Origin of the sequence: Paraburkholderia fynbosensis (assembly GCF_902859935.1) — a bacterium.
Taxonomy (GTDB): domain Bacteria; phylum Pseudomonadota; class Gammaproteobacteria; order Burkholderiales; family Burkholderiaceae; genus Paraburkholderia; species Paraburkholderia fynbosensis.
This window is the reverse complement of record NZ_CADIKI010000018.1, coordinates 57,672-115,342: the sequence shown is the minus strand read 5'-3', so window position 1 is coordinate 115,342 and position 57,671 is coordinate 57,672. Positions and strand designations below refer to the sequence as shown.

Here is a 57,671-nt window from a genome sequence, read left to right as displayed (position 1 = left end):
CGCTCGCAACGGCGGCGGCGCGTCAGCCGGTGCCGGGCCGTGACACGCTGCATCTGAAAGACGAGGGTACGTGGCGCTATATCGGCAAGTCGCTGCCGATCGTCGATCTCGACGACATCGTCCACGGCCGGGCGACGTACGGTATCGATGTCGTGTTGCCCCGAATGACGTATGCGTCGATCGAACGTTCGGCGGTCTATGGTGCGACGCTCAAAAGCGTCGATTCGACGGAAACGATGAAAGTGCCTGGTGTGCTGCATGTGGTGCGCATTCCCGCTGCGCCGTTGCCCGCTGGTTTCCAGCCGCTGGGCGGCATCGCGGTTGTGGCGACCAGCACCTGGGCGGCGATGCAAGGGCGGCGGAAATTGAGGCTCGACTGGGACCTTGGGCCGAACGCATCGTATGACAGTCAGGCTTATCGCGAGGCGCTCGAGGACACCGCGCGGCAGCCGGGCAAAATCGTTCGCAACAACGGCGACACAGCGGCTGCGCTAAAGAGCGCCGCCCACCATGTCTCGGCGGACTACTACGTGCCGCACCTGGCGCACGCGGCGATGGAGCCGCTCGCCGCCACCGCGTCCTATGCGAACGGTGCCGTTGAAGTATGGACCGCGACGCAGAATCCGCAGCAGGCTCGCACGACCGTGGCACAGGTGCTCGGCGTGCAGGAGCCGGCCGTGACGATCAATGTCACGTTATTGGGCGGCGGCTTCGGCCGCAAGTCCAAGCCTGACTACGTGGCCGAGGCGGCATTCCTGTCACGCGAGGTCGGCGCGCCCGTGAAGCTCACGTGGACTCGCGAAGACGATGTGCACAACGACTATTTCCATGCGGTGTGCGCCCAGCACATGGAAGGCGGGCTCGATGCGCAAGGCAAGACGGTCGCGTGGTTGCACCGCACGGTGTTTCCGTCCATCAGTTCGACGTTCAATGCCGATGTCCGCTACGGGGCGGCGGGTGAACTGGGACAGGGCGTGACCGACATGCCCTACGACATCGCCAACGTGCGGTGTGAGAACGGCGCCGCGTCCGCACACACGCGCATCGGCTGGTATCGATCGGTGTACAACATTCCCCACGGCTTCGCGTTAGGGTCGTTCGTCGATGAGCTTGCGGCGGCCGCGCGGCAAGATCCTGTGCAGCACCTGCTCACGCTGCTCGGCACGCCGCGGCATGTCGATCTGCACGCACTAGGCGTCGATTACCCGAACTACGGCGCGTCGATCGACGAGTATCCGATCGACACCGCCCGCTATGCGGCCGTGGTTCGCGCAGCCGCCGTGCGCTCCGGGTGGTCGACCGCATTGCCGGCGCGGCATGGGCGCGGGATTGCGGTACATCGGAGCTTCCTGAGCTATGTGGCCGCGGTCGCGCATGTGCAGGTGGCCGACGACGGTTCGGTGCGTGTGACACGCGTCGATCTGGCCGTCGACTGCGGGCGCATCGTCAATCCCGATCGGGTTGTTGCGCAGTTCGAGGGCGCGGTGGTGATGGCGCTCGGCAACACGTTATACAGTGAACTCACTTTCCGGAACGGCGCGTCGGAGCAATCGAACTTCACGGACTACGAGGTTGCCCGTATCGATTCCGTTCCCGAGACACACGTGTATATCGTGCCGAGCGATGCACCGCCGGGCGGTGTTGGCGAGCCCGGCGTGCCGCCGACTTCGGCGGCCATCTGCAACGCGATCTTCAATGCGACCGGCCAGCGCATTCGTGCGTTGCCGGTGGATACGTCGCTGCTGAAACGGGCGTAGCGGCGAAACGCAACGGAGTTCGAGCGGCTGCCTACCGTGAGAATGAAATCAGCGTTAAACGATAGAGCTGTCGCATCAACGGAACGCTGTGCGCGGGCGGCGGTGCTCAGTGCACTGCCGTGCGCGCCAGTTCTTTCGAAATCGTTCTGCGAACCCGCCGTTGGGTCACCTGCCGCCGGGCACTGGCGCAACGGCCACCGGCTTGCCGTAAAGCCACCCTTGCGCAAGTTCGATTCCGCAGTTCAGCAATGCGTCGCGCTGGGCTGCCGTTTCGACACCTTCAGCAAGCACCTTGCAGCCGAGCTTATAGAGCTGTTCAGCCGACGCGCGAATAGCGGCTGCAAAGGGCGCACCCTTATCGGCATTGCGGATCACGGTAATGCACAGCTTGACGATTTCTGGCTTCAACAGGCGGACGGTATCGAGGTCTGCGAACCCGCAGCCCGTGTCGTCCAGGGCCAAGCCAATGCCGATGGTACGCAGGCGTTCGACCGCGTCTCGCAAACCCTCGGCTTCGTTGAGCGGCAAGTGCTCGGTGAGTTCGAACATGACTTCCTGCCGGCCCGCCAACGGCAGTTTTTCTGCAGCAAGGGCCAAGGCATCTGGGCCCAGATTGATGGTCAAAAACTTCCCGGGCGGCAGCTTGCCTTTGGTGCGCTCGAGAGCCAATTCGGCACACAATAATTCCATCTCCACGGCACAGCCGGCGGCATGGGCCGCGTCGAACAGCACGTCCGGGCGTTCAAATGGCGTCCGTTGCGGACCTCTGGAAAGGGCTTCAAAACCCGTCACTGTACTGTCTCTAATGCGCACTATCGGCTGCAACACGGTCTGTATGGAGCATTCGCGCAGAATTGCTCTCACTCTGGTCGATGAGTTGTCCCGGTCCTTACGTTGATGTTTTGGTTCGGACCTCGATCGATCCTTCGTCCATTGAACCCAACCTGTTTTGTCATCTCCTGAGACTGCTTCGGAAGGCAAAACGAACACGGACAGATCGTAGTTGATCCGGGCGCCTGTCCCGCCGCCAAAAATAGCAAATAGCCGCTCGCGAATCAGCTGATGCCCTGCCTTTGCTATGGCCTGCGCCACTTCGCTGGCATCACGCGGCAAATCTCCCGACAGCACACGGAAACACGCAGAGCAATGTCCGTCGACATCAGAACGATATCGGTCAATTACCTCATGCTGAGCCAGCAACCGCTTTAGCAAAGCCGTTGCTTCCTCGCCGAACTGGGTGAGAGCCTGTTGAGTCGATTCCTCGCCGAATATGTGGGTGAGACGCGTAATATCTGCAATCCTGACGCTGACCACGGCGGTTATTTTCGTCATTGAAGGCAACCCCGTTGTATTCGTTCTTGCTTACGCGCTTCGAATAATCCACATAGGCCTGTTAGCGACGTATCAACATACCGGCTCCTGCATGTCGCAAATCAGTCGGCAAGATGACATTCGTGTCATCCAGATTCGCAACGTTATTTTCCGCGCTTGGCAGCGGCAGCGATTCAATTGGTCAGATCTGCGTAAAATCGGAAGACGTGCTAACGTCTGCGTCTTCAATAAAGGAAAGATCATGAACGTTACGCAAACCGCCGCAAGCGTGGCCATGCAAGTGATGCAGCAGTCCTCGCAGGGCGTTGCCGCGCATACGCCGCAAAGCGGCGCCCTGGCTCTCGTCGAAGCGGAAGCTGCGAGCGCGCCGCCTGTCAGTGCAAACGGCATGGTTGGAAGCATCATCAATACTTTCGCGTGAACGCAGAGCGGCCTGCAAACGTGATCGCCGAGCTCGCTACAAAATTCCCGGCGTTTCGCGTGAGCGACGCCGCCGTGGATACCGGTTGCGAGTTGAGCATGGATGAACCCGGCGCGCGCTTTTGAGCGAGTAAAAAAAAGGCGGAACGGAGCTTCTCCGGTCAAGTTTCCGGAAAGCCGATCGCGTTCCTCCACATTACTGCGTAGCGCCTTACTGCGTAGCGCCGACCTGGCGCAGCGCATCGGCTGCGGCGGTATTGTGTTGCGAGATGGCCATTTGAAGCGCGGTGCCGCCGCGTGCGTCGACATGATTGACGTTCGCTCCGTGCGCCACCAGCACCGAGAGCATATCGAGCCGGCCGAACAGCGCAGCAAACGATAGCGCCGTTTCACCTGCGTTGTTGGTTTGATCGATAGGGCAGCCTGCCCCGAGCAATATTTGCGCAATGTTCGTTTCACCCTTGAACAGTGCTCCCATCAACGCGGTATTGCCGTGTTTGTCGGCGGCGCATGCGTTGGCGTGAGCGGCAAGAAGCGCCCTTAGCGTGTCCGGGTGATTATCGTAGGCGCTAAGAATGAGCGCCGTATATCCCTGAGGCGTTGCGGTTTCGATCGGATAGTGCGCGTCGATCAGCAATTGAACGATATCGGTTCGCCCTTCGCGCGCGGCGGCGAACCAGTCATCGGTGTATGTTCGCGTGTCAACCGTGCCGGAATACGTTGCTGGCCGATACACGTGCTCCGCACAACTCGCGCTCAGAAGTGCGGCTATCGCTGCCACGGCTGCGCTTCGAACTACTCGCCGCGCAGTAGAGAAACCTCGCATGACGTTCTCCGTCGGAAATCGTATTCGGGCAGACGGGGCCTGCTTGCGCAGGCCCCGTCTGCGTTGCCTACTGGCTTCAGTTATCGCCAAGATGCGACGCCAGATCCTGCACACGTGAGAGATCCGCGTGCGTGGCGCTTGCGAGGCGGGTACCGTAATCGGAATCAGCCTTGTAGAAGTACGAAAGCATCGTGTACTTGTTCGCGTCGTTTGTTACACGGCCCAGATCGCCCGACAATGCCGTGACCAGATCCGCCTTGTTGGCTTCAGACAGGGTCCGGTAGAACTCGCCAGCCTGACGGAAGTCGAGCGTCTTGTGGATCGCCATCTGCTGCGTCGTTCCGCTGAGCGGCGTCTGCACGGACTTGTACCTGGCCTGCTGCGAGATTTCCGCGATGCTGGAGGGCTCGTAGTTCACCTCAGCCTTGCGATCGCCGGAATTCATCGAGCCATCCTGATTATTGTTGTACACAGGCACAACAGGACGGTTGATCGGCAAATCGTTGTAGTTCGGTCCCAGGCGATACATCTGCGTGTCGGCATACGCGAACAGACGACCCTGCAGCATCCGGTCCTCGGAAGGCTCGATGCCCGGCACGAGGCGGGACGGCGCGAATGCCGATTCTTCAGTGGACTGGAAGTAGTTATCCGGAACCCGGTTGAGCGTCATCGTCCCGACCTTCTGCTCAGGGATCGACGACGGCCACACCTTCGTATCGTCAAGCGGATCGAAGTCGAACTTGTTCAGATCCTTCGGCGAAAGGATCTGAACGTACAGATCCCATTGCGGATACGAATGCGCCTTGACCGAGTTGTACAGGTCGTCGGTCATCAGATTCCAGTCGGCGCCGATCGAATGAGGAATATCCTGCGGGCGGATGCCCTCGATGCCCTGACGGCTCTTCCAGTGAAATTTCACGTAGTGAACTTCGCCTTTGGCATTGACGAACTTGAACGCATGCACGCCGTAGCCATCCATGTGACGGTATGAGTCAGGCATCCCCTCGTCGGTGTAGAGGTGCGTCAGCATGCTGGTCGCTTCCGGCGTATGGGCGAAGAAGTCGAAGGCCAGATTCGGATCCTGCACGCCCGTCACGGCGGACGGCTTGTTCGCGTGCACGAAGTCCGGGAACTTGATGGCGTCCCGGATGAAGAAGATCGGCCAGTTGATGCCGACGACGTCCCAGTTGCCTTGCTGCGTATAGAACTTCACGGCAAAGCCGCGTGGGTCGCGCGCCTGCTCAGGCGATCCACGATAGCCCATCACGGTCGAGAAGCGCACGAAGACCGGGGTCTTCGTGCCAGGCGTGAACACTTTGGCGGTGGTCAACGCGCTGATATCGGCGGTTGGCGTGAACTCGCCAAAAATGCCCGTGCCGCGCGCATGGACGACGCGCTCCGGGATGCGCTCCCGGTCGAAGCGCTGCAGCTTCTCGATCAGATGCGAGTCCTGCAGCAGTACCGGACCTTCAGGACCGGCGGTCTGGGAGTTCTGGTTGTCGCCGACCGGCGAGCCACTATCGCGCGTCATATCTTCAGCGTACACGGGTTGTGCAGTGACGATTGCGGAGGCGATGGAAAGAATGCTTGCTGCGATTTGTGTCGTGCGTAATTTCACGTTGTGATCCCAATTCAGGACAGGAGGAAACCAGGCACATCCTATGATTGGGCTTTTCATAGCGCCAATCTATTTTCTCTATGTCTGCAATAGGAGGTCGGTTTCTTTCAATGCTAAAAAGTGGATGATAAAAGTGAAAGCAGCCAAAATTAAATTATGTGGTATAGCGGAATTGGCTTAGCCAGGAGTACTGCAAATAGGCATGAAAACGAGCGGGTTGCTGGGTCTCCAGGAAGGGAGCCTGAGCAAGTTATCGACACTGTTCTTCTTCGAAATCAGCCCGTAAATCGCGGGCTAGAGTTCGGCGATAGATTACGCAAGGCGGGACTGGATCGTCACATTCGACCGCAAGGAATGCGTCGTGAACGTCCAAAAAATTGGAAAAGCTGTATTGCTGAAATTGACAGTAGCGTCCAGTATTCTAATTGATAAGGTGTCTTAAACTAATGCACTAGATCGGCATAAATTGGCTTGTGATTTTTTCAATTTATTGCTGTGGAAAAATCAATTGGTTGAAGTGACGTGAATAAAGATTCAATGTTAAAAAGCCGGATCGGTAATGCGTCAGTCAGTATTCAGTCATGAGCCGTCGTTGAATCCTTCTGTGGCTTCCTTCGTGGAAGCCTTCGCTGCGGAAACCTGCGTCTTCTTCAATGCAGCCGCGCGCGTCTCACCGGTCGGCGATCCCTTCGCCTCAAGAAAGCGTCGGGCTGGCAGGGTCTCGGCTCGTCGGGGATGGTGTGCGGCCAAGGAACCCAAGCACCATGATCGCGGAGGCAAGCGTGATGGCCACCAGCATATGGAGCAGTACCCGGAACGCGCCGTCGTACGCGTGCACGAGTACAGGCTGCCCGAGTGCGGGCAGAAACGCCGCAGCGTGTGCCAGATCGCCGGTGGCCACGCGCTGGGCGGCTTCTGTGACGGCATGAGCCGACGCGTCTGGAGATCCCGGGAGTGCGTCGGCTAGTCGCAAGCGTGTGAGCACTGCCAATATCGCGCTGGCCACCGCGAGGGTCATGCCTTCGCCCGCCACGCGAGTCGTGCTGAAGATACCCGTCGCCATGCCGGCGCGTTCCTTTGGAACAACGCTGACTGACAAGCCGTCCATCAGTCCCCACGGCAGCCCCGCGCCGACACCGATCACGAATAGCGGAATCGCAAGGACAGTGGCTGACGCATCAAACCCGATACCACTGAACCAGAGCATGCCGATGGCCGCAATGACGAGGCCGATCGCCGAGATGACGCCGGCCGACATCCATCGCGTGAGATGCGCAGCGGTGAGCGGCACGAACAGCATCGGCGCCGAAAGCGAAACCATCATCAAGCCCGCGCCGATCGCGGTATGTCCTTCGATGCCGATGAATCGCGTCGGCAACACAAGCAGCAACGTGACGTAGCAGAACGCGGTCGCAAGCGGGAGTACCTGCACACCGACGAAGCGTGGATAGCGGAACAACGACAGGTCGAGCATGGGCCGGGTAACCCGGCCTTCGATCCAGACGAAGGCGATCGCCATGACCGCGGCACCCACGAACAGTGCAACGATGAGCGGACTGCTCCAGCCGCTCTCCGGCCCTTGCAGCAGGCCGAAGGTGAACAGGGTCAGTGCCGCGGTAAAGCTGATGGCGCCAGGCCAATCGAGACCATTGGCGTGCGGATCATAGGATTCCCTCAGTTTTGGAACGCCGAGCGCAAAGCCCGTCAAGCCGATAGCCGCATCCGCGAGGAAGAACGAGCGCCAGCCGAATGTTTGCGTAAGAAACCCGGCGAGTAGCGGACCCAGCGCCAGGCCCACGCCGAAAGTCGTGCCGAGCATGCTGAAGGCGCGAGCGCGGCCATGCCCGTCGAACTCCTGGGCAAGCGCTGCCGATGATCCGGCCAGCACCAACGCGGCCGCAATGCCCTGCAGCGCGCGCAGAAAGTCGACCCACACGAGGCTCGGCGCGGCGGAGATCCCGAGTGATGTCGCTGCAAAGAGCGCTACCCCGACGGCGAATACACGTTTTCGTCCGAGCAGGTCCGCGAGCGCTCCGGCGACCATCAGACTGCTGCCGAAGCTCAGCATGAACGCGTTCAGGATCCAGTTGATTGCCACTGGACTGCCTCTCAGCGCGGTGCCGATAGTCGGCGCCGACACCGCTGCACCGCCGAAATTCAGCGGCAGCACAAGTACCGCGATACAAACGCCCGCGAGGATCAGCGCCTGTTGCGAGGCGCTGCGAGTGACTGAGCTGTCCGCTACGGCCGCCGCGTGAGGCGAGGCGGCTTGCGAAGGCGTTAATGGCGTACCCCGGTTACTCTGCACGGACTCTCTCTCTGTTTATTTGGGCCAGTCGCCATGAACGCGCTCGATACAATTTCCGCACTACCGCGATGCGGCTCCCGTATGGCCGCTAACCTCGCAGCCGGCGTCCGGTTCGAGGCCGATGAAGTACAGCACGGAGATCAGTACCAGCACCGCGACAAGCAGAAACGCGACCCGGAAATCAGCAAGCGACAACTGCGCGTGGCCGCCATGTATCAGGACTGCAGCATGCAGCGCGATCGCACCGAATGCGATGCCGAGACCGATGGTCATCTGCTGGACCATGCTGAAAAACGTGCTCGCCGAACTCATCCGCGCCGGCGGCACGTCCGCGAATGCGAGCGTGTTGATGCTGGTGAACTGCATCGATCGGCATAGCCCGCCGACCAGCAGCACCAGCATGATCAGCGCGCGCGGCGTGTCCGGCGAGAGCAGGGCGCACAGCGCGATGGTCGCGGCAGTGAGCAGGCCATTGACGATCATTACCTTGCGAAAACCAAAGCGCTTGAGGATGGGCGTGGTGACGGTCTTCATGGCCAGATTGCCTGCCGCGTAAGCGAGCACGAGCAAACCGGCGGCGAACGCGTTGAGCCCGAAACCGAGCTGGAAGAACAGCGGCAACAGGAAGGGCGAAACGCTGACCGAGACCACATACAACGAACCGCCGTCGAGGGTCGCGCGAAAGGTCGGGATTCGCCACGGCGCGAGATCGATCAGCGGATGTTCGGCACGCCGGAAATGCCGTACCGCGAAGGCTGCGGCGAGAATGCCACCGCTCAGTGCCGCGGCCGCGATGTGCCAGTCGCCATGCAGTTGCCCGACGAGTTCCATGCCGTACATGAGGCAGGTTAGCGCGACCCCGCTAAGCACGAATCCGGGCACATCGAACGGACGACGGCCGGATTCGCGGTGGTTCGGAATGAACGTGGCGGTGAGCGCCAGGCCCAGCAGGCCGATCGGTACGTTCAGCAGAAAGACCCAGCGCCAGCTGAAATAGGTCGAGATAAAGCCGCCCAACGCTGGACCCAGCACCGGTGCGGCCAACCCGGGCCAGGTAATGTAGGCGATCGAGCGCATCAGGTGACGCTTGTCCGTGCTGCGCAGCACGGCGAGCCGGCCTACCGGGACCATCATTGCGCCGCCGAGTCCCTGCAGGATCCGCGCGACGGTGAATTCGACGAGACCGTTGCTGAGCCCGCAGAGTATCGACGCGCCGGTGAACACGACGATAGCGCTACCGAACACGGAGCGTTGCCCAAAGCGATCCGCCACCCAGCCGCTGATGGGGATGAAAACCGCGAGCGCGAGCAGATAGGCGGTCATGCCGATGCTCAGCCTCACGGGCGTGACGCCGAATGTGGCGGCCATGTGGGGCAGCGCTGTCGCAATCACCGTAGCGTCCAGGTTCTCCATGAAATAGGCACTGGCGACGATCAACGCGATGATGACCGATTGACGGCTTGACAAAGACATGAGCGGAGAACCGAAACGGGTTGAGTGAAAGACCCGCAAACGCCCTGGCGCGGGCAATGCCAATGCCCGCAGTCATAGATGAGGCGCTCGTTTCGCGATGGCACTGAGATAGTGCACGGCTAAAACCGGGAGCATGGCGACACCGGTTCATGCCGGCGGACGATGTACTCTATCAAATCATAAGTCGTCAGGTGAAGACATATTTGAAAAACCAAAAAACGTCATGGTGTCGTAAGGAACGCAAGTCCCGCATCATGAACCGACCACCATCCTTTAAATTTGAAATTTAGTCGTCAATTGACGATTTAACTTATCGGCGATATCCTCGTTTCCGAAGCGATCGCTGAAGCGGTAGCTATCCCACGGGGTGAACAGCGCCGCGCATGCGGCTGGAGCGACTCATGAGCGGCGTCAAGCGAATCGGGAATGGCCGTCGTCGATTGCCTCGGCTTTCGGCGGGCGGGGGCTGTCGCGGGTTGCTCGTGTTCGGCCGCGATCGCAGCCTGAGTGCGCAGGCGCAACGCGCATGAAGCCCACCGCATTTTCGTATCACCGGCCGCGCACGCTTGACGAAGCGCTGTCGCTTCTTGCGCTTCACGGTTTTGACGCCAAGCTGATCGCCGGAGGACAAAGCCTCGCGCCGATGATGAATATGCGCTTCGCGCAACCGGCGCATCTGGTCGATCTGAATGCGCTGCCTCAACTCAAGGGCGTCACGCTTGAACCCGATACGCTAGCGATCGGCGCAATGACGCGCCATCACGAGCTGGCCACCAGCAGCACAGTGCGCGCTGCTTGCCCGCTGCTGGCTCAAGCGGCGGCGACGATCGGACATTACGCGATCCGACAGCGCGGGACGCTCGGCGGCAGTCTCGCGCATGCGGACCCCGCGGCGCAATTGCCGCTCATTGCGAGCACGCTAGGCGCACGCATCGAGATTGTCGGGCCGGCCGGCAGCCGGGAGGTGTCGGCGTCACAGTTTCTGATCGCGGTGATGACCACCGATCTGGCGGTCGACGAAATCATCCGCACGGTGCGCGTTCCGACGGCGTTGCCCGGTGAGCGGCATGCCTTCGAAGCATTTAGCCGACGGCACGGCGATTTCGCGATCGCGGCTTGCGCTGTCACCGCCGTGCTCGTGGGTGACAGGTTCGCCTCGTTGCGGATCGGCGTAGGCGGCGTGGCAGATGTGCCACTGGTGCTAGACGACCTCGCTGCCGGATTCGCCGGCGAAAAGGCCGATGCGCCGGGCGTCGGCAGGATTGCCCAGGCAGTCGCAAACGCCGTCGAGGTGCGCGATCAGCCAGGCATTAGCGCCGCGTATCGGCGCGATCTCGTCAAGGCGCTCATCGCGCGAGCATTGCAGCGGATAACCGCTGGCGTTACGCAACCCGATTAGGCCGTTCATGGAAAAGACAGCAATTTATCTGAGTGTGAACGGCGCGCGCCATGAAGTGCATTGCGAGCCTCGCAAGCTATTGTCCGATGTGCTGCGCGAAGATTGCCGGCTGACGGGCACGCATGTCGGATGCGAGCACGGTGTGTGCGGCGCATGCACCGTGTTGATCGATGGCCGCCCGGCACGCTCATGTCTGGCTTACGCCGTGCAAATGGATGAAGCGCAGATCACGACCATCGAGGCGGTCGCGCAAGACGGTCGTCTGTCGCCGCTCCAGCAGGCGCTGCATGAGTGCCACGGTCTGCAGTGCGGCTTCTGCACGCCCGGCATCGTCATGACATTTGAAGCGTACCTGCGCGAGAACCCGTGGCCATCCGAGGCCCAGGTGCGCGAGGTGCTGTCGGGCAATCTGTGCCGCTGTACCGGATATCAGAACATCGTGCGGGCGATCCTGCTCGCGGCCGAGCGAATGCGCGCGGAGACGGTCGATGTCTGAGCAGACGTTTCGTTACCTCAACAAAGCGACGCCTCGCACTGAAGACTATCGGCTGCTGACAGGCTACGGACGGTATCTCGACGACATCGAGATACCCGGTGCCCTTCACGTGTGCTTTGTCCGCTCGCCGCACGCGCATGCGCGGATCGTCTCCATCGATATTCACGGCGCCGCCGCGATGCCCGGCGTCGTATCCGTCATCACGGGCCTGGAGCTCGCGCAGTGGACTACACCGTTCCGTATCGCGCCACCCGTCGAAGGACTGAAGCCCGTCGAATTTGCGGCGATGCCAGTGGACACAGTGCGTTTTCAGGGCGATCTGGTGGCTTGCGTCGTCGCGACGGACCGGTACCTCGCTGAAGACGCCGCGGAGCAGGTGCTCGTCGAGTTCGAGCCGCTGCCCGTGGTGACAGACATGTGGCAGGCGCTGGAGCCCAACGCGGCGCAAGTCGACCCGGCCGTGCCAGGCAACCTGGTCTCGCACCAGACCTACGTGCATGGCGATCCTGAACGCGCCAACACCCGGGCTTTCCGGATAGTCGAAGCAACCTTCCAGCAGCAGCGCCAGACTCATGTGCCGATCGAAACCCGCGGCTGTGCAGCGGTCTGGGACGCCGGACGGAACCACCTGACGTTCCATATCGGAACGCAAGTGCCACATCCTTTGCGCACTCAACTGGCGCAGCGCCTCAAGCTCGACGAGTCCCAGGTGACCGTGATTTCGCCCGATGTCGGCGGAGCGTTCGGACAGAAAATTGCCTTGTACCGCGAAGAGTTGACCGTTGCTGCGCTGGCGCGCCATTTGAAACGGCCCGTGCGCTGGCGTGAGGATCGCCTCGAGAACCTGACGGCCGCCGCCAATTCGCGTGAGGACTTCTGCCGCACCCGCGCGGCGGTCGATGAGCGCGGCACGCTGCTCGCTCTCGAACTCGAACTCCGCGAAGACTTTGGCGCCTATTGCTTCTTTCCCGCCAACTATCTGGCGCGCGTCGTTGCGATGATCCTGAGCGGACCGTACCGGCTGCAGGACTACGCCTTTGATGTGAAGGTCGTGCTCAGTCATAAATGTGGCAATGCGCCGATGCGCGCGCCGATGTCCATCACCAGCTGGGTGATGGACGGCACGCTGGACGCAATCGCGCGGGAACTGGAACTCGACCCGGTGGAGGTACGCCGACGCAACCTGCTGGGTCCGGCAGAACTGCCGTACCGCACTGCTACGGGAGAATGTCTGGACGACATCACGCCGACCCAGACGTTCGAGGCCTTGCTGTCAGCGCTCGATTACGCGGGCTTTCGCGAGCGCCAGCAGGCGGCGCGCGCAGCGGGCCATTACCTGGGGCTTGGCCTGTGCAACGTGGTGGAACCGACCACGTATGGTTCGCGCTTCTATAAGGCCGCGGGAATTCCCGGTTCGGGGCACGAAGCAAGCTGGATCCGTATCGAACCAGGCGGGGTGGTGAACGCGTCGGTCGGTCTCGGGCCCAGCGGCCAGGGCTACGAAAGCGCGATGGCCAATGCGGTGGCGGAGGGTCTGGGCGTGCCGCCGTCGAGTGTGCGCATTCATATGGGCCACACCGATATCGCCCCATACGGTATGGGCAGTCGTGGCGCCCGCAGCGGCACGGCAGGCGGCGGCGCGCTTTACCTGTGCGCACTCGATGCACGCCGCAAGGTGCTCGCGATCGCCGCCGGTTGCCTTGGTTTGCCTGACGAGCAGTCGCTGCGCCTGATCGACGCGAGAATCGAGCGTCGTCGCGCGGATGAGTGGACCGACACAGGTTTGACCCTCGCCGACGTGGCCCGGCGTGCGTACCTGGATCCCACCGCGTTGCCGCAAGGTTTGACGCCGGGCCTCGAATTTCACCTGACTTACGACCCTCCGGCCATGACCTATTCGAATGCGGCTCACGGATGCGAGATCGAGGTGGACGTCTTGACCGGTGCAATCCGCATCGCGCGTTACGTCGTCGCGGAAGACTGCGGCACGCTGCTCAATCCCACCGTGGTGGAAGGGCAGCAGCATGGCGCCGTGGCGATGGGACTGTCGGGCGCGCTGTTCGAGCATATGCGTTACGACGCCTCAGGACAGAACGTGACCGGATCACTCGCCGACTACCTGATCGCCACTTCGACTGAATTGCCCAACCTCGAGATCATCCCGCTGCATACGCCTGGCAAGTCGACGGCGGCCGGCATCAAGGGGATGGCCGAAGGCGGGGTGATGGGAGCGATCGGCGCATTGACCAACGCGGTCAATGATGCGCTTGCGCCATTTGGCGTCGTTGCCGACCGTCATCCACTGACTCCCATGTTATTGCGCGACTTGCTGCGCGACAAACTCTGAACGGACCAACCATCATGAATCAATCTACAGGCAAACCCGCGATTGGCTTTATCGGCCTTGGCATCATGGGTTTCTCGATGGCCTCGCGGCTCGCCGCCGCCGGCTATCCGCTGCATGTCTATAACCGTACGCGTGCGAAGGCTGAGCCGCTCATCGAAGCCGGCGCGCGCTGGCAAGCGACCCCGCGGGCGCTCGCCGAAGTATCGGACGTCGTGTTCACGATTGTCGGCACACCCGCGGACGTCCGCGCACTCTATCTCGGCGGCGACGGTCTGATCGCGCATGCGCGGCGCGATGCGGTGCTGGTCGACATGACGACGTCGAGTCCAAAACTGGCTGAAGAATTGGCCGCGCACGCCGCTGAGCGCGGGGTGCACATGCTGGATGCGCCGGTATCGGGCGGCGACATCGGTGCGCGCGAAGGGCGTCTGTCGATCATGGTCGGCGGCGCAAGCGCTGTGCTCGCACGCGTGGAACCGATGTTGCGCTGCCTCGGCACCAACATCGTCCTGCAAGGCGGGCCGGGTGCGGGTCAGCACACGAAGCTGTGCAATCAGATCGTCATTGCGTCGACGATTATGGGTGTGTGCGAAGGGCTCGCCTATGCGCACAGCGCCGGCCTGGATGCCGACACCGTACTGAGCGCGATTGGCGGAGGCGCGGCGGGTGGATTCCAGCTGAACAACCTGGGGCCGCGCATCGCCAAGGGCGATTTTGCACCCGGTTTCTTCATCGAGCATTTCATCAAGGACATGCGGATTGCGCACGAGGAAGCAGGGAACATGGGGCGTCAATTGCCGGGTCTGGAGTTGGTGCGCGTAATGTACCAGGAGTTGGCCGAGCGGGGCTGCGCGCGCAACGGCACGCAGGCGCTGTTCAAACTCTACGAGCGCTGAGCCGCGGCGATGAAGCTGACAGATCAAACCATCCTGCCCGTGCCCGCTGAAGCCGCATGGCGTGCATTGAACGATCCCGTCGTACTCGAAGCATGCCTGCCTGGCTGCAAAGCGCTGAAGAGGCTCGACGACCTGCATTTCGAATCGACCGTGCAGATTCGCGTCGGCCCGATGACGGCGACCTTCAAAAGCAACGTCGAATTGTCGGATCTCGATCCGCCCAAGGCCTATACGATTGCCGGTGTGGGCAGTGCGGGTGCGCTGGGTTTTGCCAAAGTCACGGCGCGCGTGCAACTCGAAGCGCAGGGCGATACGACCGTGCTGGCGTACGACGCTGACGTCGAAATTGGCGGGAAGCTGATGAGCGTGGGGTCGCGCCTGATCCAGTCCGCCGCGAGCAAGAATCTTGACGAGTTCTTCAGCGCGCTGAAGGCGCACGTCGAAAGCCACGCGGTCTGACGGCGCCGTGCTGTGAGAGAGTACCGAGCGAAACAGAGGGAATCATGCTGGTAGAAATGCGTACGTATCAGATAACGGCAGGAAAGGCAGGTGAGTTCCTGGACATCTACGAGCGCGAAGGGCTCGGGATCATCAGTCAGTACGCCCGGCTCAAGGGTTGCTGGACGAAGGACTCAGGCACGTTGAACTCGATCGTGTTCTGCTGGGGCTATGAGGACTACGCGCATCGGGCAGCGCAGCGCGCGAAACTCGCAGCCGATCCACGCTGGCAAGCTTTCACGCCGCGCATTCTGCCGTATCTTGTCCATCAGGAATCGGTGTTTCTGTCGCCAGTGCCGTTTTGCCCGATGGACTGAAGTGAGTGGTGAATTTTCCGGCCGCGCGACCTATCGAGCACGTGCGGTTTGGCGGGCCGCTTGTGGGGTGGCGAGCTGACGTTTTTATGACGAATCAGAAAGGACTATCGATGACAGACTTTACTTTCACTCCGGGAGCCGTTGCCGTCGTGACAGGCGGCGCTGCCGGCATTGGACTCGCTGCGGCGAAGCGGTTCGCGCAGCTTGGGCTTCGCGTGTGCATTGCGGATCTGGGTGAGGACCGCCTGGCGAACGCGAAGCAGGCGATTGCCAGCGTGGCTGCTGAAGGCGCGAAGGAGGTGCTGGCCGTCGAGACGGACGTCAGCCGCCTCGAAGACCTGGTCCGCCTCGAAGCAGCGGTTCGGGATCGCTTCGGCGGCACGGATATCCTCATGAACAATGCGGGGATTCAACCGGGTAGCGCCATGTTCGGCGCGGCCGCTAACTGGGAGCGGGTGCTCGACGTCAACCTGTGGGGTGTCATTCATGGCACTCAGACCTTCGTGCCCGCGATGATCGCGCGCGGACGCCCGGGCCTCGTCATTAACACCGGTTCGAAGCAGGGCATCACGACGCCGCCCGGCGACCCGGCTTATAACGTCTCCAAGGCCGGCCTCAAGGCGTTTACCGAAGCACTGCAGCACGAGTTGCGCAATACGCCAGGGTGCCGGATCAGCGCGCATTTGCTGATCCCCGGCTTTGTGTTTACGGAGCTTGCCGCTCAAGGTCGTACCGAGAAGCCGGCCGCCGCCTGGACGCCCGAGCAGACTGTCGATTTCATGCTTGAGCGACTGGATGCTGGCGATTTCTACATTCTGTGCCCCGACAACGATGTGCCTCGCTCCCTCGACGAGCGACGCATCCTTTGGGCTGCGGGAGATATTGTGGAGAATCGCCCGGCGCTGTCGCGCTGGCATCCGGATTACGCGCAGGCGTTCGCAGCGTATATCCAGAAGAACGACTGACGGCCGCCCCGGCGAAGCAGAGATCGTCGCTGGCGACATCGCCAATCCGAACGGCCTTTGTCTCTCGCCGGATGAAAGCCGCCTCTACATGGTCGAGTCCGAATCCGCGCCAACACGCATCCGGGTGTACGACGTCGAGGATGGCCGGCGCCTCGTCAACGGCCGCATCTTTGTCGACCGCGGCGAGCACGGCGCGCCGGGTGGGTGGCTTGTGCTGCGACACCGACGGCAACCTGTGGGCTGCCACGACATGAAGCAGTGTCGGGGCCGCCAGCTTCAGCATGGCGATCACCCTCGATGCGCATCGACGACGAATGGCGTCCACTTGCGATGCCCGTCAACACCTCGTCAATGAAGAATCTGTTGATCTGTCACCCTCCCGGTTGCGCCCTGTGCAGGCCTTCGATTTGAGCCGTGCGCCATCGTTGTCGCGACGAGTGCCGGCGTGGCAGCCACTTGGGCGAGTTCATCGCTCGACCATCCGCCGCCCAGTGCATGCAGCAGTTGCACGTTGGCACTGAGCTGGCGTGTCTGGATATCGAGCACGCTGCGTTGTGCTTCGAGTGCGACGGTCTGCGCCTGCACGACATTGAGATAACCTACAGTGCCCTGGCGATATTGGCGCAACGCCAGATCGACCGAGTACTGCGCGGCATTCGCGGCATCCTTTTGCTCGCCGAGCGCGGTACCGAGATACGACAGCAGCGAAAGGTTGTCCTCGACCTGCTGGAATGCCGACAGAACCACGCCGCGGTAGCGGTCTCCGGCTTCCTCGGTTGCCGCCTTCGCGGCGTCGAGCTGCGCACGGCGGTAACCGCCGTCGAAGACGTATTGCACGAGCTGCGGGCCAATCGCCCAGAACAGATTGGGCGCGCTAACCAGTCCGGCATAGGCGGCGCTTTGCACACCGCCCTGTAAGCTCAGCGTGATGTCCGGGAAATAGGCCGCGCGCGCGACGCCAATCTTTGCGTTGGCCTCGGCAACCCGGCGCTCCGCTGCAGCGACGTCGGGGCGACGTTGCAGCAGCGTCGAGGGCAGGCCGGTCGGAATCGCTGGCAACGCGATGGCGGCAGTCTGCTGCGGCAGGCTGAATTCGGACGCGGAAGTGCCGACCAGCACGGCAATCGCGTGTTCGATGAGCGCTCGTTGCGCGAGATTCTGCGACAACTGGGACTTCGCCGACGACAATTGTGTTTGAGCCCGCGAAACGTCGAGGCCCGCCACGATGCCGCTGTCATGCAGCGTCTGCGTGAGTTGCAGCGCTTTCGCATACGCCATGACCGTCTCGTTCAGCAGCTCGGTCTGCTGGTCGAGGCCCCGCAAACTGATGTAATTGTCCGCGAGTGCCACTTGCAGGCTCAGTTTCACGGAAGCCAGATCGGCTTTGGTCGCCTGAGCCTCATCCTTGCCGGCCACCACGGAGTCACGCACGCGACCCCACAGGTCGAGGTCGTAATTGGCTTCGGCGCCGAGCGTGACGGAGTTGTAGTCGTTCGGGCCGCCCACGCGCAACGGCCGGTTGTCGGACTGGCGAACGCGCTGCGGCACGGCGCTTGCGCTGATGGTCGGATACAGTCCCGACGCGACCTGCGCGACGAAAGCCTGCGCTTGCGCATAGTGCGCGTACGCAGCGCGCAGATCGGTGTTGTTTGCCAGCAGACGCGCTTCGAGATCGTCGAGTTGCGCGTCGCCGTATATTTTCCACCAGCCGTTACGGTCTATCCGGTCGGCGGGCTGAGCGGCCGTCCAGGGACCAACGGTTTTGTATTGTGCTGCTACCGGCGCCGAAGGCACCTGATATTGCGGCGCGAGCGAGCAGGCGGAGAGCGCCAGAACGCCCGTTAAAAGCGCGACCCGTCCAGGCTTAACCATGTGCGGCCGCCTTCCTGTCAGTGGCCGGCGCAACCTGCACGCCGTCGCCGTCGGCGAGTCCGTCGGGCGGCGTATCGATCACGCGATCGCTGGCGGCGAGTCCCGAGCCGATCTCCACCGAGTCGCCCAGATCGCGGTCGATCTTCACCTGCTTGAACAGTACGTGACCGTTCGCACCGAGCGTGGCGACCACGACGCCGCGGCTATCGAACACGAGCGCGCTAGCCGGCACCCGAAGTGAATCGGCGGACGCGGGCAACGTGAATTTCAGGCTGGCGAAACCGCCAGGCAGCAGCTTGCCGTTGGCATTGTCGACCAGCAACTGAACGAGCGTCGTCCCCGAACTCGAATTGACGGAGTCTGCCGCTGCAATCACGCGCGCGGTGAACTGCTGGTCGGCGTACTCGGGAACGGTCAAGGTCGCGGTCGTGCCATCGTGGATCGCCGGAGCGTAGTTCTGCGGTACCTGAACATACACACGCAACTGCTTGACCTCGGAGACCGCGAACAGCTCCTGGCCGACGCCGCCGCTACCCGCGTTCACCAGCGCGCCAACGTCGGTGTCGCGCGCGGTTACCATGCCGTCGAACGGCGCGACGATCCGCGCGAAGGCCTTCGTCGCGACGAGGCGATCGACGTTGGCCTTCGCGGCCGCCACGATCGCCTCCTTCGCGGTGTAATCGGCAATGCGTTGGTCGACGTCCTGCTGGGCCACGGAATCGGTGCCGCTTAGCGCCTCCCAGCGCTTCGCCGTCGTACCCGCTACGACGGCATTCGCCTGCGCACTCTGCAGATCGGCGCGTGCCTGAAGGAGCTGCTGATCGAGCTCGGGTGTTTCGATTTCGGCGAGCACCTGACCCGCCTTGACCGGCGCGCCAATATCGACGTTCCATGATTTCAGATAGCCGCTGACCTGCGCGAAAATCGGCGCCCGTGTAAACGCTTCGAGCCGGCCGGGCAGTTGCAGTGAAGGACCGTTGGGATCGCGCATGGGCTGGATCAGATTGACTGTCGGTATGGCCTGAGCCTCCGTCCAGGTTTTCAGCTTGCGGGCGTCGACGGCTCGCAGCGCGACACCGCCAACGACGATGCCTAAGGCGACCAGCAGGCCGATCACGCCCGCAACCCGAAGCGGACGGCGCGATGGCGTGTTAGTGGGGAAAGCGGATTCAGACGACATAGGCGGGATCTCCCGGGACGGATGCTGGGGTCGCCGCGCGCCCGGGGCGCGCGTGAACGATACAGAAGATGACGGGGACCAGGAACAGCGAAGCCGTGGTGGCAAACATCAAGCCGCCGATCACGGCGCGGCCGAGCGGCGCGTTTTGCTCACCGCCTTCGCCGAGGGCGAGCGCCATCGGCGCCATGCCGATGATCATGGATAGCGCGGTCATGAGCACCGGGCGAAAGCGCGTAAAGCCCGCTTCGAGCGCCGCCTTGAACGGATCGCCATGGACGGCAAGACGTTCGCGGCAGAAGCTGACGACCAGAATCGAATTGGCGGTCGCCACCCCCATGCACATGATCGCGCCAGTGAGTGCGGGTACGGAGAGCGTCGTGTGCGTCGCGAACAGCATCCAGACGATGCCCGCCAATGCCGCCGGCAATGCGCTCACGATCACGAACGGATCGGCCCACGACTGGAAATTGACGACGATCAGCAGATAGATCAGCACGACTGCGCCAAGCAGGCCGAACAACATGCCGGCAAAGGCGCTGTTCATCGTCTGCACCTGCCCCAGCAGCGCAACACGCGAGCCCTTCGGCAAGGTGCTGGCGTTCTGGTGCACGATGCGCTGGATATCGGCCGACACCGCGCCGAGATCGCGGTCCTGGGTGGTCGCGAAGATCTCGACTATGGGCTGGATGTTGTATTGGCTGACGACTTCACTGCTGGTGGTGCGCTCGACGGTTGCCAGACCACCGAGGATCTGGGCGGTGCCTCCGCCGCTGGCGGTGATCGGCAGATTTTGCAATGCTGCCAGTGAATCGAGACTGTATTGCGGCGTTTGCATCACGATCGGATACGACACGCCGTTCGCGTTGTTCAGCCAGTACGTGGGCGCCACCTGGCTCGAACCTGCGAGATTCACCACCATGCTGTTCGTCACATCGCGCTCGGTGATGCCGAGCAACTGTGCGCGCGTGCGGTCGACATCGACGTTGAAGGTGGGATTGCCGTGCGACTGCGCGATCCGTGCATCGACCACGCCGGGCACGTCGCGTACCGCGCGCAGCAAACGGTCTGCATACGCGTAGTCGGCGTTCAGATTGTTGCCGCGGATCTGCAGGTCGATCGGCGCCGGCGAGCCGAAGTTAAGGATCTGGCCGATGATGTCCGCCGGTGGGAAAGAGAACGTGACCCCCGGGAATTCCCGCGGCAATCTTTCACGCATCATGCGGACATACCCGTCGGTCGGACGATGTCCTTCGTTCAGCGCAATCTGGATGTCGCCGTCCTGCGAACCGACCGTCCCGGTGTTGTTGTAAGCGGTATTGATGCCGCTGACCGGCAGACCCATATTGTCGACCACCGTACCGAGGTCGGACGGCGGGATGATCTGGCGGATCGCGCCTTCGACATTCGCGAATATCTGCGCGGTCTTTTCGACGCGAACCCCGACTGGTGCGCGCACATGCATCAGGATCTGCCCGGCATCGACCGCCGGGAAGAAGTCGCGGCCGAGCAAGGGCGCAAGGGCGAACGAGAGCGCGACGAAGCCGAGGAAGCAACTGACGAACGGACGCCGATGGTTCAGCGCGAGTTCGAGTAACCCGTGATACACGCCACGCACCTTTTCAAAGCGCGCTTCGAAGCCCCGCTGGAAGCGTCCGAGCGGACCTGGACGCTGCGCCTCATCCGCATGCCCACCCTGCGCATGCGGTTTCAGCAGGTATTTGGCCATTGTCGGCACGAGGGTTCTCGAGAGGATGAACGACGAGATCATCGCGAAAATGACGGCCTCCGCCATCGGCACGAACAGGAAGCGCGCCACGCCGTTCAGGAAGAACATCGGCACGAACACGATGCAGATGCACAGCAGGGAAACGAATGCGGGTGTGACGATCTGCGCGGCGCCATCGAGGATAGCGGTCTCCACCTCCTTGCCGTGCTCGAGGTGCCAGTTGATGTTCTCGATCGTCACGGTCGCATCGTCGACAAGAATCCCCACCGCTAAAGCGAGACCGCCGAGCGTCATGATGTTCAAGGTCTCGCAGAGTGCGGAGAGCGTGGCGATCGAGCCGAGAATGGCCAGTGGGATCGAGGTTGCGATGATGATCGTCGAACGCCAGCTGCCGAGGAACAGCAGAATCATCAGGCTGGTGAGCACGGCCGCGATCACGCCTTCACGTGCCACACCGGTGATGGCTGCGCGCACGAAGATCGACTGGTCGCCGATCGGTTCGACATTCAGGTTATCGGGCCACGACGCTTTCCCGTTGGCGATTTGCTGCTTGATGCCGGAGATGATCCCGAGCGTCGAAACCGAGCCGTTCTTGAGTACCGACATCAGCACCGAGCGCCGGCCGTTCACATGGACGATATTGGTTTGCGGCGGACTGCCGTCGCGAACATTCGCAATGTCACGAATCGTGACCGTCGTGCCATTGGCGGCCTTGACCGGTAGATCGCCGAGGGCCTTGATTTCCGACGGCGCATTGTTGAGTTGCAGCGTGTATTCGTAGTCGCCGATCTTTTCCGTGCCGACCGGCGTGATCAGGTTCTGACCCGCCAGCGCATTGGCGACGTCCTGTGCGGACAAACCGCGCGCCTGCAGTGCCGCAGGATCAATATCGATCTGCACTTGGCGCGTCTTGCCGCCGAACGGGTAGGGAACCGACGCACCGGCGACAGTCGTCAGAACGGGACGCACCGCATTCAGACCGAGGTCGCCCAGCCTCTGCTCGGACAGTCCCTTGCCCGACAGCGCCAACTGGATGATTGGCACGGTCGACGCGTTGTAATTGAGGATCAGCGGCGGCGTAGTGCCCGCGGGCAACTGCCTCAACTGAGTCTGCGCGACCGCGGTTACTTGCGCGTTCGCCGTGCTGATATTCACGCCCGGCTGGAAGAAGATCTTGATGATCCCGAAACCGGCGACCGATTCCGCCTCGATGTGTTCCACATCGTTCACGGTGGTAGTCAGCGTGCGTTCGAACGGCGACGTGATCCGGCCGACCATCTGGTCGGGCGGCAGCCCGGTGTATTGCCACACCACGCTGATCACCGGGATTCTGATATCGGGGAAAATGTCGGTGGGCGTCTTCATCGCCGCCAGTGGCCCGATGATGAGGATGAAGATTGCCAGAACGACGAAAGTGTAAGGTCGTCGGAGCGCGATACGAACTAGACCGAGCATGAGAATTCCAGGGCTTGGGGGAAACGCAAGAGCATCTTGCAGAGATCTGGCGCAGGAAGATGTTCGCAACGAGGATGGTTGCTTTGTGACCTATGTCGGGTGTTCCCAAACGCAACCAGAGTGCGAATGTACACAACGCTCCGGATTCCTGCAGACCACGAAATAGCATTCCGGCAACGTTTGAATGCCGGGCGAGTCAATTTCTTTCTGCCTGCGCATATCGGGAAAAGCTTGTCCATGCTGGATGGAATGATGCTCGGCAAGGTTCAGGCGGAGGCGAACTAGCGTAATTTCCAACGAAGATTAAAGCGTTAGAGATTTTTATTACCAATTGTTTGAGAGGCCATTAAGGGTTCTCGTGCCTCCTTTCAGACGGCATTCAAAAGATTGACTCCATTCTGAAGACGAGGTCATCGCGTTATGACGCACATCGTTCAGAACGATCGTCACTCACCTCCGTGAAAATCGCCTTAAGGGCACAGTCAAGCGACAATTCACGAATGACATGCGCACGAAGGTGTGAAGAAGAATGCTGACAGCGTGCCTTCAAAGCGTTGAGCCGCAGCAACGCGGGGTTCAAATGGGGCTTCGCCAGGGCCGTGACAAAACAGGCGAGCGCGATGCGTCCAACGACCGCTGGCAGCCGTTGCGCAAGCCACGCGATGCGGCCCCGGACCTAGGGGCCGTATTCAGTGCCGATCGACACCATCAGTGACCAAAGTAGATCGAGTGAGTCCCTGCGGTCGTCGACGGCGCACCCGACTGCGATGAGCCGTTCATCGACACTCCGCCGACCGCCGTGCTGCCCGGCGTCGTGGCATCCTGCGCATGGATACGTGCCTCCGCAGCCTGAACATCGGTGGGATAGTGCAGATCCTTGAGGCCCGGGCGATACCCGGCCTGTTCCATTTGCACCAGGTCGGCGCGCACTTCGGCACGCGTCAGCGGGGCAGTAGAGTCCTGTGCGAAAGAGACTGCCGGGACGGCGAGTGCGTTGGCAACCAACGCTGCATAGATCAGAGTCTTCATGGTGAAATACCTGTCAAGTTAAATATAGTCAGCTTCACACGCGATGAATGGAGCCTCGGGTGTCGCCGCGCCACCGCCGCAACGGTGAGTAACGTGTATTGTCCGCAGATGGGGTGACGCGAGGCTGACCTGTTCATTACGCCGGTGTCATGTTCAGATAGGCAGGAGCGTTGCGCTCTAACTTGATGAGAACCTATCGGCAAGCGTACGTAAACGCGGCTATGATTTCACGCGGCGATCGGCGCCGAAAAAGGAAAGGAGAAGTACCCAGATGATCCATGTCATTGCCACAATCACTACCCAGCCCGGTCAACGCGAGGCCGTGTTGGCACTTTTCAACCAGAACCGTCCAGCGGTGTTGGCCGAAGAGGGGTGCATCAGCTACGAGGCCGTCATCGACGTACCGGAGTTCGGGACGCTTCAGACACCGCTCGGCAAAGATACGTTCGCTGTCATCGAGCGCTGGCAGAGCGCTGAAGCGTTGAGGGCGCATGGGGCCTCAACGCATATGGCCGAATATGGACACAATACGCGCCCGTTGCTCGTGAGCCGCGTCATCAACGTGCTTCAGGCTTGCTAAAGAGAGCGTTCCTGGCGGGCCGCCATTGGCTGGGCAGGCCAGTATGGGCGCCGCCACGCCGGCTTCCAGTCACGCTGCCTGCGTGTATACTTGTATGAAAAAATATAAGTCGTCATCTGATGACATCAGCGATAATCCGACAGCGCAGGGAGTTATGAAGAATAAAGGGACTATCGAGAAGCCGAACCGTGGAACCGGCGCCGAGCGCGTCGCGGTGAAGCGCCCGATGAAAAAAGCGCAGCAGCGTTTGCCGCGCGCAGAGCGTCAGGCGCGCGTGCTGGAGAAGGCCGCGGAGTACTTCGCGGAGCATGGTCTGGGCGCGCAGACCCGCGCCATCGCGCAAGCCTGCGGCGTATCGCAACGCTTGTTATATAGCCTGTTCCCGAGCAAGGCCGCTTTGATTGACGAAGTCTACAAGCGGGAAGTCGTCGGAATCTTCGACGCAATCTGGTTTGTTCAGTTGCAAGACCGAAGTGTGCCGATTGAAAGCCGACTCAACCGCTTTTATCGCGAATACTATGACACGCTCCTGACGCGCCGCTGGCTGAGGCTTTTCCTTTACTCGTCGCTCGAGGGCCTGCGCACGGCGCCGGCCTATACGAACGCGATCGTCAGCCATGCGCTCGAAATCATCGTCACTGAGACCGCGCATGAACTGGGTCTACGCATGCCTGTCGACCCGGCTCAACTGGGCGAAGTGGGGTGGCTGTTACATGGCGCCGTGTCTCATCTGGCGATTCGCCGCCGCATCTATTCGAACGAAAACAGCACGCCCGCCGAAGCGGTGATTGCCATGCACGTGCGCGCCTTCCTGACGAGCCTGCCGAGCCTGCTGCCTGCGCTGTAACGCATTGCGAGTCGGCGCGGGGTGGTTCGCCGGTATTATCGCTGCGACCGTCTATGTCGTCTCCAGCGCAAATCGTCAAGCGACGATATAATCCGGCGAAATTGGGCTGCATTGCCGTGCAGGGCCCTAGGGGGCTGTTCATTGTGTCTGCGCCGTCTCCCGTTCGAGCTGTGTTTGGCTTTGCGCATGGCGGCTGCGTCATAACTGTTCGCAATCGTCGCCATGAGGCAAACCAATTTCCCGAACGGCCTGCGCCTCGGCACAATGCCATCGCGCGTCCTGGTGGCGTTTCGGCCGCTATGTCAGGCCGCGAGTCATAGCACGCTGTCCGCGGCCGTCGTCTTCGAAACAGACGAGACACGCGCAAGAAATAATGCATCTCTCACGAAAAAGGTGAATCCATGAGGACTACGGCGGGTTTGCGTGTCCGCACCCAGTTGGTTGCCGGCTTCGGCATTGTCCTCGTCGCTCTCGTTGCGCTGACAGTCATCGCCATCACGCGCGTCGAGTCCGTGCGGCAACGACTCGATCAGATCATCGACGTCAACGGCGTCAAAGAACGGTACGCCATCAACTTCCGCGGCAGCGTCCATGACCGGTCAATCGCCGTGCGCGATGTCACTCTCGTATCGCATGAAGAGCTGCCGGCCGTCGTCGCGCATATCCGGCAACTCGCCGCGGATTATGACGAGGCGGCGAAGCCGCTTGCCGCCGTCTACGCGCAGCGCACCGACATCAGCCCAGCCGAGCGCGTTATCTATTCGCGCGTGATCGATGCGGGCAACAAGGCCACGCCGTTTATCGACGAGGTGATTGCACGGCAAACCTCCGGCGACACCGAAGGGGCGCGCACCGTGCTGCTTCAGCAAGCGCGCCCCGCGCTGGTCGAGTGGCTCGCGGCAATCAACCAGTTGATCGACTTTCAGGAAGCGCTGAACCGGCAGGGCGGTGCCGAGGCACGCCAGATAAGCGTCGATTTCCGCTGGATGATGCTTGCGCTAACCGGACTTGCGTGCGTGATCGGTGTTGGCGTTGCGGTGCTTGTCGTGCGCAACATCGGCCGCTCGCTCGGCGCGGAGCCGCGTGAGCTGATCGCGTTCGCCGATGCGATCCGGCGCGGCGATCTTTCCCAGCGCGCCGGGTTGCGCACCGGCGATACGGCCAGCGTGATGGCGACTGTCGTGCGGATGAGAGAAGCGCTCGCAGACATCGTGGGACAGGTGCGCGATGGCGCCGATGCAGTCGCCGGCATGAGTCACGCGATTGCCGCCGGCAATGCCGATCTTGGCGCGCGCACCGAGCTCCAGGCCAGCGCGCTCGAGCAGGCCACCGGCGCGCTCAAGGAGTTCGATGCGAGCGTGGCCACCAACACTGCGAACGCGGGGCACGCGGACGAGCTTGCCAGGCACGCCTCGGAAACGGCTGGGCAAGGGGGCATGGCAGTCGGCCGGGTAGTGGAGACGATGCATGGGATAAGGGCGTCGTCGGCGCGCATCGCGGAGATCATCTCGGTCATCGACGGGATCGCGTTCCAGACCAACATCCTCGCGCTGAATGCGGCGGTCGAGGCCGCGCGTGCCGGTAGCCAGGGACGCGGTTTTGCCGTGGTGGCCGGCGAGGTCAGGCTGCTCGCGCAACGTAGCGCAGAAGCGGCGAAGGAGGTCCGGCAACTGATCGTAGCGAGCGACGCTCGCGTGAAAGACGGCGCCACCCAGGTTGATGCCGCGGGCTCGACGATCTCGGCGGTCGTTGATTCGTCGGCGCGCGTCACGGGCATCATGAGCGAAATCCACGACGCGTGTCAGCAACAGACGCTTCATATCGGCGAGGTCCGGGAGATGATCGCGAGCCTGGAGCATGGTACGCAACAGAATGTTGCGTTGGTCCAGCAATCGGGTGCTGCCGCGGACGCTTTGAACAGGCAAGCGCAGACTCTGCTTAGCGCGGTCAATCTGTTTTCCGTCGACGTCGAACGCGATTCGGATCTGAAATCGGCGGGCCCACAGCAGCGCGATGCAACTGCGCGCAACCCGGCGCTTTCGCTCACCGGCAGCTACTCGTGAGCGCAGCGCGCCGCCGGTCGTGTACATTGAAGCGGGGTCGCTCGTCGGACTTCCAGTGACGCTTCGAAATGACTGAAACGTCATCCAGCAGCCATGTCGTGTTAACGACCGAATTCCGATAATGACAGTCCACTCGAGACTGACTGGGCGAGCAAACAGCAATCGATGCAGTACTCGAAGATCAATTAATATTGTCGCGAGTCTCCATGTCGGGTCGGCTCCTGGCATGATCGTCGCCAAATATGTTTTTGGCACGCCACCGTGGTAGTCTCGGCTTCACGCATTCGATCTTCACGCCGCCCCGGACCAACATGCACACACAGTGGACCACCGACGACATGGCGCCCCGGACCGGCAAGCGAGTGCTCATCACGGGAGCGAATAGCGGCATCGGCTATCACGCCGCATTGACGCTGGCGCGCAAAGAGGCACAGGTCATCCTGGCATGCCGCGATAAACGACGCGCAGAAGAAGCTCTCGCCCGTCTGAAAGCCGAAGTTCCGGGAGCACGCGCAGAACTGGCGATTCTCGATCTCGCTTCCTTCGCGTCCGTCCGGTCGTTCGCGCAGAAAGAGCTCACGGAGCAACGCCGCATTGATATTCTGGTGAACAATGCCGGCGTCTGGGCGCCGCCGAAACGTCTTGAGACCACCGACGGCTTCGAGCTGCAGTTCGGCACCAATATGCTTGGCCATTACGCACTCACGGCGCTGCTCATGCCCGCTCTTGAACTTGCCGCGGCTGAATCGCCTGACCGGCCACGCATTGTGACGATAGCTTCCATCGCGCACAAGCGGGGGAGAATTGATTTCGACGATCTGCAGTCGGAGAAGCATTATTCGCCGATGCAGTCATATCGCCAGTCGAAGCTGGCGAATTTGATGTTCGCCTTTGAGCTCGACCGCCGACTGCGCGCGGCGAATTCCCGAATCATGTCTGTAGCCGCCCACCCCGGGGTCGCGAACACCAATCTGTTTCGTTCCGGCGATCGTTGCGCGCTCTCACGTGCTGCTCGCAGCCTCGCTGGCCGCGTTATCAGCGTTGCGCTGAACAGCGAATCCGCCGGCGCGCTGCCGACGCTCTTCGCGGCGACGTCGCCTCACGTCGATGACGGCGGCTATTACGGGCCGCAAGGTTTCCTCGAGGCACGCGGGCGCAGGATCGGCGAAGCGAGTGTCGCGAAGCACGCCATGGATGAATTGACTGCCCAGCGCCTGTGGCAGGTATGCGAATCGCTCACGCAGATTCGCTTTCATCTGCACTCCGAGCGGACCGCGTGAGTTGGACGCACGATGCCGCCGGCTTTTTTTTTGAACCGCGCTAATTGAACGACAGGTTGCAGCACCATGCGAATACTCATTATCGAGGACGAGCCGAAAATGGCTTCCTATCTCCGCAAGGGGCTCATGGAAGCGAGCTTCCAGGCGGATACCGCCCTTGATGGCAAGGAGGGCCTCTTTCTTGCGCTTAGTGAAGACTACGATCTGATTCTGCTTGACGTGATGCTGCCCGAACTCGACGGGCTCGAAGTCCTCAAGCGCATACGGGAGAAAAAACATACGCCGGTACTGCTGTTGACGGCTCGCGACACGGTCCAGGACAAAGTCGTCGGGCTCGAGTCCGGTGCGGACGACTACCTGTCCAAACCGTTCGCCTACGCCGAATTGCTGGCCCGGGTCCGTGCGCTGCTGCGAAGGCCGGCGCAGTCGTCGGTCACTGTTCTGTGTGTCTCCGACATGGAGATCGATCTGGTCAGGCGGCGCGTGCGGCGCGGCAATGTGCGCATCGAATTGACGGCTCAGGAGTTTGCACTGTTGAAGTTGCTCACCGAACGCCAGGGCGAAGTGCTGACGCGGGCTTTCGTGACTTCGCACGTGTGGGATATCAACTTCGACAGCGACACCAATATCGTGGACGTCGCGGTCAAGCGTCTGCGCACGAAGATCGACAGCCCGTTCGAAAACAAGCTGCTGCATACGGTTCGCGGCATGGGCTATGTGCTGGAGGACAGGGCGTGATAGCGGCCGGCGCGCCATATTCACTGCTGAAGCGGCTCGCGCTCGCGTTTTCGATTCTTGCCATCCTGGTCCTCTCGCTCGCCGGCGGCCTTCTCTACCATACGCTCTCGCTCGAACTGCGACGCCGCGACGACAGCGAAATTGCCGTGAAGCTTCAGGAGTTCATGGAGCAGGCTCGCACATTGGGCAGCGCGGTATCGGTCGCGCAAAACGGTGCAGTATTTCAGGAGGCGCTGCTTTCACATCCCGCGGTGTCTTTCGCGATATCCGGCGGGCATGGTGAACTGTTGGTGTACACGGGGGGACGCGGCCAGCGTCTGGCATCCGGGCTGGGCAAAGACGCCGAATCTGGTCCGTTCACGTGCAATCCGCCGGTCGTCGGGGCTGCCCGCTGCGTTGTGGGGCGAGAAAAGCTGTCGTCCGGGGAGACGATCCAGATCGTGCTCGCGCACGCGGCTCATGTACGGCGCTCGGTGCTGCGCGCTTTTCAGGAGGACCTATTGCTCGTGCTCGTCGGCGGTTCGCTGCTGATGGGCTTACTCGGTTATGCGATCGCGAAACGGGGTCTCGCGCCTGTGAAAACGATCGGTGCTCGCATTTCCAGTATCGAGGCGCACAATCTGGACAATCGTCTGCAGATCGGCGGTGGCCCCGTCGAGCTTCACGACATAGCTGTTCCGGTCAATCGCATGCTCGACCGGCTCGAGCGGGCCTTCACGCGCCTGTCGCAGTTCTCGTCGGATTTGGCGCACGACATGCGCACGCCGCTCGCGAATATCATCAGTTCCTCGCAAATCACGCTGTCCAGGCCGCGCACGATTGATGAGTACGAGACGCTCATCGAGTCGAATATCGAGGAGTGCGAGCGACTGCAGCGCATGATCGAGACCATGCTGTTTCTCGCGAGGGCGGATCATGCCAGACAGCAACTCAAGCCAGGGTCGCTCGACTGTGAAAGCGAATTCGCCAAACTCACCGCATTTTTCGATGCCGTCGCGGAGAATAAGAGCATTCGGTTTTTCATCGATGGGCCCGTGCAAGTGCGAGCCGATCCGACGCTGTTCAGGCGTGCTGTCAGCAATCTGCTATCGAATGCACTGGAGCATGCCGGAACCGCGTCCGAAGTCGCGCTACGAGCGTTCCGCTCGGGAGAGTATGTGGCCGTGCAGGTCATCAATAACGGCGACAGCATTCCGCCCGAACATATCGATAAGATCTTCGAACGCTTTTATCGCGTCAATGCTGCCCGCGAGGGATCGGCGAAGAATACCGGCCTCGGTCTTGCGATCGTCAAAGCGATCATGGAATCGCACCGAGGCAAGGTCGAAGTGCTGAGCCGCGCAGGCCGCACGGTGTTTACGCTGTATTTTCCGGCTCTCGTCTAAAGTACGGCGCGCCGCAGCCCGTTCTCCTCTTCTACGTCGCACGTCGTCAGTCTCAATGTCAAAAATGACATTTAGCCGCCATGTGTGTATCAGCCGCAGATTTCGATAATTGACACCATGCGATCGAGGACCTCAAGTCCTCGGTCTTCGAGAGTGTCAGGTCAATTCGATTCTGCGAGGGACTCATTGAAAACCAAGTGCCAGAGACGCCTGTATGCATCCGTCGCCGGGGCCGGCTTGATCGTTCTGTGCGGCGCCTTCGCGATTCATTCGCGGACCACGCGGGCAGCGGCCGCACCCGTAGCGGCTGAATCTTCCACGTCAGTGGCAGCGAGCAGTACGCCTACCGTTTCCAGCGCCGTCGACCTGGCGCCCGAGGCGCTCTCGAACCTGCATCTGCAGATCGCCGACGCGGCGCTTCGCCCTGGCGTGCGGACCATCACCGCGCCCGGCGTGATCGCCTTCAACGGCAAACAGCTCGCACAACTGAGTTCCCCCTCCAGAGGTCGGATCGAGGCCGTCGACGTCGCGGTTGGCGACCACGTGCGTGCGGGGCAGCGACTTGCCGTGCTCGACGAGTTCGACCTTTCTGATGTGCGCAGCCAGCTAGCCAGCGCGCAAGCCGCGCTCGCCGATGCGACGGCCGCAGCCGACGCGGCACACGCCGCACTCGCGCGCGGCACTGAGTTGGTCGACGCCGGCGGCATTGCGCAAAGCGAACTCGAGCGCCGTCGCGCAATCGCGGCCAATGCCGATGCCACGCTGCGCTCCCGGCAAGCGGATCTGCAGAAATGGCGCGGCATGACACAACGATTGATGCCGATTGATGCCGCCGCGAAGGCAAACGGCGAGATGCGCACCCTTGCCGCATTGAGTCCGCGCGACTCGCTCGGTGCCGTGGTCGCGCCCTTCGACGGTGTCGTCACGGCGGTGAGTACGGCCGCCGGCAACATCGTCGATACGTCGCAGTCGCTCGTCACGGTGACGGATCTGTCGACCGTGTGGCTGCAAGTCAGCGTGCCGGAACACGACGCCGCTGCCGTGCACGCGGGTCAGACGGTCGCGGTGAACGTCGATGCCTATCCGAACCAGCCGTTCAACGGACGCGTCATCGACGTCGCCGATCAGGCCGATCCGAATACGGGCACGGTCACGGTGCGTTGCCAAGTGCCGAACCCCGGCGGGCTGCTGCGCGCCAACCTGTTCGCCACGGCAAGTATCGCGGCGCCGCTCGGCCACGATTCCGTGCTGGTGCCCGATTCCGCATTACAGGACGTGAACGGGCAGACGGTCGTATTCGTGCCTGCGGGTCAGGGTCACTTCCTCCCGCGTACGGTCCGTACCGGCGTGGCCGAGAGCGGCATGACGGAGATCGTGAGCGGGGTCAAGGCCGGAACGCCGGTGGTCGCCGACGGCAGTTACTGGCTGAAGGCCGCGCTGATGCAAACCACCATTCCCGACGAAGGCTGAACCGCGAGAGCAGGTCATGATTACGAAGATTGTCGATGCGGCGCTGAAGAATCGCGCCATGGTACTGATCCTGGTTGCCGTACTGATCGCCTTTGGGCTCGCCAGCATGCAGCGACTGCCATTCGATGCGCAGCCCGATATCTCGCCGGTCCAGGTGCTCGTGACGACGCAAGCGCCGGGGCTCGCTCCGGTCGATATCGAACGCTCGATCACCGCGCCCGTCGAACTTGCCCTGCAAGGGTTGCCCGGCATGCAGGCGCTGCGCTCCATTTCCCGTTATGGCCTGTCGGTCATCTACGTGCGCTTTGCCGACGGCTCGAACATCTATCAGGATCGCAATCTGATCGGCGAGCGCCTGCAGACGGTGCAGCTTCCGCCCGGTACAAATTCGCCTCAGATGGGACCGCTGTCGGATGGCCTGAGCGAGATCTATCAATTTCAGGTGCGTGGCCACGGGCAATCGCTGATGACGCTGCGAACGCTGCTCGACTGGCAGATCGCGCCGAAATTCCGCGAAGTGCCGGGCGTGGTCGACGTCAACGTCAATGGCGGCGAACTGAAGACCTACGAAGTGCAGGTGGCGGACGACGCGCTCACGCGCTACGGCCTTTCGACCGCCGACATCTTCAATGCCGTGCAGATGAACAACGGCGCAACCGGCGGCGCGACCATCGAGCATAACGGCGGGGAAGCCATCATTCGCGGCGAAGGGCTGCTTCGCAACGCGACCGACATCGGCAACATCGTGTTGCGCACCGAGCCGGATGGCACGCCGCTTTATGTTCGCAATGTCGCGCGCGTCGTCGAGGCGCCGATGCCCCGGCTGGGCGCAGTCACGCGCGATGGCCAAGGCGAAGCCGTTGTCGGCGTCGTTCTGATGGGACTCGGGCAGAACACGCGTATCGTCGCGCAGCGGGTTCAGGACGCCGTCAAGGAAATCAACACGACGCTGCCACCCGGCGTCGAAATCGCACCGTACTACAACCGCGCCGACCTGATGAACCGCGTGCTGCACACGGTTGCTCACAACATGGTCGAAGGCGCCGTGCTCGTGATTGCCGTGCTGCTGCTCTTGCTCGGCAATGTGCGCGCCGGCCTGCTCGTCGCGCTGGCGATTCCTTTGTCGATGCTGGCCGCGGCGATCGCCATGTACAGCGCGGGCATGTCCGGCAATCTCATGAGCCTGGGCGCCATCGATTTCGGCCTGCTGGTCGACGGCGCGGTGGTCATGATCGAGAACATCGTACGGCGGCGCGCGGAAGCACCGGCGCGGCCCATGCAGGCGGTCGTGCTCGAGGCATCCCGCGAAGTGGCGCGGCCCGTCACGTTTGCGGTCCTGATCATTACTGCCGTCTATCTGCCGATTCTCAGCCTGCAGGGCGTCGAGGGAAAGATGTTCCGCCCGATGGCGTTGACGGTCGTGTTCGCGCTCCTCGCGTCGCTCGTGATCACGTTGACGGTGATGCCCGTTCTCGCGAGCTTTCTGCTGCGCGGCAAGGTGGCCGAACACGAGAGCCGCATCATCCATTGGATGCGGCGGCGCTACGAGCCGGTGCTCACGCGCGCGGCGCATCGTCCCGCGTTGACTATCGGGCTTGCCGTGCTGCTGCTCGCGCTCGCGGGCGTTGTCGGCTCGCGCCTCGGTGCGGAATTCCTGCCGCGTCTGGAAGAAGGGGCGCTCACGGTCACGACTACGAAGCTGCCCGGCATTTCCGTGCCGTCGGCGGTCGAGTCACAGACGATGGTCGAGCGAACGCTGATGCGCTTTCCCGAAGTCCAGTCGGCGGTCACGCTCGGGGGCAGCTCCGAGATTCCCACCGATCCGATGGGTGTCGAGCAAAGCGACACCTTCATCATGCTCAAGCCGAAATCGGAGTGGAAGACCGCGCAGACCCAGGAGGGACTGGTCGAAGCGTATTCGGATGCGCTCAATCGCGCGGTTCCCGGTCTCACGCTCGATTGGGCCCAGCCGATCCAGATGCGCATGGACGACATGCTGGCGGGCGTGCAGGCGGATGTAGCCGTGATGATTCACGGCAACGACCTCGACGCGTTGCACGATACCGCGCAGCGTATCGCGAGCGTGATCGCTCGCGTGCCGGGAGCCGCCGACGTGCAGGCGCAACAGACGATCGGCCAGCCGTACTTGCGCATCATCGTGAACCGGGATGCGGTGGCGCGCTATGGCCTCAATGCGAGCCAGGTGCTCGACGTGGTGCAGGCGCTCGGAGGCCGCACCGTTGGCTCGATTTCGAATAACGATGGCCGCTTCGACATACGCGTTCGTCTGACGCCGCAAGACCGCACGGATGTGGCGCGAATCGGCGCGCTACGCGTAAGCAACGGCGTGGGCAAGGCCGTGCCGCTCGCCGAAGTTGCCGACATCCGGATGGAGCCCGGTCCTTCGACGATCGAGCGCGAAGAGGGGCAGCGCGTGATCATGGTGCAGGCCAACGTGCGCGGCCGCGATCTGGCCGGGTTCGTACTCGCTGCACAACATGCCGTGGCCACGCAGGTCAAGCTTCCGCCCGGGTACAGCCTGTCCTGGAACGGCAGCTTCAAGAATCTGCAGGAGGCGATGTCGCGGCTCTACGTGGTCGTGCCCGTCGCCCTGGCGGTGATCTTCGTCCTGCTTTATCTGATGTTCGACAGCGTGAGCCTCGCGGCACTCATCTTCTTCAACGTGCCGTTTGCGGCAATCGGCGGGATCCTGGCGCTCTGGACTCGCGGCCTGCCGTTCAGCATTTCGGCTGCCGTCGGCTTCATCGCGCTGTTCGGCATTGCGGTGTTGAACGGGGTCGTGCTGGTCAGCTACATCGTCGAGAAGCGGGCGAGCGGCCTTGGCGCTATCGAGGCTGCGCGGCAGGCTGCCTTGACGCGGCTGCGTCCCGTGCTGATGACGGCGACTGTCGCGAGTCTGGGCTTCCTGCCTATGGCTTTTTCCACGAGTTCTGGCGCGGAAGTTCAACGGCCACTCGCCACGGTGGTGATCGGTGGACTGGTATCGGCCACGCTGCTGACCTTGCTGGTGCTGCCGTCCCTGTACCCGTGGTTCGACCGCCGCAAGCGCACGGTGCCGCAAGAGCAGACCGTACCGGAATACGCAGAATGACACGGGGTGCTACTCACATGATCACCTTTAAACGTTCGTCCAGCCTGTTGATACCGTTGCTGCTCGCGGGTTGCGCGGTTGGTCCCAACTTCACGCAGCCCGCCGCGCCGACTGGGGCTGGCTATACGCAAGCGCCGTTGCCTTCGAGGACCGCGGCGGCGGCCGGCGCGGGTGGGCCGGCGCAGGACTTCGTCGCCGGCGGCGATATACCCGGGCAATGGTGGACGCTGTTCCAGTCCCCGCAGTTGAACCAGCTGATCGATCGGGCGTTCAGGCGCAGCCCGACGATCGACGCCGCACACGCTGCGCTCGCTAGCGCGCGCGAAAACATGCTGGCGCAGGAGGGGGCGTTCTTCCCCAGCATCGGTCTCGATGCGTCGGGCAGCAGGAACGGGACGCCGACTGCGAGCCTCGCACCGGTCGCGGCGAATAACCAGCGCATCTATTCGCTCTACACAGGGGAGCTGAGCGTTTCCTATTCGCTCGACGCTTTTGGCCTGAATCGCCGGACCGTCGAATCGGCGGCCGCGCAAGCCGAGAATCAGCGCTTCGAACTCGAAGCGGCCTATCTGACGTTGAGCAGCAACGTGGTGCTCGCGGCGATCGACGAAGCGGCCTTGCGCGGTCAGCTTGCCGCGCAAGAGGAGATGATCAAGGCCGATACCGAACTCGCGGACATCGTCCGCCGCGAATACATGCTCGGCGAGGCCGCACAGGCCGATCTGTTGCAACAGCAGGCTGTGCTCGCAGAGGCGCAAGCGGCATTGCCGCCGCTCGAAAAGCAACGGGCGCTGCAGCGCGATGCGCTGACTGCTCTGGTGGGAGGCTTTCCGAATGAAGACCTGGCGGTGCACTTCGATCTGGCGGACCTGCACCTGCCCGACAATCTTCCGGTGAGCTTGCCGTCCAGCCTCGTCGAGCAACGCCCGGATATTCGCGCCGCTGCCGCTGCTTTGCACGCGGCCTCGGCGCAAGTCGGCGTCGCCATCGCCAACCGGCTGCCGCAGATCTCACTGAGCGCCGCACTGGGCACCTCACCGAATGCTCTCGCCAACGCGTTCACGCCGTACAACCAGTTCTTCAACGTGGTCGGCAAGGTCGCGCAGCCCATCTTCCAGGGCGGGGCGCTGCTGCACCGCCAGCGCGCCGCTCAGGCGGTCTACGAGCAGGCCGGGGCTCAGTACCGCCTGACGGTCATCAACGCGTTCCAGAACGTTGCCGATGTCTTGCAGAGTGTGCAAGCCGATGCGAAGACGCTGGAAGCGTCCGTGGCCGCCGAACAGGCTGCATCGTGCAGCCTCGATATCGCCCGCCGGAAGCTGCAGACGGGGGAGATCGCCTACCTGTCCGTGCTGACGGCACAGCAAAGCTATGAAATGGCGCACGTCGCCGTGATCCAGGCGAGAGCTGCGAGGCTCGCGGACACGGCGGCGCTCTTTCAGGCCGTCGGCGGCGGCTGGTGGAACAGGTCGGACGCGCTGGCCTCGAGCGCGGCGCCAAAGGAAGCTCATTGAGTCGGACCACGCGACAAATTCCTCATGATACGAACTCTCATTGGCCTGATCTTCGTCGCTCTGCTGAACGGCTGCGCCTATTCGTCGGCACAGGCTCACCGTGCGCCGCTTGTGCAGACTGCGACAACCCGGACCGTCGACTATGCGGGCCTGCCCTGCGGGAATCAGTATGTGCACGTCAAATCGCCGGCGTGCTACTTTCCGCGCGAAGCGCAAATACCGGTTCTGTCGCAGTAAGGCAAGCGGGACAAGCAAAGTCGATATGTGAAGGATGACTTATGAAGCCCGATGATACGAGTCTGCGGCGAGCCGCCTCGATGCGACGTGCAAAGCCTGCGCCGGGCTTTCGCACCAACGTCGGACCGTCTCGTAGCTCACGACCACGCCGCGTTCAGACAGCGGCTCCTCGATATCGCGCAGACGCAACTGCAACCGACAATAGCAGCGAACCGCGCAACTGCCAACGACTGCGGGAAAGCGATGGCGGTGATAGAGCGATTCGCGCTGTTCATTGCGACATGTTAAGCGACCGGTACAGCAACGTGACAATGCCCTCGGGATTTGCGAGATTTGACGCATTCATTGTCGAGCAGCGCCAGGCGTTGCACGCCGTACGCCTGGCCGGATGGCGGCGGCGCGTGTCTGAGCGTGGCCATATGTGATCGATCAGCTAGTTGGTGCAACGGGCTGCGTCGTGCACAGCCTCCGTGAATCAGTGCACCGAAGCACACCGCAAAACGGTCAGCGATGAAGCGCGCCGGTCTCTGCGTCACCCGAGCTGCGCCGTCACTGAATAGAGTCGATAGGCGCAAAGCCTTTTCAAATAAGCATTCGCAGTCTGTGCCAGCCAATCTGGCACAAAACCTGCCTTGCATGTTCAACTTGTATTCAAGATTGAACTCATGGAACGCATCGCTCCGTTCAAGGTTCGCGCGCTGCTAGACGCTTATCGTCAAGGCGAAACATCGCCATGCGACACGGTCGCCGCAGTGCTGCAACGTCTTGCCACCACGCATCGTCCGGAAGCGTGGATCCTTCGCGTGTCCGAAGCCTCGCTCGTCGCGCGCGCCACCGAACTCGAACGTCTGCTCGCCGACGAAGGCCCTGCGCTCTTCGCCCGCATGCCGCTGTTCGGCGTGCCGTTCGCGGTGAAGGACAACATTGACGTAGCGGGCCTGCCGACCACCGCCGCATGCGATGCCTTCGCCTACGCGCCGGACGAGACGGCGTTCGCGGTGGCGCGTCTGCTGGACGCGGGCGCGATTCTCGTCGGCAAGACCAATCTCGATCAGTTCGCGACGGGGCTCGTCGGCACGCGTTCGCCATACGGTGCGGTGCGTCAGATCACGCGCGATGAATACGTGTCGGGCGGATCGAGCTCCGGTTCGGCGATTGCGGTTGCGACGGGCATCGTCGCGTTCTCGCTCGGCACCGATACCGCGGGTTCCGGACGCGTGCCTGCGGGCTTCAACGGGCTGGTGGGGCTCAAGCCGTCGCTCGGGCTCGTCAGCAAGCGCGGTGTCGTGCCGGCGTGCCGCACACTCGATACGCTGTCGGTGTTCGCGCACGACGTCGCCGATGCCTGGCAAGTGCTCGACCGGCTCGCGTTCTACGACCCGCACGACGGTTACTCCAGGCCGCTGCCCTCGCGCGGTTTGCAACACGCGCCATTGCGCATTGCGATTCCCGACACGCTCACGTTCTTCGACGACCACCACGCATCGGCCGCCTTCGCCGCGACCATGGATGGCATCGCCAGGCGTCTCGCGTTGACGCCGTCCACGTTCGCCTTCGCGCCGCTGCAGCAGGTCGCCGCGCTCCTTTACGACGGTCCGTGGGTGGCCGAGCGCCGCGCCGCGCTCGGCACGTTTTTCACGACACATCACCACGATATCGACCCAACCGTCGCGAAGGTGATCGGCCAGGCGGAGCGTTTCGATGCGGCCGCCGCGTTCGACGGGCAGTACGCGCTTGCGAGGCTGGCTCGCCAGGCCGCAGCACTTTTCGAGCACGCCGACGTGCTGATCGTGCCGACCACGCCGACGCACCCGACCATCGCCGACGTGCAGGCCAACCCGGTGGAGGTGAACAGCCGTCTGGGCGTCTATACGAACTTCGTCAATCTGCTCGATCTGTGCGCACTCGCCGTGCCCGGCGTGCCGCGCGCCGATGGTCTGCCTGCAGGCGTGACGCTGATCGGACCATCGGGCGCGGATCAGCAGCTCGCGTTGCTCGGCGCGCGTATTCAGGCGCTGTTCAGCGACGCCGTCGAGCAACGCGATGCGGACGCCATCGCGAGCCAGCCGCTGCCGATCCAGGAACCGGTCGTCACGCTTGCCGTGGTCGGTGCGCATCTGCGCGGCGAGCCATTGAACTGGCAACTGCTGCAAGCCGGCGCGCGCTTCGTCGAAGCCACGACGACCGCGCCTTGCTACCGGCTCTATTCGCTCGCCCGCACGTTGCCGCCGAAACCCGGCCTCGTGCGCCGCACGGGCGACGCGGCAGGAGGCGAAGCCATCGCTATCGAACTATGGGAAGTGCCGCTGCGCACGTTCGGCGCGTTCGTCGCCGCCGTGCCCGCGCCGCTCGCCATCGGCACGCTCGAGACCATCGACGGACGCAGTGTGAAGGGCTTCGTCTGTGAGCCCTCGGCGGTCGCGCACGACGCGGGCGCCCTCGACATTACCGCTTACGGCGGCTGGCGCATGTATCTCGCGCATCGCGCGCCGCAGCCGAACGCCTGATGCCCGGCATCGGAAATCCAGCATTCAGAACGCAGTGCACGACCAATTCAAGGAAACCCACCATGACTCAACGTCGCGACTTCATCAAGCAGGCGGGCGCGCTCGCGCTCGGCAGCCTGCTACCGCTCGAAAGCGTGTTCGCTGCCGAAAAGCTCACCGTCGGCGTGATCTACGTCGGCTCGAAGGGCGACTATGGCTACAACCAGGCGCAGGCCCAGGCCGCCGCGGTCATCAAGAAGATGCCGAACGTGAAGGTGGTCGAAGAAGAGAATGTGCCGGAAACGGTGGCTGCGCAGAAGTCGATGGAAGCAATGATCGAACAGGACGGCGCGACGCTCGTTTTCGCCACCTCGTTCGGCTACTTCGATCCGCACGTGCTGAAGATGGCGGCCAGGTACCCGAAGGTGCGTTTCGCGCATTGCGGCGGACTCTGGAAGCAGGGCAACCCGTCGAACATCGCGAGCTACTTCGGCTACATCGACGAATGCCAGTACCTGAACGGCGTCGTCGCGGGCCACATGAGCAAGAGCAAAAAGCTCGGTTTTGTCGCGGCCAAGCCGATTCCGCAGGTGCTGCGCAACATCAATGCGTTCACGCTCGGCGCGCAGTCGGTCGATCCGTCCATCACGACACACGTCATTTTCACGGGCGACTGGTCGATGCCGGTCAAGGAAGCCGAAGCGACCAATAGTCTCGTCGATCAGGGTTGCGACGTGCTGACCTGCCATGTCGACGGTCCGAAGGTCGTGATCGAAACGGCGGAGAAGCGCGGCGCGATGAGCTGCGGCTACCACGCGAGCCAGGCGGCGCTCGCGCCGAAGGGCTATCTGACGGGCGCCGAGTGGGACTGGGCAACGCCGTACAAAACGCTCGTCAGTGACGCGCAGACCGGCACGCCGCAGCCGAACATTCTGCGCGGCGGCCTCAAGGAAGGCTTCGTGAAGATGTCGCCCTATGGCGCCAAGGTGACGGCCGCCGCGATGACCAAAGCCGACGCCGTCAAGGCGCAGATGATGGCCGGCCAGTTCGTCATCTTCAAGGGCCCGCTGAAGGACAACAAGGGCGGCACCGCGATCGCGTCCTCCACGGTCTACGCTCAGACCGATATCACGCTCGAGAGCATGAACTATCTCGTCGCGGGTGTGGTGGGCCAGATCTGATCCAGCGTGGTGACAGCGCAATTCGCGCAACTGAAGGAGAGACCATGCGTGCTCATGCTTTCATGGTGACGTCGCCCGGCTTTGCCCGCGCGCTGCTCGGCGTGCTGCCCGCATTGCCGACGCTCGCGGCGCTCGCCGGCACGCTGCTGCTGTTCGCGATCTTTCTGCTCGTGCAGGGCCAGCCCGCCGGCGACGCGATCGTGCTGATTGCGCAAGGTGCATTCGGCTCGGCGTTCGCGTGGCAGAGCACACTGCTGCGCGCCGCGCCGTTGATGCTCACCGCGCTGTGCGTGGCGCTGCCTGCGCAGGTCGGCCTGATCGTGATCGGCGGCGAGGGCGCGCTCGCGCTCGGCGGACTCGCTGCGGCGCTCACGCCGCAACTGCTGCCGCACGGCACGCCGTGGTTCGTGGCGACGCCCGCGATGGCGCTGGCGGGCATGTTCGCCGGCGGCGCGTGGATCGGCACGGTCGGCGCGTTGCGGCAGTGGCGCGGCGTGAACGAGACCATCAGCTCGCTGCTGATGTCGTATATCGCGATTGCGTTGTTCAAGCATCTGGTCGAAGGGCCGTTGCGCGATCCGGCGAGCCTGAACAAGCCGTCGACGCTGCCGCTGCCCGATGCGTTCACGATCGGCTCGCTGCCGGGACTCGACGTGCATTGGGGACTCTTCTGGGGCGCGCTCGCGTGCGTCGGTGCGTGGATCTTCGTGCGTCACAGCACCAAGGGTTTCGCGATGCGCGTGATGGGTGGCAACGCGCGCGCCGCACGCCTCGTCGGCCTGCCCGTCAACTCGCTCGCGCTGAGCGCATGCGTGCTCGGCGGCGCCGCCGCGGGACTCGCCGGCATGTTCGAAGTTTCGGCGGTGCAGGGCAGCGCGAACGCGTCGCTGCTCGCAGGGTACGGCTACGCGGGCATCCTCGTCGCATTCGCTGCACGACAAAATCCGCTCGCGATCATCGCGTGCGCGTTGATGATCGGCGGCATCGAGGCAAGCGGCAGTCTGCTGCAACGCCGCCTCGATCTGCCCGACGCGACCACGCTCGTCTTGCAAGGGCTGCTGTTCGCGAACCTGCTCGCGTGGGAAGCGCTCGGCGGCCGGCTCGCCGCGTGGCGCGTGAAGTTGCAGGCGCTCGCGCAATCCGGGGTGCCGCATCCGCTGGAGCAAACTCATGCCTGATCTGCACTCGCCCGTTGCCGTGCTGCTGTTCTCGCTCTTTGCGGGCGCGATTCGTGTCAGCACACCGTATCTGTTCGTAAGCCTCGGTGAATGCCTGACCGAGAAGGGCGGGCGCGTGAATCTCGGGCTCGAAGGCATTCTCGTGTCGGGCGCGATGAGCGGTTACGCAGGCTCGTATCTGACCGGTTCGCCGTGGCTCGGCGTGCTGATTGCCGGATGCGCAGGCCTGCTGCTCGGCTGTCTGCACGGACTCGTCTGCTCGCTGCCGCGCGTGTCCGACATCGCGTTCGGTATCGCGTTGATGCTGTTCGGCACCGGCCTCGCGTTCTATCTCGGCAAGCCGTTCATCGAGCCGCAGGCGGCGATGCTGCGCTCCTTCGACTTCGGCGCGTGGAGCGCATCGCCGCAGTTGCATAACGCGCTACACGTGAATCCGCTGTTCCTGATCGGCGTCGTGCTCGCGTTCGTTCTGCAACGGGGCTTGCGCTCCACACGCTGGGGCATGACGCTGCGGCTCGTCGGCGAAAACGCGGAGAGCGCGCGGGCGATGGGCTATGCGATCACGCGCATACGCATCGCGGCGACGGCGGTCGGCGGATTTTTCGCGGGCGTCGGTGGCGCGTATCTGTCGCTCGTTTATCCGGGCAGCTGGAACGAAGGCCTGTCGAGCGGCCAGGGGTTGATGGCCGTCGCGCTCGTGATCTTTGCGCGCTGGCAGCCGCTGCGCTGTCTGTGGGCGGCGCTGCTGTTCGGCGCGGCCGGCGCACTCGGCCCCGCGCTGCAGGCGATCGGCGTGACGAGCGGCTACTACCTGTACAACGCCGCGCCGTACGTGCTCACGCTCGCAATCATGATCGTCAACTGCCGGCCGGATCGCACGCTCGCAGGTGCGCCCGGCGAACTGAGTCTCACGCGCTGAAACCGTCGAAGCGATCCACCTACTTTTCGTCTCATCGGAGTCCTGACATGACCCGTTTCATCGAAGCCCGACCGTATCCGTGGCCGTACGACGGCGCGCTGCGCGCCGACAATACGGCGCTCATCATCATCGACATGCAGACGGACTTCTGCGGCATCGGCGGCTATGTCGACAAGATGGGCTACGACCTGTCGCTCACGCGCGCGCCGATCGAACCGATCAGCCGCGTGCTGGCGACGATGCGCGAGCAGGGCTTCACCATCATCCATACCCGCGAAGGACACCGGCCCGATCTGTCGGATCTTCCTGCCAACAAGCGCTGGCGCAGCCGCCGCGCAGGCACGGGCGGCATCGGCATCGGCGACGACGGTCCGTGCGGCAAGATCCTCGTGCGTGGCGAACCGGGCTGGGACATCATCGACGAACTGGCGCCGCTGCCGGGCGAGATCGTCATCGACAAGCCGGGCAAGGGCTCGTTCTGCGCCACCGATCTCGAACTTATTCTGCGCACGCGCGGCATCGTCAATCTGGTGCTGACCGGCATCACGACCGACGTGTGCGTGCATACGACGATGCGCGAAGCGAATGACCGCGGCTTCGAATGCACGGTTCTCGCCGACTGCTGCGGCGCGACCGACAAGGGCAATCACGACGCGGCACTGAACATGGTGCTGATGCAGGGCGGCGTGTTTGGCACGGTGTCGGATTCCACCGCCCTGATTGCCGCGCTCGGACGCTGATCATGTCGACGCTCGCCAGCATGAAACCGCTGCCGTCGCACACCGGCGCGCTCGGCATCGAGGTGCTCGGCGCGAGCAAGCGCTTCGGTGCCTTCCGCGCGCTCGACGACGTGACGCTCAAGGTGCGCGCAGGCACGGTGCACGCGCTGCTCGGCGAGAACGGCGCGGGCAAGAGCACGCTGGTGAAAGGTCTCGTCGGGTACGGCGTGCTCGACAGCGGCCAGATCGCCGCGGACGGCCACGAAGTGCGCATTGCTTCGCCCCGCGATGCGCAGACGCTCGGCATCGGCATGGTCTACCAGCATTTCACGCTGGCAGCGGGTTTGTCGGTGGAAGAGAACCTGCTTCTCGCACGTGGCCGGCTACCGTGGAAAATCGACTGGCAAGCCGAACGCAAGGCGCTCGGCGCGTTCATGCGCGGCATGCCGTTCCGGCTCGCACTCGACACGCCGGTGTCGAGTCTCGCAGCCGGCGAAAAGCAGAAGCTCGAAATATTGAAGCAACTGTATCTGCGTCAGCGCTTGCTGATTCTCGACGAACCAACCTCGGTGCTGACGCCGCAGGAAGCGGACGAAGTGCTCGGCCTCATGCGCGATCTCGCGACGCGTGGCGAACTCACCGTGCTGATGATCACGCACAAATTCCGCGAAGTGATGGCCTACGCCGACGACGTCACTGTCCTGCGCAAGGGCCGCTTCGTCGGCAGTTGCGCGGTGCGCGACACCGACCGCGACCGCCTCGCAGCGTGGATGATGGGCAGCGACGCTGGTTTCGACGCGCGCTCGACAGCCGGCATTGACGACGTGCGGCCTGTGCGCCGGCCGCTTGTCGCCGATGCGCCGGTGGCGCTCGAACTGTCGGCGTTGACGGTGGTGGACGACCGCGGACACGTGGCGGTGCGCGATGCGTCGCTCGCGGTTCGTGCGGGCGAGATTCTCGGCCTCGCGGGCGTGTCGGGCAATGGCCAGAAGGAACTGATCGAAGCGCTGGTCGGCCAGCGGAGCGTGCGATCGGGCGACATGCGCGTGAAGGGGGAAGCGTACCGCGCAACGCGCGAAGCGATGACGCGCCTGAAAGTCTTCGCGTTGCCCGAGGAGCCGCTGCGTAATGCGTGTGTCGCGAATCTGAGCGTCGCGGAAAACCTCGCGTTGCGCGACTTCGATCGCGCGCCGTTGCGCGCGGGCGGCTGGCGCCTCAACCGTCGCGCGTTACGCGAACGCGCCGAAAACCGCGTGGCCGAGTTCAACGTGCGGCCGCCGGTGCCGGAGCGCGCGATCGGCACGCTGTCGGGCGGTAACGTCCAGCGCGCGGTACTGGCTCGCGAACTCGGCCAGCCGGTCGATGTGCTGATCGTCGCCAATCCGGTGTTCGGCCTCGACTTCGCGTCGGTGGCCGATATACACGCACGCATTCTCGCGGCGCGCGACGCCGGCGCGGCGGTGCTGCTGGTGAGCGAAGACCTCGACGAATTGCTGGAACTGGCCGACCGCATCGCAGTAATCGCGCAAGGGCGGCTCGTTTTCGAAACCGCCGTGGAACACGCGGACCGCGTGGTGCTCGGGCGCCACATGGCGGGCCACGGCGACGATCGGCAACCCGAAGCGGCGGACACCTCCGCCGCCTTTCATGGAGCATGACAGATGAGTTCGAGTGGACTCGGCGGATTGAACCGCTCGCCCGCGGGCGTCGTAATCGGCCTCGTGCAATTGCAGAATCCCAATGTAGAAACGCCCGCGCAGCTCGCGGCGCAGACGCAGCGCGTGGTCGAACTGGTCGGCAAGGCGCGGCGCAACAACGCGGCGATGGATCTCGTCGTGTTTCCGGAATACGCGTTGCATGGCCTTTCCATGCGCACTGACGACGCGATCATGTGCAGCCTCGACGGCCCCGAAGTGGCCGCGTTCAAGGCGGCGTGCGTCGAGCACCGCATCTGGGGCTGCTTTTCGATCATGGAGCGCAATCCAGGCGGCAATCCGTACAACAGCGGACTGATCATCGACGACCAGGGCGTGATCCAGCTCTACTACCGCAAGCTGCATCCGTGGGTGCCGGTCGAGCCGTGGGAGCCGGGCAATCTCGGCGTGCCGGTCTGCACCGGGCCGCGCGGCGTGAAGCTCGGCCTCATCATCTGCCACGACGGCATGTTCCCGGAGATGGCGCGCGAAGCCGCCTACAAGGGTGCAGAAGTGATTCTGCGCACGGCGGGATACACCGCGCCGATCCGCCACGCGTGGCGCATCACCAATCAGTCGAACGCGTTCCAGAATCTCGCGCAGACGGCGAGCGTCTGTCTGTGCGGAAGCGACGGCACGTTCGATTCGATGGGCGAGGGCATGTTCTGCGATTTCGACGGAACGGTGCTGGCGGAGGGCAGTCATCGCCCGGACGAGGTCATCGTCTGCGAGATGCGGCCCGATCTCGTGCGCGAGGCGCGTATCCATTGGGGCGTCGAAAACAACATCTATCAGTTCGGACATCGCGGCTACGTTGCGGTGAAGGGCGGCGCGCAGGATTGCCCCTATACGTTCATGCATGACATGGTGCGCGGCGAATATCGTTTGCCTTGGGAGGCCGAGGTGCGCGTGACCGACGGCACACCTTGCGGCTTCGCACCGCCGCAACGCACTTACAAGAGTTGACTGCCATGCCGACCGTTAATCAGGCGTTACCGTCGCCGTTCGCGTTCGAGCCGTCGAAGACGGCGCTCGTCGTGATCGACATGCAACGCGATTTCATCGAACCGGGCGGATTCGGCGCGGCGCTCGGCAACGACGTGTCGCTGCTCGCGGACATCGTGCCGGATGTCGCGCGGCTCATCGCGCATGCGCGCATGCGCGGCTGGCAGATCGTGCATACGCGCGAATCGCACGCGCCTGATCTGTCCGATTGTCCGCCGGCGAAACGTCTGCGTGGGCAGCCGAGCGCGCGCATCGGCGACAAAGGGCCGATGGGACGCATACTCGTGCGAGGCGAACAGGGCAATGCAATCATCGACGCGCTTGCGCCGATCGACGGTGAACTCGTGATCGACAAGCCGGGCAAGGGGGCGTTCTACGCGACGCGGCTCGGCGAAGAGCTTGCGATGCGCGGCGTCACGCATCTCGTGTTTGCCGGCGTAACGACTGAAGTGTGCGTGCAGACCTCGATGCGCGAAGCGAATGATCGCGGTTACGACTGTCTCGTGATCGAAGACGCGACCGCGAGCTACATTCCCGCGTTCAAGGAAGTAACGCTCGCGATGATCCGTTCGCAAGGCGGCATCGTCGGCTGGACTGCGACGCTCGAACAATTACTGGAGGCCGACGCTTGACCACACCGCCTGTCATCAACGACCCGGTGATCGTCGCCGAAGTGACCGCCGTGTTCGAAGCCTACGAACGTGCGCTGGTCGACAATGACATCGACACGATGAACGTGTTGTTCTGGGACGCACCGGAAACGGTGCGCTATGGAATTGCAGAAATCCAGCACGGCGGCGAGGAGATTCGCGCGTGGCGGGAATCGTGCGTGCCGGTGCCGGCTTCGCGCAGACGGCATCGCACGGTCGTGACGACGTTCGGCCGCGACTATGCGACGGTCAGCACCATGTTCACCAGCGACGCGACGCCGCTCGTCGGCCGGCAGATGCAGTCGTGGGCGCGGCTTGGCGCGCACGATGCGCCGTTCGGCGGCTGGATAGTCGTTGCTGCGCACGTGAGTCTGATCGATGCGCCCGATGTGCCCGACGTGCAAGCCGCCTACGGGAAATGCGGCTAATGTCGGGACGATTTGCAGGAGACTGGTCATCGAACCCAAACGGCTGACCGAAGCTAAAGACCCGATCGACGAATCCGACGATGTGGCGCCTGATGCGTCGAAACTCGTCTATGGCGCGAATCCGCTTGCCGAGCAGGTGTACCTGCAACTCAAGCAGGACATTTTCGACTTCCGGCTGTTTCCGGGCGATCGCTTCTCGGAGACTGGCATCGCGCAGCATTACGGCGTGTCGCGCACACCGATGCGCGACGCGCTGTTCCGTCTGCTACGCGAAGGCTATCTGGAAGTCGGCTTCCGGCGCGGCTGGAAAGTGTGCAACATCGACTTCGAGCGGCTCGATCAGCTGTACGACTTGCGCATTGTGCTCGAACTGGCTGCTATAGAGCGCGTGACGAGCGGCTCGAACAATCGCGCGATCGACGCGCTCAAGGCCATCTGGTGCGTGCCGCGCAACGCACGCGAGGCCGATCCGGTGCGCATGTTCCGGCTCGACGAAGGCTTTCATCGCGGGCTGGTGGAAGCCGCGGGCAACGCCGAAATGCTACGCGTGCATAACGAAGTGACCGAGCGCATTCGCATCGTGCGACGACTCGATTTTCTGAAGCCGCATCGCACGGACGCAACCTATGACGAGCACGCCACGATGCTCACGCTGATCGAACGCGGAAAGCTCGCCGAAGCGGGCATTATGCTGCGCGCGCATGTCACGCAGAGCAAGCTCGAAGTGCGCAAGATCACTGTTTCGATGCTCGCGCAGGCGCGGGACAGCAAGTTGCCGTTTGTGAGTTGAGGTAGGAAGAAGACGTTCGTCACGCGCGATCGTTCCGCGAATAGTGGTGAGTAGCAGTCGCCTCCAAGAAAGATGATGCGCTTCGGGCCTATCTCGCGTACGGCGGTAACCGCCCGCTTGTAAAGCACATCAAAGCGCGCCCAATCGGGCTGGTAGTTCCTGTAGACGTTCCAGGGCAGATCCCCCTGTAACTATTGACGCACGATTCGTTCATCAGGTTGTAGCCGGCAACCACAGCGCTGCCCTGATAGCGGCGCGCAAACCCCTGCCGAAGCGCGACGCAGCGATCCTGATAGCGCGAGCTTTCCCAAAACGGATTGACGCGGGAGGCGTTGTCCGAGTGCCAATGGACGTTTTGCCACCCCGCAACTGCGTGCAAATCGAGAATGGCGTAAAGACCGTGCTTCTCACACCACTTGAGCACCTGATTCAGACGGGTAAAGCCCTTTTCATCGTATTCGAAAGGCGCACGTGGATATCACGATCTCTCCACTCCGGCACAGCATCTCGCTGCCTGGCTGGAGTTCTCCATCACATCAGAACCCCAAAACATAAGCGATCTCCATTTAAATTTCCAAGGTACGCCGATGTGAATGAACATCTATCTGGAGAATTCATTCTTGAGAGCCGCGTATATCCTGCGATATCGCCCGAGCCGGTCCGCGGCCACGGACCGCTGCGCTGCATCAGGCTCGCATACCTCGATCGTTGCGGGCGACGTACACACCTGCGTAACGTTCTCTTTCGTGACGGCCAGCCGCGCAAGCCGGGCAGCGCCCAAAGCGCCGCCGACATCTCCACCATGATGACGGCGCATCGAAACACCAGTGGCTGTTGCACAAAGTGTCGCCCAGAAACGGCTACGCGAGCCGCCCCCGATGAACGAGGCGATGTCCAGCGTCGTCCCGGCATCTTGTAGCGCGGCGTAACCGTCGGCCATCGCGAAAGCTACGCCTTCCATCACGCTGTACGCAAGGTCGGCTTCACCGTGAATACTGGTTAGCCCCCAGAACACACCTTTTGCATTCGCGTCGTTGTGTGGCGTACGCTCACCGCCGAGGTATGGCAGGAACAGAGGCGCGCCTCGCCCGTCAGCCTTCTCGGCAAGACCGGCGAGCTCGCTGACATCCTTTTTGAGCACGTTGGACAGCCATGCGAGACTCGAAGCCGCCGACAGGATGACGCTCATCTGATGCCAGCGGCCTGGCAGGCAATGGCAGAACGCGTGCACGGCCTGGGCGGGATTCGGCGCAAACCGGTCAGTCCCGGCAAACAGCACGCCAGACGTGCCCAGTGACAGGAACGCGCTACCGGCGTCGGTGACGCCCATGCCGATCGCGCTGGCCGCGTTATCACCCGCACCGCCGCACAGGAGCACCGGGGTGGCAATGCCCCATTCGCGCCGCAACGTATCGTTTAACTGTGCCGCAGCTTCGCTGCCTTCTACCAGCCGGGGCATGTGCTCACGCGAAAGGCCCGTCGCGCAGAGCATCCTGTCCGACCAGTCGCGCTTCGCAACGTCGAGCCACAGCGTGCCCGACGCATCGGACATGTCGGAGACGAACTCGCCAGTTAGCCGCCAAGCCACGTAGTCCTTCGGCAACAGGACCTTGTGTACCGCGTGGAATACAGCCGGTTCGTATTTGGAGAGCCAGAGCAGTTTGGGCGCTGTGAAACCCGGCATTGCGAGGTTGCCGGTAATCGAGCGCGACTCTGGAACCAGTGCTTCGAGTTCCACACATTCTGCAAACGCCCGTGTGTCGTTCCACAGGATCGCCGGGCGTAGTACCTGACCGGCGCGGTCAAGCAGGGTCGCGCCATGCATCTGTCCAGATAACCCAATCCCGCGTAGCGCCGCAAAGCCCGCAGGATGGGATGCCCGCACCTGCGCGATTGCATCGAGTGTGGCGTTCCACCACGCCTGCGGGCTCTGTTCGGACCAGTGGGGGTGGATTTTCTCGACTTCGAGTCGCGCGCTGCCGGTGGCGGTCATGCGCGATTCGTCGTCTGTGAGTAGCGCTTTTACCTCGGAGGTCCCAAGGTCGATTCCAAGGAAGGTCAAAAGTGTGGTCCTGGTTCTTGCGGCCGACTCGTCTTGCCGAAGCAAAACGTCAAGCCGCGATCATATGTTCGTTAAGCTGATGCAGCGCGCGAAACTTCGACGGCGGCATCGCCTTCGTTGAAAGGAATTGACGATTGAAGTTCGACAGATTGTTGAAGCCCACGCGATAGCAGATTTCGGTCACGCTAAGCGTCGAACACATCAGCAGTTCACACGCTTCGTTGATCCTGAGCCGGTTCTGGTACTGCATGAACGTACACCCTGTATGTCGCCGGAAAAATCGTGTGAACGTGCTCACGCTCATGCCGGCGAGCTCGGCGACATCAGCTTCACGCAAAGTGCGGGGAAGGTTCTGCTGAATGTACGAGAGCACCTGATTGATCGTGGACTGCATGTAGCGATGTGCGTTGACGTTGTATGCCGGCCCGGCCAGCAAGGTGCGCTCAGTACACGACGACAATCTGTCGAAGATCGACATCAGCAATTCCACGCGGCGGCAGCCGTGTGTTACGGCAAGCTCCAGCATCATCGGTGCAATGGCCAGACCTACCTCATCTGGAAACTGTATTCCGCGCGCTGCATCGTCGACCAGGCCGACGATCGACTGCAGCTCGGTGAACGCAGCCACCATGCGTTCGACCGCGTCACGCGAAAATTGCAGAACCACGTCGCGCGACGGCACGGTTTCGCTCTCGCCGATTTCGCTGATCCAGTTGTGTGGCAAATTCGGCCCGGTGATCACCAGGTTGCCTGGCGCGAAGTCGCCGATGAAATCGCCGACAAAAAACTTGCCGGTCGACGCCCGGATGACGTGAAGCTCATACTCAGGATGAAAGTGCCATTTCGCCACGGTATGCGGATAGTCGTGCGCCCAGGCACGGAACGACTCGTCCTTTCGCGTGTGCACCAACTCCAGGTCTGGATTCATACCGCGTCTCCTCCTCGGCGGCCTCGACGCCGCGTATTCTTTATCAATGCAAAGCCGTACGCTGTACGTCCGTGTCTCGATGTGGCGGACTGGCGAGCGTTGCTCCGGTGTCGCGTGAAACCGGCAATGAAACGTTTTGCTCCGTCTCGGCGTCGAAAACGTGCAGGTCGGCTACTTTGAACTGAAACGTTACCACGCTATCCAGTTCTGGGAGATCACTCGCAGGTACCAGGGCGGTCAGCCTCTCGCCGGCGAATTCGAACGTGACGAGCGCGTCTGCGCCGAGCAGTTCGATCAGCTCGACCTTGCCGGGAAGCTTTTGCGAGCCGGGTTCATCGTCCGCAGAGGTCACCTTCAGATAGTTCGGCCGGATCGCGAGTTTCACCTTCTGGCCGGGCTGCAACCGGGCGAAACGCGGCCCGGCCAGAGCCCAGCGCTGGCCCTGCACCTGGACGAAGCAGGTTTCATCTGTCCGCTCGACCATCCCGGCGATGAGATTCATCGCGGGTGTGCCGATGAACCCCGCGGCGAATAGCGTATGAGGGAAATGGTATAGATCGGATGGCGTGCCGGCCTGCTCGATCCGTCCGCCCCGCATCAAGATCACACGGTCGGCGAGCGTCATGGCTTCGAGCTGGTCGTGCGTCACATACACCGTCGTGGTCTTCAGACGCTGGTGTAGCCGCTTGATGTCGCCTCGCAATTGGGCTCGCAGTTTCGCGTCGAGGTTGGACAGCGGCTCATCGAAGAGGAATACCTCGGGTGTCTTGATCATTGCCCGGGCGATCGCGGCGCGCTGCTGCTGCCCGCCCGACATGGCCCGCGGTTTGCGATCGAGCAACGTATCGAGGTTCAGCATCGCGGCGACTTCCCGCACCCGACGGTCGATCTCGGCGGCCGGTGTCTTCAGACGGCGCAAGCCAAAAGCGATGTTGTCGTACACGCTCATGTGCGGATACAGCGCATAGTTCTGGAACACCATCGCAACGTTACGCTCGCGTGCCGGCAAGTCGTTCACGACGGTGTCGCCGATCGCAAGATCTCCGCCGGTGATACCTTCGAGACCCGCGATCATGCGAAGCATCGTGGACTTGCCACATCCGGATGGCCCCAGCAACACCACGAACTCACCGTCGTCGATTTCAATATCGAGGGGATGCAGCACCGGCGGCCCGCTGTCGTAACGTTTCGTAAGGCCTTTGCAGACGATTTTGGCCATGGCTCAGTCCATCTCGATCTGGATCTTGACATCGTTCGGGCGACCCGCCGCCGCCTCTTCGAATGCTCTGAGGCCGTCGGCAAACGCAAACTTGCGTGAGATGAACGGCTTCACGTCAATCATGCCGGAGCTGATCAGCGCGAGCGCGCGTGGGAACACATTCGCGTAGCGGAACACCGATTCGAGACGCGCTTCCTTCGCCTGCATCGCGACGACATCGAGTGGCACACGGTCGACCGGCATGCCGACAAGGACTGCGCAGCCGCCAGGGCAAAGCAGATCGAACAGGTCGTCGTAGACCTTCGCGTTGCCGCTCGCTTCGAATACGACGTCGGCACCCCAGCCGGTGGTGACATCCCGAACGATGTCGGTGAGCCGTTGCTCGCGCACATCGACTGTAGTCACCGCTGGATTGCCGGCGAAGAGCGCCAGTTTTTCCTTGATCACGTCCGCGAGAATGACGCGCGATGCGCCGCCCGCCAGCGCGGCCAAGGCGGTCATCGCGCCGATGGTCCCCGCGCCGATCACGACCGCGACATCGCCGGGTTTCATCGCAGCCTTCTTGGCGGCCTGTAGCCCGATTGACAGCGGCTCGACAATCGCGCCCTCCGCGAAGGATACATTGTCGGGAAGACGGAAAGTGAAGGCGGCCGGATGCACGACATAAGGCGTCAGGCAGCCGTGAATCGGCGGGGTTGCCCAGAACCGCACCGTGGGGTCCAGGTTGTACAGCCCGCGCATCGTTGCCGGCGAGTCGAATTGCGGAATGCCCGGCTCCATGCAAACCCGATCGCCCACCCGCAGGTGCTCGACCTCACTGCCGGCTTCGACCACCGTGCCGGACGCTTCGTGACCCAGCACCATCGGCGCTTCGACCTTGAACGGTCCGATGCGTCCGTGCGTGTAGTAGTGGACATCACTGCCGCAAACGCCAACCGTATGAATCTTGATCTTGACATCGCGAGGGCCGACTTCGAGCGGCAGGTCGATATCGCGCAGCGCGAGTTGGCGCGCTTCTTCGAGTACGAGGGCTTTCAAAACAGTCTCCTTACTTGCCTTTGAGCATTGAATTCAACAGCCGGCTCAGGATGCCGACGAAAATGATAGGAGGAAGCGCGAGCAGGACGGTGGAAGCATTGATCACGCCCCAAGGCACCTCCTGTCCGAGGGAAGTGAATGCGGAGGCCACGACGGGCAGCGTCGCGCTTCTCGACGACGTCAAGGCGAGTGCGATCATCAACTCATTCCAGACCAGTACGAAGCTGAACACGATGCCGCCCATCAGCGTGGTTGCGCTGATCGGCAATGCAATTCGCCAGAACACCCCGTACGGGCCGTACCCGTCCAGCGTGGCGGCTTCTTCGACTTCACGCGGCAGGCGCTGGAATACCGGAATGGACAACCATGTGATGGTCGACAGCGTGACCAGCAGATAGGTCACCACCATCGACAGCTTCGTGTCATACAGCCCGACATCGACCCAGATCGCGATCAACGGGACGGCGATTGCGACCGGCGGCAGAAACCGCAGCGACAACAGAAAGAACTGGATGTCGCGCTTGCCCGGCAGGTGATAGCGTGCGATGACATAGGCCGCAGGTACGCCGAGCAGCGCGCCTAGCACCACAGCAGAGCCGACGATAGAAAGGCTGTTGGCGAGTCCGATGAGTACCTCGGGGCTCGACACGACCTGCCGGTAGTTGTCGAGTGTCGGCGAAAAAAAGAAGCGCGGCGTCGGCGTAACGATGTCGAGCAGGTTTTTCAACGAATTGAGAAACGCCCAGAAGATCGGAAACACGGCCACTATGGCGAGCACCGCGCCGAACGACCAACTGGTGCTTCGCGAAATCAGTCTTCCCATTTGTTCACCCGCTTCCAGATGAAGGTGAAAATCAGCGTGGTCGCGACCATCATCAGCACGGCCATACTCGAGGCATACGAGACCTTTCCGGACAACCCGATGCCTTGCGAATACGCGTACATGTCGAGGGTTTCAGTCGTAATCCCGGGGCCACCCTTGGTCATCACGTAGACCAGATCAAACGAGCGCAGCGACTCGACCATCTTGATGAACACCAGACTCATGATCGGCACCTTCAGCATCGGCAATGCGATATACGCGTAGACCTGCCAGGTGCGCGCGTAGTCGAGGCGTGCGGCTTCGAGCGGCTCGGGCGGCAGCGTTTCAAGCAGTTTCAATATGACGACCCCGAAGAACAATCCCCACTGCCAGATATCGACGACTGCCACCGCGTACAGCGCGAGATGCGGATCGGAAAGAAAAGCCGTGTTCTCAATTCCCAGCAGACCAAGAAACCAGCTGAGAATGCCGGTGAGAGGCGAATACATGAACTTCCAGATGAAAGCTGCGGAGACTCGCGGCAGAAGTACAGGCACGATTAGCAACAGCGAAATGATGCTGCGCATCCGGCCATGTATCTGCTCGAACAGATAGATCGCAACCAGAACGCCGACCACGACCGCACCGACCACCGTGGTGATTTCCCAGATCGCCGATACTTCAATGGAATTGAGGAACCGTCTGTCCGAGAACAGCCGGGCGAAATTGCGCAGCCAGACGTACTCGCTGTCCGGATAGCGCAGCACGCGATTTCTCAATGCGAGGTTGATTGCCGCAACAGTGGGGACGAGACCGAGGACCGCCATCAGGGCAAGAGGCGGTCCAAGAAATACAAACGGAAGGCTGGTTTTACCCCGATTGAACATTGACTTCTCCAACAACGTAGAATCCGCGAACTCAGTGTTCCCGGTGAGACCACGACTGGATCGGCGGTGCCCCTTGCAGTACAACGCGTGCTGCAAGGGGCGTGCGCGTCACTTCTTCGCGCCGTGTTCCATTGCGTCCTGAGCGTACTGAACGGCGTCGTTCAGCGTTGCCTGAACATCCGGCTGCGTGCCCGTGAACACCTCCTCCAGCGCAATCCCAAGGTTGTCGCCGATGTCCGGCCACTGCGGGCTTGACCAGATCGTGACCTTCGTCACCGGGTTCGTATCGTTCAGGCCGGCGAGAATCTGCGGCTTGACGTGCTTCTGGAAGTAATCGCTCTTGATCGTGCTCGTGCGGTTGTAGTCGCTAAAGACGTTGTCGCGGAGGCGGGCCTGCTCCTGATCTTTGCCCGTCGCCCAGGCAATAAACTTTCCTGCCGCCTGACGCGTGCATTCGTCCTTGGCGCCGACAGAAGAAATCGCGAGGCCATGACCGTAGGCGGCCGACGGCAACGGTGCCGGCGGCCTGACGTATCCCACCTTGTCCGCCACGCTCGACTTGGTCGGATCTTCCATCCAGTCGGCGAACGGCGTCGACTCGATCATGAAGGCGACCTTGCCGGAGCGGAACGCTTCGAGCGCATTGCTCCAGTCGTACGTCGCCGAACCGGGAGGCGCGTATTTGAAGAGGTCCCGATACAGTTGCGTCGCCTTCACCGCGCCCGGCGAATTGAAGGCCGGCGCCTGGCTCCTGTCGGTCCAGGTGCCGCCCTCGGCGAGCATGAACGGCGCCCAGCGCCATACATTCATGCCGGAACCGCGTTGTCCGCGTGCGACCCAACCGTACATGTTTGGCGGCGCATTGAGGTTCTTGATGTCCGCAACGAGTTCATCAAGCGTTTTCGGCACCGGGAGATGCGCTTTCTCTAGAAGATCACGACGGTAGAACAGGAAGTCGCCCCCGCCGATCAGCGGAGCGAAATAGGCGACGCCCTTATAACTAGCCACGGCGCGCCGACCCGGCAGGAAGTCGTCGTAATCGGCGTCCTTCGGGTAGTACTTCAGCAGCGGTACGACCCAGCCCGCCGACGCAAACTCGGCGACGTTCGCCTCATCAACGTAATAGATCTGATAGGAACCTGCGCCTGTCGACGCGTCGAGTCGCGATTTCGAACGACGGTCGTTTTCACCAAAGTAGTTGATTTCGATCTTGGTGCCGCTGCGCTTTTCATAGTCGGGCAGCGACTTTTCCATGACTGTCAGGCCAAGGCTCTTCTGCGCAAGCACCTTGAGCACGGGAACATTGCAGGTTTGTGCCGTAGCCAGCATGGGAAAGCTTGCGCCGAGGAATGCGCAAGCTGTCAACAATCGAATTGGTTTCACGTTCGTCTCCGCTTTTTGAACTGTTCTTTGGCATCGCCATACGGGCGCTGCGATCTGAAAGCAGGGCAGACGTACGGTGATGAGAACTGTAGTGGTCGCGGCCAATGGCCAGCCACTGCAAAAGGCGGAAGCTGGTGATACTTTTTGCTCACGCTTTGGATGCGGCGCACAAAAATGTGTCAGTGCCCGAAGCGGCCCTGTATATGCGCAAGCCGAGGGGGAGCCGATCAGCAGGCGCTTCGATCGCTGTGGACACAGCCTTCGACAGGCTTGCACCACAAACCTGTCCGGCGAAAATGATGCTTAGGCATGCTGTGCAACGCGCTTGCCAGAATACCGGGTTCAGCCCTCGTCGCGCTGAGTGCGAGAACGAATCCGGACGCTTTTGCGCTGATTGTTGTGCAGCCGCGACGGCATGGAATACGTTCATCCAGTGGGTCCCGACGTACGAGACCGACGCCGGTGCCGGATCGCAACGCGACAAGGTGATTCGCGACAAGCGAACAATGCGGTGGACGGTTGCTGCAGCGATCCGTCGACTTGCATTGCGGAAACCCAAACCCTGTCGAACCAGCCGACCACGCAATGCAACACGCTGTTGCCATCGTGGACGTTTCCGCGTTATCAGGCGGGTGGGCCCGTCGCTGCCGACATCGCCAGGTGTCAGTTGAAGCCAGTCGATTCGAACGACTACAAGGTTCCTCTTTCGGCGGATCAGATGGCGCGCCTGCGGACGATCTTCCCGGCAGGCGTGTGCGACTGGAGCAAGCCGGGTGTGAACCAGACGAAGCTGGTGCCGATGCTCTCGTTCGGACCTTCGCCCGTCAACCTGGTCTTTGACGTCACCGGACAGTAGCGAGGAAAGAGCCACGCGCGGCAGGGTGCCCGCAGTCCCTGCATCCCGCCGCGCAAAAAAAGACCGTAATTCCTTTGTCCTTTGTTGCTTTGCACGATGAAATCCGCGCAATCCACGTAATCGTTATTACCGATGTAGTGCACAAAACCAGAGTGATACTGTTGTACACGCATCCTTCGAAGCTGCAATGTGCGGGGCAAATGTCGCTCAACGATCGTCGAGAATCGGAGAACACGATGTCCAGGAATAGAACGTGGCGGGAAATCTCCCGCGTCATCGCAACGGGTACGATGGCAGCGAGCCTGG

General features: G+C 62.4%; 48 protein-coding genes and 1 pseudogene (2 of these 49 cut by a window edge). 31 read left to right on the top strand and 18 right to left on the bottom strand.

Annotated features, from left to right (window positions below):
- Positions 1-1,757: the 3' portion of a xanthine dehydrogenase family protein molybdopterin-binding subunit gene (locus tag HV770_RS26600; RefSeq protein ID WP_175164590.1), read on the top strand. It extends 508 nt beyond the left edge of the window; only the last 1,757 of its 2,265 coding nucleotides appear in the window; its start codon lies off the left edge, out of view; its stop codon occupies positions 1,755-1,757.
- A 165-nt stretch (positions 1,758-1,922) separates the two neighbouring features.
- Here the strand turns inward: HV770_RS26600 and HV770_RS26595 are convergent, their stop codons facing one another.
- A complete protein-coding gene (locus tag HV770_RS26595; protein WP_175164589.1) occupies positions 1,923-3,089 on the bottom strand; it encodes an EAL domain-containing protein in 1,167 nt (388 codons plus the stop codon).
- Positions 3,090-3,180: 91 nt separating this feature from the next.
- Here HV770_RS26595 and HV770_RS26590 point away from each other — a divergent pair, with 91 nt between their 5' ends.
- A complete protein-coding gene (locus HV770_RS26590; protein ID WP_175164588.1) occupies positions 3,181-3,510 on the top strand; it encodes a hypothetical protein in 330 nt (109 codons plus the stop codon).
- Between the two features lie 210 nt (positions 3,511-3,720).
- Here the strand turns inward: HV770_RS26590 and HV770_RS26585 are convergent, their stop codons facing one another.
- The 4 genes from HV770_RS26585 to HV770_RS26570 form a co-directional block, all read right to left on the bottom strand.
- Positions 3,721-4,335 (bottom strand): ankyrin repeat domain-containing protein, encoded by a 615-nt coding sequence (locus HV770_RS26585; RefSeq protein WP_175164657.1) that lies wholly within the window; start codon positions 4,333-4,335, stop codon positions 3,721-3,723.
- A 76-nt stretch (positions 4,336-4,411) separates the two neighbouring features.
- A complete protein-coding gene (locus HV770_RS26580; protein WP_217468649.1) occupies positions 4,412-5,866 on the bottom strand; it encodes a catalase in 1,455 nt (484 codons plus the stop codon).
- 781 nt (positions 5,867-6,647) lie between these two features.
- On the bottom strand, positions 6,648-8,261 hold the full coding sequence (locus HV770_RS26575; RefSeq protein ID WP_246291175.1) for an MFS transporter: 1,614 nt from the start codon (positions 8,259-8,261) through the stop codon (positions 6,648-6,650).
- A gap of 60 nt (positions 8,262-8,321) precedes the next feature.
- On the bottom strand, positions 8,322-9,734 hold the full coding sequence (locus HV770_RS26570; protein ID WP_175164586.1) for a DHA2 family efflux MFS transporter permease subunit: 1,413 nt from the start codon (positions 9,732-9,734) through the stop codon (positions 8,322-8,324).
- A gap of 526 nt (positions 9,735-10,260) precedes the next feature.
- On the opposite strand from HV770_RS26570, the gene HV770_RS26565 reads away from it, so the two are divergent.
- Genes HV770_RS26565 through HV770_RS39835 form a run of 8 tightly spaced genes read left to right on the top strand, consistent with a single transcriptional unit; the run spans position 10,261 to position 17,007 of the window.
- A complete protein-coding gene (locus HV770_RS26565; protein WP_175164584.1) occupies positions 10,261-11,133 on the top strand; it encodes an FAD binding domain-containing protein in 873 nt (290 codons plus the stop codon).
- A 7-nt stretch (positions 11,134-11,140) separates the two neighbouring features.
- On the top strand, positions 11,141-11,629 hold the full coding sequence (locus HV770_RS26560) for a (2Fe-2S)-binding protein (RefSeq protein ID WP_018422844.1): 489 nt from the start codon (positions 11,141-11,143) through the stop codon (positions 11,627-11,629).
- Positions 11,622-13,976 carry a xanthine dehydrogenase family protein molybdopterin-binding subunit gene (locus tag HV770_RS26555; RefSeq protein ID WP_175164582.1) on the top strand — a complete coding sequence of 785 codons (2,355 nt, stop codon included), beginning with the start codon at positions 11,622-11,624 and terminating at the stop codon, positions 13,974-13,976. The genes HV770_RS26560 and HV770_RS26555 overlap by 8 nt, the downstream gene beginning before the upstream one ends.
- Before the next feature lie 14 nt (positions 13,977-13,990).
- Positions 13,991-14,872 carry an NAD(P)-dependent oxidoreductase gene (locus HV770_RS26550; RefSeq protein ID WP_175164580.1) on the top strand — a complete coding sequence of 294 codons (882 nt, stop codon included), beginning with the start codon at positions 13,991-13,993 and terminating at the stop codon, positions 14,870-14,872.
- A 9-nt stretch (positions 14,873-14,881) separates the two neighbouring features.
- Positions 14,882-15,331, top strand: coding sequence for an SRPBCC family protein (locus HV770_RS26545; RefSeq protein WP_175164578.1), 450 nt, complete (start codon positions 14,882-14,884; stop codon positions 15,329-15,331).
- Positions 15,332-15,375: 44 nt separating this feature from the next.
- Entirely contained in the window at positions 15,376-15,687 is a 312-nt protein-coding gene (locus HV770_RS26540) for an NIPSNAP family protein (protein WP_026226227.1), read from the top strand.
- A 5-nt stretch (positions 15,688-15,692) separates the two neighbouring features.
- A complete protein-coding gene (locus HV770_RS26535) occupies positions 15,693-16,652 on the top strand; it encodes an SDR family NAD(P)-dependent oxidoreductase (RefSeq protein ID WP_246291173.1) in 960 nt (319 codons plus the stop codon).
- The gene (locus HV770_RS39835; protein WP_217468648.1) at positions 16,570-17,007 is read left to right on the top strand and encodes an SMP-30/gluconolactonase/LRE family protein; all 438 of its coding nucleotides are present in this window, start codon (positions 16,570-16,572) and stop codon (positions 17,005-17,007) included. Before HV770_RS26535 ends, HV770_RS39835 begins: the two co-directional genes overlap by 83 nt.
- On the opposite strand, the gene HV770_RS26525 is transcribed toward HV770_RS39835, so the two are convergent.
- The 4 genes from HV770_RS26525 to HV770_RS26505 all read right to left on the bottom strand — a co-directional run bounded on the left by HV770_RS26525 (position 17,001) and on the right by HV770_RS26505 (position 23,914).
- Positions 17,001-18,524 carry an efflux transporter outer membrane subunit gene (locus HV770_RS26525; RefSeq protein WP_175164576.1) on the bottom strand — a complete coding sequence of 508 codons (1,524 nt, stop codon included), beginning with the start codon at positions 18,522-18,524 and terminating at the stop codon, positions 17,001-17,003. The two genes, HV770_RS39835 and HV770_RS26525, sit on opposite strands and share 7 nt — an antisense overlap.
- Entirely contained in the window at positions 18,517-19,704 is a 1,188-nt protein-coding gene (locus tag HV770_RS26520) for an efflux RND transporter periplasmic adaptor subunit (protein ID WP_175164574.1), read from the bottom strand. Before HV770_RS26520 ends, HV770_RS26525 begins: the two co-directional genes overlap by 8 nt.
- Positions 19,694-22,885, bottom strand: coding sequence for an efflux RND transporter permease subunit (locus tag HV770_RS26515; RefSeq protein ID WP_175164572.1), 3,192 nt, complete (start codon positions 22,883-22,885; stop codon positions 19,694-19,696). Before HV770_RS26515 ends, HV770_RS26520 begins: the two co-directional genes overlap by 11 nt.
- 708 nt (positions 22,886-23,593) lie before the next feature.
- On the bottom strand, positions 23,594-23,914 hold the full coding sequence (locus tag HV770_RS26505; protein WP_175164567.1) for a DUF4148 domain-containing protein: 321 nt from the start codon (positions 23,912-23,914) through the stop codon (positions 23,594-23,596).
- 271 nt (positions 23,915-24,185) lie between these two features.
- On the opposite strand from HV770_RS26505, the gene HV770_RS26500 reads away from it, so the two are divergent.
- The 9 genes from HV770_RS26500 (at position 24,186) to HV770_RS26460 (ending at position 36,903) form a co-directional block, all read left to right on the top strand.
- Positions 24,186-24,494 (top strand): putative quinol monooxygenase, encoded by a 309-nt coding sequence (locus HV770_RS26500; RefSeq protein ID WP_175164565.1) that lies wholly within the window; start codon positions 24,186-24,188, stop codon positions 24,492-24,494.
- Positions 24,495-24,537: 43 nt separating this feature from the next.
- Positions 24,538-25,341: a TetR/AcrR family transcriptional regulator gene (locus HV770_RS26495; RefSeq protein ID WP_246291171.1), complete on the top strand. Its 804-nt coding sequence runs from the start codon at positions 24,538-24,540 to the stop codon at positions 25,339-25,341.
- Between the two features lie 401 nt (positions 25,342-25,742).
- Positions 25,743-27,404: a methyl-accepting chemotaxis protein gene (locus tag HV770_RS26490; RefSeq protein WP_175164563.1), complete on the top strand. Its 1,662-nt coding sequence runs from the start codon at positions 25,743-25,745 to the stop codon at positions 27,402-27,404.
- Positions 27,405-27,646: 242 nt separating this feature from the next.
- Positions 27,647-28,684 carry an oxidoreductase gene (locus HV770_RS26485; RefSeq protein WP_246291170.1) on the top strand — a complete coding sequence of 346 codons (1,038 nt, stop codon included), beginning with the start codon at positions 27,647-27,649 and terminating at the stop codon, positions 28,682-28,684.
- Between the two features lie 66 nt (positions 28,685-28,750).
- The gene (locus tag HV770_RS26480) at positions 28,751-29,422 is read left to right on the top strand and encodes a heavy metal response regulator transcription factor (protein ID WP_175164561.1); all 672 of its coding nucleotides are present in this window, start codon (positions 28,751-28,753) and stop codon (positions 29,420-29,422) included.
- A complete protein-coding gene (locus HV770_RS26475; RefSeq protein ID WP_175164559.1) occupies positions 29,419-30,807 on the top strand; it encodes a heavy metal sensor histidine kinase in 1,389 nt (462 codons plus the stop codon). The genes HV770_RS26480 and HV770_RS26475 overlap by 4 nt, the downstream gene beginning before the upstream one ends.
- A 324-nt stretch (positions 30,808-31,131) precedes the next feature.
- A complete protein-coding gene (locus HV770_RS26470; RefSeq protein ID WP_175164557.1) occupies positions 31,132-32,277 on the top strand; it encodes an efflux RND transporter periplasmic adaptor subunit in 1,146 nt (381 codons plus the stop codon).
- Between the two features lie 16 nt (positions 32,278-32,293).
- The gene (locus HV770_RS26465) at positions 32,294-35,389 is read left to right on the top strand and encodes an efflux RND transporter permease subunit (protein WP_175164555.1); all 3,096 of its coding nucleotides are present in this window, start codon (positions 32,294-32,296) and stop codon (positions 35,387-35,389) included.
- A 17-nt stretch (positions 35,390-35,406) separates the two neighbouring features.
- The gene (locus HV770_RS26460; RefSeq protein ID WP_175164553.1) at positions 35,407-36,903 is read left to right on the top strand and encodes an efflux transporter outer membrane subunit; all 1,497 of its coding nucleotides are present in this window, start codon (positions 35,407-35,409) and stop codon (positions 36,901-36,903) included.
- Between the two features lie 298 nt (positions 36,904-37,201).
- Here HV770_RS26460 and HV770_RS38885 read toward each other — a convergent pair.
- Positions 37,202-37,452 (bottom strand): annotated as a pseudogene (locus HV770_RS38885) (IS6 family transposase); the annotation flags it as partial.
- A gap of 353 nt (positions 37,453-37,805) precedes the next feature.
- On the opposite strand from HV770_RS38885, the gene atzF reads away from it, so the two are divergent.
- The 10 genes from atzF to HV770_RS26405 all read left to right on the top strand — a co-directional run bounded on the left by atzF (position 37,806) and on the right by HV770_RS26405 (position 48,190).
- A complete protein-coding gene (gene atzF, locus HV770_RS26450; protein WP_175164549.1) occupies positions 37,806-39,647 on the top strand; it encodes an allophanate hydrolase in 1,842 nt (613 codons plus the stop codon).
- Positions 39,648-39,709: 62 nt separating this feature from the next.
- Positions 39,710-40,807 carry a BMP family ABC transporter substrate-binding protein gene (locus HV770_RS26445; RefSeq protein ID WP_175164547.1) on the top strand — a complete coding sequence of 366 codons (1,098 nt, stop codon included), beginning with the start codon at positions 39,710-39,712 and terminating at the stop codon, positions 40,805-40,807.
- 44 nt (positions 40,808-40,851) lie between these two features.
- The gene (locus HV770_RS26440) at positions 40,852-41,985 is read left to right on the top strand and encodes an ABC transporter permease (protein WP_175164545.1); all 1,134 of its coding nucleotides are present in this window, start codon (positions 40,852-40,854) and stop codon (positions 41,983-41,985) included.
- Positions 41,978-42,904 carry an ABC transporter permease gene (locus HV770_RS26435; RefSeq protein ID WP_175164543.1) on the top strand — a complete coding sequence of 309 codons (927 nt, stop codon included), beginning with the start codon at positions 41,978-41,980 and terminating at the stop codon, positions 42,902-42,904. The genes HV770_RS26440 and HV770_RS26435 overlap by 8 nt, the downstream gene beginning before the upstream one ends.
- Before the next feature lie 47 nt (positions 42,905-42,951).
- A complete protein-coding gene (gene biuH / locus HV770_RS26430; RefSeq protein WP_175164541.1) occupies positions 42,952-43,644 on the top strand; it encodes a biuret amidohydrolase in 693 nt (230 codons plus the stop codon).
- Positions 43,645-43,646: 2 nt separating this feature from the next.
- On the top strand, positions 43,647-45,281 hold the full coding sequence (locus tag HV770_RS26425) for an ABC transporter ATP-binding protein (protein WP_175164540.1): 1,635 nt from the start codon (positions 43,647-43,649) through the stop codon (positions 45,279-45,281).
- Positions 45,282-45,284: 3 nt separating this feature from the next.
- Complete coding sequence (locus HV770_RS26420) at positions 45,285-46,283, top strand: formamidase (RefSeq protein WP_175164538.1); 999 nt, start codon at positions 45,285-45,287, stop codon at positions 46,281-46,283.
- A 5-nt stretch (positions 46,284-46,288) separates the two neighbouring features.
- Positions 46,289-46,954: a cysteine hydrolase family protein gene (locus HV770_RS26415; protein WP_175164536.1), complete on the top strand. Its 666-nt coding sequence runs from the start codon at positions 46,289-46,291 to the stop codon at positions 46,952-46,954.
- Positions 46,951-47,400, top strand: a complete 450-nt coding sequence (gene hpxZ, locus HV770_RS26410; RefSeq protein ID WP_175164534.1) for an oxalurate catabolism protein HpxZ — start codon at positions 46,951-46,953, stop codon at positions 47,398-47,400. The genes HV770_RS26415 and hpxZ overlap by 4 nt, the downstream gene beginning before the upstream one ends.
- Positions 47,360-48,190 (top strand): GntR family transcriptional regulator, encoded by an 831-nt coding sequence (locus HV770_RS26405; protein WP_246291169.1) that lies wholly within the window; start codon positions 47,360-47,362, stop codon positions 48,188-48,190. The genes hpxZ and HV770_RS26405 overlap by 41 nt, the downstream gene beginning before the upstream one ends.
- 88 nt (positions 48,191-48,278) lie before the next feature.
- Here the strand turns inward: HV770_RS26405 and HV770_RS26400 are convergent, their stop codons facing one another.
- From HV770_RS26400 to HV770_RS26365, 8 genes are all read right to left on the bottom strand, one after another.
- Positions 48,279-48,614: a cellulase family glycosylhydrolase gene (locus HV770_RS26400; RefSeq protein WP_246291168.1), complete on the bottom strand. Its 336-nt coding sequence runs from the start codon at positions 48,612-48,614 to the stop codon at positions 48,279-48,281.
- A gap of 177 nt (positions 48,615-48,791) precedes the next feature.
- A complete protein-coding gene (xylB, locus tag HV770_RS26395; protein ID WP_175164652.1) occupies positions 48,792-50,252 on the bottom strand; it encodes a xylulokinase in 1,461 nt (486 codons plus the stop codon).
- Positions 50,253-50,301: 49 nt separating this feature from the next.
- The gene (locus tag HV770_RS26390) at positions 50,302-51,180 is read right to left on the bottom strand and encodes an AraC family transcriptional regulator (RefSeq protein ID WP_175164530.1); all 879 of its coding nucleotides are present in this window, start codon (positions 51,178-51,180) and stop codon (positions 50,302-50,304) included.
- 43 nt (positions 51,181-51,223) lie between these two features.
- Positions 51,224-52,399: an ABC transporter ATP-binding protein gene (locus tag HV770_RS26385; RefSeq protein ID WP_175164528.1), complete on the bottom strand. Its 1,176-nt coding sequence runs from the start codon at positions 52,397-52,399 to the stop codon at positions 51,224-51,226.
- Positions 52,400-52,402: 3 nt separating this feature from the next.
- Positions 52,403-53,437 (bottom strand): NAD(P)-dependent alcohol dehydrogenase, encoded by a 1,035-nt coding sequence (locus tag HV770_RS26380; protein WP_175164526.1) that lies wholly within the window; start codon positions 53,435-53,437, stop codon positions 52,403-52,405.
- 10 nt (positions 53,438-53,447) lie between these two features.
- Positions 53,448-54,260 carry a carbohydrate ABC transporter permease gene (locus HV770_RS26375; RefSeq protein WP_175164524.1) on the bottom strand — a complete coding sequence of 271 codons (813 nt, stop codon included), beginning with the start codon at positions 54,258-54,260 and terminating at the stop codon, positions 53,448-53,450.
- Entirely contained in the window at positions 54,248-55,126 is an 879-nt protein-coding gene (locus tag HV770_RS26370) for a carbohydrate ABC transporter permease (protein WP_175164522.1), read from the bottom strand. Before HV770_RS26370 ends, HV770_RS26375 begins: the two co-directional genes overlap by 13 nt.
- Positions 55,127-55,234: 108 nt before the next feature.
- A complete protein-coding gene (locus tag HV770_RS26365; RefSeq protein WP_175164651.1) occupies positions 55,235-56,455 on the bottom strand; it encodes an ABC transporter substrate-binding protein in 1,221 nt (406 codons plus the stop codon).
- Between the two features lie 565 nt (positions 56,456-57,020).
- Here HV770_RS26365 and HV770_RS26360 point away from each other — a divergent pair.
- Positions 57,021-57,365, top strand: a complete 345-nt coding sequence (locus tag HV770_RS26360) for a DUF6351 family protein (RefSeq protein WP_175164520.1) — start codon at positions 57,021-57,023, stop codon at positions 57,363-57,365.
- A gap of 236 nt (positions 57,366-57,601) precedes the next feature.
- Positions 57,602-57,671, top strand: the 5' portion of a protein-coding gene (locus tag HV770_RS26355) for an ABC transporter substrate-binding protein (RefSeq protein ID WP_175164518.1). Its footprint extends 1,196 nt past the window's final position; the window shows 70 of its 1,266 coding nt (coding positions 1-70); it begins with the start codon at positions 57,602-57,604; the stop codon falls past the right edge of the window.

Bases quoted from the DNA above. Each gene is read 5' to 3' on its own strand.
- HV770_RS26500 (WP_175164565.1), top strand. From the start codon at position 24,186: ATGATCCATGTCATTGCCACAATCACTACCCAGCCCGGTCAACGCGAG.
- HV770_RS26580 (WP_217468649.1), bottom strand. From the start codon at position 5,866: ATGACGCGCGATAGTGGCTCGCCGGTCGGCGACAACCAGAACTCCCAG.
- HV770_RS26375 (WP_175164524.1), bottom strand. From the start codon at position 54,260: ATGGGAAGACTGATTTCGCGAAGCACCAGTTGGTCGTTCGGCGCGGTG.
- HV770_RS26465 (WP_175164555.1), top strand. From the start codon at position 32,294: ATGATTACGAAGATTGTCGATGCGGCGCTGAAGAATCGCGCCATGGTA.
- HV770_RS26490 (WP_175164563.1), top strand. From the start codon at position 25,743: ATGAGGACTACGGCGGGTTTGCGTGTCCGCACCCAGTTGGTTGCCGGC.
- HV770_RS26540 (WP_026226227.1), top strand. From the start codon at position 15,376: ATGCTGGTAGAAATGCGTACGTATCAGATAACGGCAGGAAAGGCAGGT.
- HV770_RS26525 (WP_175164576.1), bottom strand. From the start codon at position 18,524: ATGGTTAAGCCTGGACGGGTCGCGCTTTTAACGGGCGTTCTGGCGCTC.
- HV770_RS26495 (WP_246291171.1), top strand. From the start codon at position 24,538: ATGGGCGCCGCCACGCCGGCTTCCAGTCACGCTGCCTGCGTGTATACT.
- HV770_RS26415 (WP_175164536.1), top strand. From the start codon at position 46,289: ATGCCGACCGTTAATCAGGCGTTACCGTCGCCGTTCGCGTTCGAGCCG.
- HV770_RS26560 (WP_018422844.1), top strand. From the start codon at position 11,141: ATGGAAAAGACAGCAATTTATCTGAGTGTGAACGGCGCGCGCCATGAA.
- HV770_RS26565 (WP_175164584.1), top strand. From the start codon at position 10,261: ATGAAGCCCACCGCATTTTCGTATCACCGGCCGCGCACGCTTGACGAA.
- HV770_RS26365 (WP_175164651.1), bottom strand. From the start codon at position 56,455: ATGCTGGCTACGGCACAAACCTGCAATGTTCCCGTGCTCAAGGTGCTT.
- HV770_RS26595 (WP_175164589.1), bottom strand. From the start codon at position 3,089: ATGACGAAAATAACCGCCGTGGTCAGCGTCAGGATTGCAGATATTACG.
- HV770_RS26370 (WP_175164522.1), bottom strand. From the start codon at position 55,126: ATGTTCAATCGGGGTAAAACCAGCCTTCCGTTTGTATTTCTTGGACCG.
- HV770_RS26555 (WP_175164582.1), top strand. From the start codon at position 11,622: ATGTCTGAGCAGACGTTTCGTTACCTCAACAAAGCGACGCCTCGCACT.
- HV770_RS26545 (WP_175164578.1), top strand. From the start codon at position 14,882: ATGAAGCTGACAGATCAAACCATCCTGCCCGTGCCCGCTGAAGCCGCA.
- HV770_RS26405 (WP_246291169.1), top strand. From the start codon at position 47,360: ATGTGCCCGACGTGCAAGCCGCCTACGGGAAATGCGGCTAATGTCGGG.
- HV770_RS26505 (WP_175164567.1), bottom strand. From the start codon at position 23,914: ATGAAGACTCTGATCTATGCAGCGTTGGTTGCCAACGCACTCGCCGTC.
- HV770_RS26460 (WP_175164553.1), top strand. From the start codon at position 35,407: ATGATCACCTTTAAACGTTCGTCCAGCCTGTTGATACCGTTGCTGCTC.
- HV770_RS26520 (WP_175164574.1), bottom strand. From the start codon at position 19,704: ATGTCGTCTGAATCCGCTTTCCCCACTAACACGCCATCGCGCCGTCCG.
- HV770_RS26550 (WP_175164580.1), top strand. From the start codon at position 13,991: ATGAATCAATCTACAGGCAAACCCGCGATTGGCTTTATCGGCCTTGGC.
- HV770_RS26570 (WP_175164586.1), bottom strand. From the start codon at position 9,734: ATGTCTTTGTCAAGCCGTCAATCGGTCATCATCGCGTTGATCGTCGCC.
- HV770_RS26585 (WP_175164657.1), bottom strand. From the start codon at position 4,335: ATGCGAGGTTTCTCTACTGCGCGGCGAGTAGTTCGAAGCGCAGCCGTG.
- HV770_RS26485 (WP_246291170.1), top strand. From the start codon at position 27,647: ATGTTTTTGGCACGCCACCGTGGTAGTCTCGGCTTCACGCATTCGATC.
- HV770_RS26440 (WP_175164545.1), top strand. From the start codon at position 40,852: ATGCGTGCTCATGCTTTCATGGTGACGTCGCCCGGCTTTGCCCGCGCG.
- HV770_RS26390 (WP_175164530.1), bottom strand. From the start codon at position 51,180: ATGAATCCAGACCTGGAGTTGGTGCACACGCGAAAGGACGAGTCGTTC.
- HV770_RS26385 (WP_175164528.1), bottom strand. From the start codon at position 52,399: ATGGCCAAAATCGTCTGCAAAGGCCTTACGAAACGTTACGACAGCGGG.
- biuH (WP_175164541.1), top strand. From the start codon at position 42,952: ATGACCCGTTTCATCGAAGCCCGACCGTATCCGTGGCCGTACGACGGC.
- HV770_RS26590 (WP_175164588.1), top strand. From the start codon at position 3,181: ATGTCGCAAATCAGTCGGCAAGATGACATTCGTGTCATCCAGATTCGC.
- HV770_RS26435 (WP_175164543.1), top strand. From the start codon at position 41,978: ATGCCTGATCTGCACTCGCCCGTTGCCGTGCTGCTGTTCTCGCTCTTT.
- HV770_RS26515 (WP_175164572.1), bottom strand. From the start codon at position 22,885: ATGCTCGGTCTAGTTCGTATCGCGCTCCGACGACCTTACACTTTCGTC.
- HV770_RS26420 (WP_175164538.1), top strand. From the start codon at position 45,285: ATGAGTTCGAGTGGACTCGGCGGATTGAACCGCTCGCCCGCGGGCGTC.
- HV770_RS26425 (WP_175164540.1), top strand. From the start codon at position 43,647: ATGTCGACGCTCGCCAGCATGAAACCGCTGCCGTCGCACACCGGCGCG.
- atzF (WP_175164549.1), top strand. From the start codon at position 37,806: ATGGAACGCATCGCTCCGTTCAAGGTTCGCGCGCTGCTAGACGCTTAT.
- HV770_RS26445 (WP_175164547.1), top strand. From the start codon at position 39,710: ATGACTCAACGTCGCGACTTCATCAAGCAGGCGGGCGCGCTCGCGCTC.
- HV770_RS26480 (WP_175164561.1), top strand. From the start codon at position 28,751: ATGCGAATACTCATTATCGAGGACGAGCCGAAAATGGCTTCCTATCTC.